This is a genomic window from Actinocorallia herbida, from assembly GCF_003751225.1.
Classification (GTDB): domain Bacteria; phylum Actinomycetota; class Actinomycetes; order Streptosporangiales; family Streptosporangiaceae; genus Actinocorallia; species Actinocorallia herbida.
The window spans coordinates 4,588,666-4,644,355 of record NZ_RJKE01000001.1 but is presented as its reverse complement, the minus strand read 5'-3'; the positions used below and the strand labels follow the sequence as shown (position 1 = coordinate 4,644,355).

The 55,690-nt window shown below is 72.1% G+C and carries 54 protein-coding genes and 3 pseudogenes (2 of these 57 running past the window's edge); 25 read left to right on the top strand and 32 right to left on the bottom strand.

Annotated elements, in window-relative coordinates; genetic code table 11:
* Window positions 1-1,324: the 3' portion of a SpvB/TcaC N-terminal domain-containing protein gene (locus tag EDD29_RS21525; RefSeq protein WP_123666145.1), read on the top strand. 6,152 nt of this gene lie to the left of the window's left edge; the window shows 1,324 of its 7,476 coding nt (coding positions 6,153-7,476); the start codon falls outside the window, past its left edge; it ends in the stop codon at window positions 1,322-1,324.
* A 252-nt stretch (window positions 1,325-1,576) separates the two neighbouring features.
* Here the strand turns inward: EDD29_RS21525 and EDD29_RS44955 are convergent, their stop codons facing one another.
* Window positions 1,577-2,281: a TetR/AcrR family transcriptional regulator gene (locus tag EDD29_RS44955; RefSeq protein ID WP_170201498.1), complete on the bottom strand. Its 705-nt coding sequence runs from the start codon at window positions 2,279-2,281 to the stop codon at window positions 1,577-1,579.
* A gap of 109 nt (window positions 2,282-2,390) precedes the next feature.
* On the opposite strand from EDD29_RS44955, the gene EDD29_RS21510 reads away from it, so the two are divergent.
* Together EDD29_RS21510 and EDD29_RS21505 are read left to right on the top strand one after the other, a co-directional pair.
* The gene (locus EDD29_RS21510) at window positions 2,391-3,677 is read left to right on the top strand and encodes an MFS transporter (protein WP_170201497.1); all 1,287 of its coding nucleotides are present in this window, start codon (window positions 2,391-2,393) and stop codon (window positions 3,675-3,677) included.
* A 38-nt stretch (window positions 3,678-3,715) separates the two neighbouring features.
* The gene (locus EDD29_RS21505; protein WP_123666143.1) at window positions 3,716-5,461 is read left to right on the top strand and encodes a glycoside hydrolase family 3 protein; all 1,746 of its coding nucleotides are present in this window, start codon (window positions 3,716-3,718) and stop codon (window positions 5,459-5,461) included.
* 422 nt (window positions 5,462-5,883) lie between these two features.
* Here the strand turns inward: EDD29_RS21505 and EDD29_RS21500 are convergent, their stop codons facing one another.
* From EDD29_RS21500 to EDD29_RS21485, 4 genes are read right to left on the bottom strand one after another with little or no spacing between them, the layout of a single operon-like run.
* Window positions 5,884-6,177, bottom strand: coding sequence for a cytochrome C oxidase subunit IV family protein (locus tag EDD29_RS21500; protein ID WP_123666142.1), 294 nt, complete (start codon window positions 6,175-6,177; stop codon window positions 5,884-5,886).
* 2 nt (window positions 6,178-6,179) lie between these two features.
* Window positions 6,180-6,758, bottom strand: a complete 579-nt coding sequence (locus EDD29_RS21495; RefSeq protein ID WP_123666141.1) for a cytochrome c oxidase subunit 3 — start codon at window positions 6,756-6,758, stop codon at window positions 6,180-6,182.
* Window positions 6,755-7,525, bottom strand: coding sequence for a hypothetical protein (locus tag EDD29_RS21490; RefSeq protein WP_123666140.1), 771 nt, complete (start codon window positions 7,523-7,525; stop codon window positions 6,755-6,757). The genes EDD29_RS21495 and EDD29_RS21490 overlap by 4 nt, the downstream gene beginning before the upstream one ends.
* Window positions 7,522-8,256: a hypothetical protein gene (locus EDD29_RS21485; protein WP_123666139.1), complete on the bottom strand. Its 735-nt coding sequence runs from the start codon at window positions 8,254-8,256 to the stop codon at window positions 7,522-7,524. The genes EDD29_RS21490 and EDD29_RS21485 overlap by 4 nt, the downstream gene beginning before the upstream one ends.
* A gap of 180 nt (window positions 8,257-8,436) precedes the next feature.
* Between EDD29_RS21485 and EDD29_RS21480 the strand changes: the two genes are divergently transcribed.
* Window positions 8,437-9,024 (top strand): TetR/AcrR family transcriptional regulator, encoded by a 588-nt coding sequence (locus EDD29_RS21480; protein ID WP_170201496.1) that lies wholly within the window; start codon window positions 8,437-8,439, stop codon window positions 9,022-9,024.
* Window positions 9,025-9,270: 246 nt separating this feature from the next.
* Window positions 9,271-9,630, top strand: coding sequence for a hypothetical protein (locus EDD29_RS21475; protein ID WP_148086038.1), 360 nt, complete (start codon window positions 9,271-9,273; stop codon window positions 9,628-9,630).
* Between the two features lie 16 nt (window positions 9,631-9,646).
* Here the strand turns inward: EDD29_RS21475 and EDD29_RS21470 are convergent, their stop codons facing one another.
* From EDD29_RS21470 to EDD29_RS21445, 7 genes and pseudogenes are all read right to left on the bottom strand, one after another.
* On the bottom strand, window positions 9,647-10,126 hold the full coding sequence (locus EDD29_RS21470; RefSeq protein WP_123670605.1) for an OsmC family protein: 480 nt from the start codon (window positions 10,124-10,126) through the stop codon (window positions 9,647-9,649).
* Between the two features lie 10 nt (window positions 10,127-10,136).
* Entirely contained in the window at window positions 10,137-10,622 is a 486-nt protein-coding gene (locus EDD29_RS21465) for a VHL beta domain-containing protein (protein WP_148086037.1), read from the bottom strand.
* A gap of 126 nt (window positions 10,623-10,748) precedes the next feature.
* Window positions 10,749-11,000: pseudogene (locus EDD29_RS21460) on the bottom strand (carboxylesterase family protein); the annotation flags it as partial.
* 139 nt (window positions 11,001-11,139) lie between these two features.
* Window positions 11,140-12,108 (bottom strand): PDR/VanB family oxidoreductase, encoded by a 969-nt coding sequence (locus EDD29_RS21455; protein WP_246052913.1) that lies wholly within the window; start codon window positions 12,106-12,108, stop codon window positions 11,140-11,142.
* Window positions 12,105-12,260 (bottom strand): hypothetical protein, encoded by a 156-nt coding sequence (locus tag EDD29_RS45555; RefSeq protein ID WP_170201495.1) that lies wholly within the window; start codon window positions 12,258-12,260, stop codon window positions 12,105-12,107. The genes EDD29_RS21455 and EDD29_RS45555 overlap by 4 nt, the downstream gene beginning before the upstream one ends.
* Window positions 12,257-13,261: an aromatic ring-hydroxylating dioxygenase subunit alpha gene (locus EDD29_RS21450; RefSeq protein ID WP_123666134.1), complete on the bottom strand. Its 1,005-nt coding sequence runs from the start codon at window positions 13,259-13,261 to the stop codon at window positions 12,257-12,259. Before EDD29_RS21450 ends, EDD29_RS45555 begins: the two co-directional genes overlap by 4 nt.
* A gap of 123 nt (window positions 13,262-13,384) precedes the next feature.
* Window positions 13,385-14,140, bottom strand: a complete 756-nt coding sequence (locus tag EDD29_RS21445) for an IclR family transcriptional regulator (protein WP_123666133.1) — start codon at window positions 14,138-14,140, stop codon at window positions 13,385-13,387.
* A 199-nt stretch (window positions 14,141-14,339) separates the two neighbouring features.
* On the opposite strand from EDD29_RS21445, the gene EDD29_RS21440 reads away from it, so the two are divergent.
* From EDD29_RS21440 to EDD29_RS21430, 3 genes are all read left to right on the top strand, one after another.
* A complete protein-coding gene (locus EDD29_RS21440) occupies window positions 14,340-14,531 on the top strand; it encodes a hypothetical protein (protein WP_123666132.1) in 192 nt (63 codons plus the stop codon).
* Between the two features lie 170 nt (window positions 14,532-14,701).
* A complete protein-coding gene (locus tag EDD29_RS21435; RefSeq protein ID WP_123666131.1) occupies window positions 14,702-15,589 on the top strand; it encodes an oxidoreductase in 888 nt (295 codons plus the stop codon).
* Between the two features lie 341 nt (window positions 15,590-15,930).
* Window positions 15,931-16,785, top strand: a complete 855-nt coding sequence (locus tag EDD29_RS21430) for an alpha/beta hydrolase (protein ID WP_246052911.1) — start codon at window positions 15,931-15,933, stop codon at window positions 16,783-16,785.
* 53 nt (window positions 16,786-16,838) lie between these two features.
* Here EDD29_RS21430 and EDD29_RS21425 read toward each other — a convergent pair whose 3' ends face one another.
* The 3 genes from EDD29_RS21425 to EDD29_RS21415 all read right to left on the bottom strand — a co-directional run bounded on the left by EDD29_RS21425 (window position 16,839) and on the right by EDD29_RS21415 (window position 20,257).
* Entirely contained in the window at window positions 16,839-18,485 is a 1,647-nt protein-coding gene (locus tag EDD29_RS21425) for a serine/threonine-protein kinase (protein WP_246052909.1), read from the bottom strand.
* A gap of 212 nt (window positions 18,486-18,697) precedes the next feature.
* Window positions 18,698-19,297: a GNAT family N-acetyltransferase gene (locus EDD29_RS21420; protein ID WP_123666129.1), complete on the bottom strand. Its 600-nt coding sequence runs from the start codon at window positions 19,295-19,297 to the stop codon at window positions 18,698-18,700.
* 117 nt (window positions 19,298-19,414) lie between these two features.
* Complete coding sequence (locus EDD29_RS21415; protein WP_123666128.1) at window positions 19,415-20,257, bottom strand: helix-turn-helix transcriptional regulator; 843 nt, start codon at window positions 20,255-20,257, stop codon at window positions 19,415-19,417.
* A gap of 100 nt (window positions 20,258-20,357) precedes the next feature.
* On the opposite strand from EDD29_RS21415, the gene EDD29_RS21410 reads away from it, so the two are divergent.
* From EDD29_RS21410 to EDD29_RS21385, 6 genes and pseudogenes are all read left to right on the top strand, one after another.
* Window positions 20,358-21,122: an SDR family oxidoreductase gene (locus EDD29_RS21410; protein ID WP_123666127.1), complete on the top strand. Its 765-nt coding sequence runs from the start codon at window positions 20,358-20,360 to the stop codon at window positions 21,120-21,122.
* Between the two features lie 153 nt (window positions 21,123-21,275).
* Window positions 21,276-21,638 (top strand): DUF2089 domain-containing protein, encoded by a 363-nt coding sequence (locus EDD29_RS21405; RefSeq protein WP_123666126.1) that lies wholly within the window; start codon window positions 21,276-21,278, stop codon window positions 21,636-21,638.
* Window positions 21,635-22,063, top strand: coding sequence for an SHOCT-like domain-containing protein (locus EDD29_RS21400; protein ID WP_123666125.1), 429 nt, complete (start codon window positions 21,635-21,637; stop codon window positions 22,061-22,063). The genes EDD29_RS21405 and EDD29_RS21400 overlap by 4 nt, the downstream gene beginning before the upstream one ends.
* A gap of 34 nt (window positions 22,064-22,097) precedes the next feature.
* Window positions 22,098-22,610, top strand: a pseudogene (locus EDD29_RS47750) (ABC transporter ATP-binding protein); the annotation flags it as partial.
* 277 nt (window positions 22,611-22,887) lie between these two features.
* Window positions 22,888-23,376, top strand: coding sequence for an ABC transporter permease (locus EDD29_RS21390; RefSeq protein WP_123666124.1), 489 nt, complete (start codon window positions 22,888-22,890; stop codon window positions 23,374-23,376).
* Between the two features lie 117 nt (window positions 23,377-23,493).
* On the top strand, window positions 23,494-24,081 hold the full coding sequence (locus EDD29_RS21385) for a DUF1707 SHOCT-like domain-containing protein (RefSeq protein WP_123666123.1): 588 nt from the start codon (window positions 23,494-23,496) through the stop codon (window positions 24,079-24,081).
* A 336-nt stretch (window positions 24,082-24,417) separates the two neighbouring features.
* Here EDD29_RS21385 and acs read toward each other — a convergent pair whose 3' ends face one another.
* Window positions 24,418-26,388: an acetate--CoA ligase gene (gene acs / locus EDD29_RS21380; RefSeq protein ID WP_123666122.1), complete on the bottom strand. Its 1,971-nt coding sequence runs from the start codon at window positions 26,386-26,388 to the stop codon at window positions 24,418-24,420.
* 113 nt (window positions 26,389-26,501) lie between these two features.
* Here acs and EDD29_RS21375 point away from each other — a divergent pair, with 113 nt between their 5' ends.
* Window positions 26,502-27,326, top strand: coding sequence for a LuxR C-terminal-related transcriptional regulator (locus tag EDD29_RS21375; RefSeq protein WP_123666121.1), 825 nt, complete (start codon window positions 26,502-26,504; stop codon window positions 27,324-27,326).
* A 180-nt stretch (window positions 27,327-27,506) separates the two neighbouring features.
* Here the strand turns inward: EDD29_RS21375 and EDD29_RS21370 are convergent, their stop codons facing one another.
* Window positions 27,507-28,118: a C39 family peptidase gene (locus EDD29_RS21370; RefSeq protein ID WP_246052907.1), complete on the bottom strand. Its 612-nt coding sequence runs from the start codon at window positions 28,116-28,118 to the stop codon at window positions 27,507-27,509.
* 270 nt (window positions 28,119-28,388) lie between these two features.
* On the opposite strand from EDD29_RS21370, the gene EDD29_RS21365 reads away from it, so the two are divergent.
* Window positions 28,389-29,411 (top strand): zinc-dependent alcohol dehydrogenase family protein, encoded by a 1,023-nt coding sequence (locus tag EDD29_RS21365; protein WP_123666119.1) that lies wholly within the window; start codon window positions 28,389-28,391, stop codon window positions 29,409-29,411.
* A gap of 149 nt (window positions 29,412-29,560) precedes the next feature.
* Here the strand turns inward: EDD29_RS21365 and EDD29_RS21360 are convergent, their stop codons facing one another.
* A complete protein-coding gene (locus tag EDD29_RS21360; RefSeq protein WP_123666118.1) occupies window positions 29,561-30,619 on the bottom strand; it encodes an LUD domain-containing protein in 1,059 nt (352 codons plus the stop codon).
* Window positions 30,620-30,769: 150 nt separating this feature from the next.
* On the opposite strand from EDD29_RS21360, the gene sigJ reads away from it, so the two are divergent.
* On the top strand, window positions 30,770-31,708 hold the full coding sequence (gene sigJ / locus EDD29_RS21355) for an RNA polymerase sigma factor SigJ (protein WP_123666117.1): 939 nt from the start codon (window positions 30,770-30,772) through the stop codon (window positions 31,706-31,708).
* A 631-nt stretch (window positions 31,709-32,339) separates the two neighbouring features.
* Window positions 32,340-33,179, top strand: a complete 840-nt coding sequence (locus EDD29_RS21345) for an MAB_1171c family putative transporter (RefSeq protein ID WP_170201494.1) — start codon at window positions 32,340-32,342, stop codon at window positions 33,177-33,179.
* A gap of 72 nt (window positions 33,180-33,251) precedes the next feature.
* Here EDD29_RS21345 and EDD29_RS47995 read toward each other — a convergent pair whose 3' ends face one another.
* Complete coding sequence (locus EDD29_RS47995) at window positions 33,252-33,710, bottom strand: hypothetical protein (RefSeq protein WP_342774439.1); 459 nt, start codon at window positions 33,708-33,710, stop codon at window positions 33,252-33,254.
* Between EDD29_RS47995 and EDD29_RS47040 the strand changes: the two are divergent.
* Window positions 33,709-34,197: pseudogene (locus EDD29_RS47040) on the top strand (helix-turn-helix transcriptional regulator); the annotation flags it as partial. The gene EDD29_RS47995 and the pseudogene EDD29_RS47040 overlap by 2 nt on opposite strands.
* Window positions 34,198-34,322: 125 nt before the next feature.
* On the opposite strand, the gene EDD29_RS47035 reads toward EDD29_RS47040, so the two are convergent.
* The 4 genes from EDD29_RS47035 to EDD29_RS21315 are packed head-to-tail and all read right to left on the bottom strand — an operon-like array spanning window position 34,323 to window position 38,148.
* Window positions 34,323-35,159 (bottom strand): alpha/beta hydrolase family protein, encoded by an 837-nt coding sequence (locus EDD29_RS47035; RefSeq protein WP_123666115.1) that lies wholly within the window; start codon window positions 35,157-35,159, stop codon window positions 34,323-34,325.
* Window positions 35,156-35,476, bottom strand: a complete 321-nt coding sequence (locus EDD29_RS21325) for a DUF4387 domain-containing protein (protein ID WP_123666114.1) — start codon at window positions 35,474-35,476, stop codon at window positions 35,156-35,158. The genes EDD29_RS47035 and EDD29_RS21325 overlap by 4 nt, the downstream gene beginning before the upstream one ends.
* Before the next feature lie 18 nt (window positions 35,477-35,494).
* A complete protein-coding gene (locus EDD29_RS21320) occupies window positions 35,495-36,856 on the bottom strand; it encodes an acyclic terpene utilization AtuA family protein (RefSeq protein WP_123666113.1) in 1,362 nt (453 codons plus the stop codon).
* Window positions 36,856-38,148, bottom strand: a complete 1,293-nt coding sequence (locus EDD29_RS21315) for an MFS transporter (RefSeq protein WP_123666112.1) — start codon at window positions 38,146-38,148, stop codon at window positions 36,856-36,858. The genes EDD29_RS21320 and EDD29_RS21315 overlap by 1 nt, the downstream gene beginning before the upstream one ends.
* A 115-nt stretch (window positions 38,149-38,263) precedes the next feature.
* Between EDD29_RS21315 and EDD29_RS21310 the strand changes: the two genes are divergently transcribed.
* Window positions 38,264-38,971, top strand: a complete 708-nt coding sequence (locus tag EDD29_RS21310; protein ID WP_211359820.1) for a GntR family transcriptional regulator — start codon at window positions 38,264-38,266, stop codon at window positions 38,969-38,971.
* Window positions 38,972-39,102: 131 nt separating this feature from the next.
* Window positions 39,103-40,509 carry a spinster family MFS transporter gene (locus EDD29_RS21305; protein ID WP_246052905.1) on the top strand — a complete coding sequence of 469 codons (1,407 nt, stop codon included), beginning with the start codon at window positions 39,103-39,105 and terminating at the stop codon, window positions 40,507-40,509.
* Window positions 40,510-40,548: 39 nt separating this feature from the next.
* Here EDD29_RS21305 and EDD29_RS21300 read toward each other — a convergent pair whose 3' ends face one another.
* Together EDD29_RS21300 and EDD29_RS21295 are read right to left on the bottom strand one after the other, a co-directional pair.
* Window positions 40,549-41,100, bottom strand: a complete 552-nt coding sequence (locus tag EDD29_RS21300; protein ID WP_123666110.1) for a hypothetical protein — start codon at window positions 41,098-41,100, stop codon at window positions 40,549-40,551.
* A gap of 100 nt (window positions 41,101-41,200) precedes the next feature.
* Window positions 41,201-42,313, bottom strand: a complete 1,113-nt coding sequence (locus EDD29_RS21295) for an ABC transporter substrate-binding protein (protein ID WP_246052903.1) — start codon at window positions 42,311-42,313, stop codon at window positions 41,201-41,203.
* A 133-nt stretch (window positions 42,314-42,446) separates the two neighbouring features.
* Between EDD29_RS21295 and EDD29_RS21290 the strand changes: the two genes are divergently transcribed.
* The 3 genes from EDD29_RS21290 to EDD29_RS47030 all read left to right on the top strand — a co-directional run bounded on the left by EDD29_RS21290 (window position 42,447) and on the right by EDD29_RS47030 (window position 45,006).
* Window positions 42,447-43,706, top strand: a complete 1,260-nt coding sequence (locus tag EDD29_RS21290) for an NADH:flavin oxidoreductase/NADH oxidase family protein (RefSeq protein ID WP_123666108.1) — start codon at window positions 42,447-42,449, stop codon at window positions 43,704-43,706.
* 104 nt (window positions 43,707-43,810) lie between these two features.
* The gene (locus tag EDD29_RS21285) at window positions 43,811-44,521 is read left to right on the top strand and encodes an SDR family NAD(P)-dependent oxidoreductase (protein ID WP_123666107.1); all 711 of its coding nucleotides are present in this window, start codon (window positions 43,811-43,813) and stop codon (window positions 44,519-44,521) included.
* A gap of 74 nt (window positions 44,522-44,595) precedes the next feature.
* A complete protein-coding gene (locus tag EDD29_RS47030; RefSeq protein ID WP_123666106.1) occupies window positions 44,596-45,006 on the top strand; it encodes an epoxide hydrolase N-terminal domain-containing protein in 411 nt (136 codons plus the stop codon).
* Here the strand turns inward: EDD29_RS47030 and EDD29_RS21275 are convergent.
* Window positions 44,925-46,742, bottom strand: a complete 1,818-nt coding sequence (locus EDD29_RS21275; RefSeq protein WP_123666105.1) for an ABC transporter ATP-binding protein — start codon at window positions 46,740-46,742, stop codon at window positions 44,925-44,927. The two genes, EDD29_RS47030 and EDD29_RS21275, sit on opposite strands and share 82 nt — an antisense overlap.
* Before the next feature lie 209 nt (window positions 46,743-46,951).
* On the opposite strand from EDD29_RS21275, the gene EDD29_RS21270 reads away from it, so the two are divergent.
* Window positions 46,952-47,722, top strand: coding sequence for a class I SAM-dependent methyltransferase (locus EDD29_RS21270; protein WP_123666104.1), 771 nt, complete (start codon window positions 46,952-46,954; stop codon window positions 47,720-47,722).
* A 4-nt stretch (window positions 47,723-47,726) separates the two neighbouring features.
* Here EDD29_RS21270 and EDD29_RS21265 read toward each other — a convergent pair whose 3' ends face one another.
* From EDD29_RS21265 to EDD29_RS21240, 6 genes are all read right to left on the bottom strand, one after another.
* Entirely contained in the window at window positions 47,727-49,346 is a 1,620-nt protein-coding gene (locus EDD29_RS21265; protein WP_123666103.1) for an ABC-F family ATP-binding cassette domain-containing protein, read from the bottom strand.
* A 45-nt stretch (window positions 49,347-49,391) separates the two neighbouring features.
* Entirely contained in the window at window positions 49,392-50,765 is a 1,374-nt protein-coding gene (locus EDD29_RS21260; RefSeq protein WP_123666102.1) for a DUF6271 family protein, read from the bottom strand.
* A gap of 99 nt (window positions 50,766-50,864) precedes the next feature.
* Window positions 50,865-52,028, bottom strand: coding sequence for a histidine phosphatase family protein (locus EDD29_RS21255; RefSeq protein WP_170201493.1), 1,164 nt, complete (start codon window positions 52,026-52,028; stop codon window positions 50,865-50,867).
* 110 nt (window positions 52,029-52,138) lie between these two features.
* Entirely contained in the window at window positions 52,139-54,007 is a 1,869-nt protein-coding gene (locus EDD29_RS21250; RefSeq protein WP_123666100.1) for an asparagine synthetase B family protein, read from the bottom strand.
* Window positions 53,940-54,617: an LOG family protein gene (locus EDD29_RS21245; protein ID WP_123666099.1), complete on the bottom strand. Its 678-nt coding sequence runs from the start codon at window positions 54,615-54,617 to the stop codon at window positions 53,940-53,942. Before EDD29_RS21245 ends, EDD29_RS21250 begins: the two co-directional genes overlap by 68 nt.
* 8 nt (window positions 54,618-54,625) lie before the next feature.
* On the bottom strand, window positions 54,626-55,690 hold the 3' portion of the coding sequence (locus tag EDD29_RS21240; protein ID WP_123666098.1) for a hypothetical protein. 36 nt of this gene lie beyond the right edge of the window; only the last 1,065 of its 1,101 coding nucleotides appear in the window; its start codon lies beyond the right edge, outside the window — the gene reads right to left on this strand; its stop codon occupies window positions 54,626-54,628.

The following is a 55,690-nucleotide window of genomic DNA, read 5'->3' as shown; positions in this document are numbered from 1 at the left end:
CGGGCCGGACCGGCTCATCCGGTACCAGCTCGCCGACCACCGCGGCTCGGCGTGCCTCGAACTCGACGACCAGGCCAGGATCATCTCCTACGAGGAGTACACCCCGTACGGCAGCACCTCCTATCAGGCCGTGGCCGGGCAGACCGAGACCCCCAAGCGCTACCGCTTCACGGGCAGGGAACGCGATGAGGAGACCGGGCTCGGCTACCACGGCGCGCGGTACTACGCGCCATGGCTCGCCCGCTGGACGAGCTGCGACCCGGACGGGCTCGGCGACGGCACGAACGTCTACCGCTACGCGCACGACGATCCGATCGGGATCATCGACCCGGCCGGCACCGAAGGCACCCCGATCCTCACGCCCAGTGGGCAGCCGACCTCGATGACCTGGCTCGACGCCGACGAAGGCAAGACGTCGAGCGTCCCGTCCGCCAGCCTGACCGGGCCGTCCACCGTCACCACGGGCAGACGAGCCCTGCCCGCGGCGCCGCCGCCCGCGGCCCCTGCGAAGCCGTCCGAGCCCGAGGTCTCCGACCCCGAGGCGCTGCGCCGCGCGGAGGGCATGGGCCACATCGAGGCCGGAGACGTCGTCCAGTTCGGCAAGGGACTCTGGAACGGGCCCGCGAGCTGGGTCGACGCTCCGCAGTTCGAGGTGGACGAGCACTACGCCGGCGCGGCCGAAGTCGGCAAGGAGCTCGGCAAGAACCTGGTGATCGAGGCGGGCACGGCCGGCGTGGGCAAGGCCGTGGAGGTCGCCACCCCCTTCCTGCGACGGGCCGTTCGTGCCCCCGCCTTCATGTTCGTCGGCGCGGGCGGCGTGGGCGGTGGCCTGGAGGCCGGACAGGCCGGAGCCAAGGCCGTCAACGTCACCAAGTCGGCGGAGACCGCGAAGAACGCGGTCCAAGCCGCACGTGTGGCCGACAAGATCGCCGAATCCGGGCAGGCGGCGAAAAGTGCTGTCAAAGCCGCTGAAAGCGGCTCTGCCGCCGCCTCCGTCCGCCCCGACGTCCCCCTCCACAAGATCATCCCTATCGACCGCACCGGCACCCGCGCCGGCAAGGCCTACGCCCCCAAGGTCAACCCCAAGCCCGGCGCCTACCGCGGCGTCACCCCCAAAATGCGCAAAGAAGCCCAACGCATCGGCGAGAAGTACAACGGTCCAGGCAAATACGACGTGGGCCACCGCGCTCCCCTCTCCCAAACCCCCGCAGGCGAACGCGTCCGCCTGAGCGCCGAAGCAGCCGCCCAGAACCGCAGCGAAGGCCGAGCCATCGCCGAAGCCAACGCCCAGCGCCGAAAGGCCGGCCTCTACACCCGCCGCTGACGCGGCCTCCTGCCGTCGGACGCGGACGCCTGCGCCGGCCGGTCGGCTCGGCGCGTGCCGCTGCGGCTGCGCTGCGATCCGCTCGGCAAGGTCGGCGAGGCCGTCTGGCGGAGCACCTTCCGGATGAAGGAGCACATCTGGCTCACCGCCGAACGCGCCTGAGCGCGCGGGAGACCGACCGACAGATCGTGGTGAAGTGGGCGGGCACGGTGATCACCCTGCGATACGGGCGAACGACCTCGTCCCGCTGCGTCAGGGCTCGAGCGGCGCCGGTGGTGGGGGAAGCCGGAGGGCGTCGAAGGTGCGGGTGCCGGTGGGGGTGAGGAGTTCGAGGACGGCGGTGTGGACGTGGTCGGCCATGGCGATGTCGCGGTTGAGGAGCCATTGGGCCTGGAGGCCGTCCATGAGGGCGGTGAGGCGGACGGCGGCCTCGACGGGGTCGACGGCCGGGCGGACGTGTCCGGCTTCGCGGGCCCGGCGCAAGGCGAGGGCGGTGCCGTCCTGGATGCGGGCGTAGCGGGCGGCGAAGTAGGGCCGGGCGGGGTGGTCGGGGTCGGAGGCTTCGGCGGAGAGCCGGACGAACAGCTCGATCAGGCCGGGGACGAGCTGGTTGTGCTGGGCCAGGTCGACCATGCCGCGCAGGACGCCCAGTCCGTCGGGGATCCGGGCATAAGGGCGGAATCGCTCGCGGTCCTCGGTGTCGCGGTCCTCCAGGACGGCCTGGAGCAGGGCTTCCTTGTCGGGGAAGTAGTGCAGGAGGCCGGCCCGGGAGATGCCGCAGGCCGCCGCGATGTCGAGGATCGTCGCGGCGCTGAAGCCCTTGTGCGCGAAGTACTCCGCGGCGGTGCGAATGATCGCGGTCTGCCGGGCCCTGCCCTTGGCGTAACCGCTTCGGGGGGACCGGGCGGCGCCACGGGGCGGGTCCTCGGGGGCGGGGGCCGATGCCGTGGGGGTCATGGGACCGACGCTAGCACTGCTTGACAAAAACCTACACAAGTGTAGAAATGTGAGCGCCGTCTCTCCGGACCGTCCCACGGAGAGAGGCCCCGACACCCCGGAGTCCCCCATGGTCGAGACCCTCCCCCCGGAGGCGGCGCTCCCGCGCAAGACGCCGCCCGGCTTCGTCCCCCGCCTCGCCCTCGCCCAGTTCGGCCTGTACATGGCGGTGCTCGCGCCCGTCATCGGCGGCCTTTCGGTCAAGATCCAGAACCTCGTCGGAGTCGACGCCGCCCCCTCTCAGCTCGGGCTCGTCGCCGGCACCGGCGCGGTGCTCGCCATGGTGTGCCAGCCGCTCGCCGGCCGCCTGTCCGACCGGTGCGCCTCCCGGTTCGGGATGCGGCGCCCGTTCCTCGTCGGCGGGGTCGTCACGCTGGCCGTCGCGCTGGTCGTCTGCGCGCTGGCGCCGAACGTTCCGGTGCTGCTCGTGGCCTGGTGCGCGGCGCAGGGCGCGGCGAACTTCGCCTTCGCCGCCTCGGGCGCCACGATCGCCGACCACGTCCCGGACGAGCGCCGCGGCGGCGTCTCCGGCATCGTCGGCGCGGTGACGCCGGTCGGCATCCTGGTGGGCTCGGTCCTGCTGTCGGTGCTGCCGAACGACGTCCTGCGCTTCGCCGTGCCCGCCGGGGTGGCCCTCGTCCTCGGCCTGTGGTTCGCGCTCCGGCTGCCCGACCGCGTCCGCACGTCGCCCCCGGCCGAGCCGCTCGGGCTGCGCACCCTGCTCACCTCGTTCGTGTTCGACCCGCGCGAGCACCCCGACTTCGGCTGGGCGTGGCTGAGCAAGTTCTTCATCATGCTCGGCTACGGTGCGCTGACCAGCTACCTCACCCTGTTCCTCGCCGCGGACTTCGGCATGACCGACACCGACGACCAGCTCGCCTTCAACGCCGTCGCCAACGCCGCGAGCGTGCTCGCCCTCGTGCTGTTCAGTTTGGTGGGCGGGTTCGCCTCCGATCGGGTAGGCAAGCGCAAGCCCTTCATCGTCGGCGGCGGGCTGCTCATGGCCCTCGCACTCGTCGGCGTCGCGGGCACGCCCTTGCTCGGCGACGCGGGGCTCACCATGATCATCGTGCTGGAGGTCGTCCTCGGCCTGGGCGCGGGGCTGTTCTTCGCGGTCGACAACGCCCTGTGCCTGAGCCTGCTGCCGAACCCCGAGGACACCGCCAAAGACCTCGGCGTGCTCAACATCGCCAACGCGCTCCCGCAGTCCCTCGCCCCGTTCCTCGCGGGCGTCGCCGTCATCCCGCTCGGCAACGCCCTGTTCGACGGGGCGGGCTACTCGATCTGGTTCCTCGTCGGCGCGGTGTCCTGCGCGCTCGGCGCCCTGCTCGTCCTGCGCATCCGCAGCGCCGCCTGACCCGCTCTCGAACGTCGCAAGAAAGGCGAATCGCCCACATGACCACCGCACCCCGCTTCCCCTACCAGGACCCGGCGCTGAGCGTCGAGCAGCGGACGGAGGACCTGCTGTCCCGGATGACGCTGGAGGACAAGGCGGGCCTGATGTTCCAGCCGATGTCCGTGGTCGGCGACCTCGACGAGCCCGGCATGTTCAACATGCCGTCGATGCGCAGCCTGCTGGACCGGCGGATCAACCACTTCAACATCCTCTGGGCGAAATCCGCCCGCGAGATCGCCGAGTGGCACAACACCGTCCAGCGGACGGCCAGGGAACACCCGCTCGGCATCCCGGTCACGATCTCCAGCGACCCCCGGCACTCCTTCACCAACAATCCCGCCACGGCCCTGCTCGCGGGCCCGTTCTCGCAGTGGCCCGAGGCGCTCGGCTTCGCCGCGATCGGCTCCGCCGAGCTCGCCCACCGCTGGGCCGACGTCGTCCGCCGGGAGTACCTGGCCGTCGGGATCCGCGTCGCGCTGCACCCCCAGATCGACCTGACGACCGAGCCCCGCTGGGCTCGCGGCAGCGCCACCTTCGGCGAGGACGCCAAGACCACCTCCGAACTCGCCGTCGCCTACGTGCGCGGGCTTCAAGGCGAGGAGGTCGGGCCGGAGTCGGTGTCGGCGATGGCCAAGCACTTCCCGGGCGGCGGCCCGCAGAAGGACGGCGAAGACCCGCACTTCGCTTACGGCCGCGAGCAGGTCTACCCGGGCGGGAAGTTCGACCTCCACCTTGAGCCGTTCCAGGCCGTCATCGACGCCGGAGTCGCCCAGATGATGCCGTACTACGGCATGCCCGTCGGGACCGAGTACGAGGAGGTCGGCTTCGGCTTCAACAAGGGCGTCATCACCGGCCTGCTGCGCGAGCGCCTCGGCTACGACGGCATCGTCTGCACCGACTGGGGCATCCTGTCCAACACCTGCTGGGGCGTGGAGCACCTCGGCTACGAGGAGCGGATGATCAAGTCCCTGGACGCGGGCGTCGACCAGTTCGGCGGCGAGTTCCGGCCCCAGGTCCTGGTCGACCTGGTGCGCGCCGGCCGCGTCGAGGAAGGCCGCCTGGACGTCTCCCTGCGGCGCCTGCTGCGCGAGAAGTTCCGCCTGGGCCTCTTCGACGACCCCTTCGTCGACGCCGACCGCGCCGACTCCCTGGTCGGCACCCCGGAGGCCCGCGCCGAGGGCCTGGCCGCCCAGGCCGCGGCCCACGTCCTGCTCAAGAACGACGACGGCCCCGCCCACCTGCCCCTGACCGCCGCCGACCCCCTCCGCGTCTACGCCGAGGGACTCTCCGCCTCCGCTCTGGCCACCCGCGCCGAACCAGTGGACTCCCCGGAGCAAGCCGACATCGCCATCCTCCGCCTCTCCGCTCCCTTCGAGGAGCGAGGCGAACCGGGCACCATCGAATCCTTCTTCCACGCGGGCTCCCTGGACTTCCCGACGTCCGAAATCACGCGCATCACCACCATCTGCCGAACCGTCCCCACCATCGTCGACGTCTACCTCGACCGCCCCGCCATCCTCACCGAAATCGCCCCCCACGCCGCCGCCCTCACCGTCAACTTCGGCTCCACCGACGAAGCCTTCCTCCAAGTCCTCTTCGGCAACGCCGCCCCCACCGGGACCCTCCCCTTCGACCTCCCCTCCTCCATGGCCGCCGTAGAAGCCAGCCACCCCGACACCCCCTTCAACACCGCCGACCCCCTGTTCTCCTACGGAACCGGCCTGACCTACCCACCCACCGCCTGACCGCAGAGGCCCGCCCTCCCCGAACCCCGAGGGCGGGCCGAACCCGTCCACCTCACGACCGGAGATCAGGGGACCCGCCAGGACGCCCCCGCCCGCGCGGGGAGCACCGAACGTGCGAGTGCCCCGCACGAGGGCAGGGCTCAGGTCAGGTCGTGCAGCGCAGAGGCCGTGTTCGCGTCCGATCCGCGCGACGCGGTCACGGACGCGTTCGGCCCCTTGCGTTGTCTCGGCTCGGTGAGGGGCCGGTGCGGCTGCGAGTCCGGGCAGGCAGGCGGCGGGACTGCACCGGAAGATCGACGAGCTTCTCGCCGTCCAGCGCGACAAGTGAGGCGATACGTGTCCCTCCGCTCGGGCGGGCACGTATCGCCTCACGCCGGCCGTTCGTCGTTCGTACCGGATCGCGGTGCCCGAACGTCGGGGGATCAGATGAGGTAGATGGTCAGGAGTGTGAGCCAGAGGACGATCAGCCAGGCGTCCGTCGCGTGCCGGAGCCGGCGGGGGGCGTGGCGGACCTCCATGAAGTAGCGGATGATCAGGCGGCTCTTGACGGCGCCGAGGACGACGATGGCGGCGACGAGTTCGTTGCCCACGGTCGTGGCGGACTGGGACTCGCCGGGAGTGAGAAGCCAGGCGAGGACGGTCGCGGCGGACAGGACGGCCCAGGCGGACAGAACGGCCCGTTTGTCGCGGTGCGGGGGAGTGGAGGGCTCGGTCACGGTCACCTCATCAGGTAGAGGAGGGCGAAGATGACGACCCAGAGCAGGTCGATCATGTGCCAGAACAGGACGCCCTGCTCGACGATCGTGGCCCTCCGCGCGCGCAGCGGGCCCAGTTCGCGGAAGGCGACGCCGAGGATGAGCAGGCCGAGCGCGAGATGGGCGAGGTGGACGCCGGTCAGGACGTAGTAGAAGCTGAAGAACTCGTCCGACATCGTGTGGCCCTGGCCGATCTTCGCCTGCCACTCGTACACCTTGACCAGGGTGAACAGCACCCCGCACGCGCCGGTCGCCAGGAGCAGCCGCCGGGCGTGCCGCGGCTCCCCCTCCCGGACCGCGATGACGGCCAGGGCCGCGAACAGCGAGCTCGTCAGCAGCACCACGGTGTTGACGACGCCGATGCCGACGTTCAGATGCCGTTGGGCCGCGGTGAACTCGTCGACGGACTGCGCACGGAACACCATGTAGGTGACGAAGTAGCAGCCGAAGAAGAACAGGTCGCCGAGGACCATCACCCACATGTCGACGTCGCCGGGCAGTCGCCGCTCGGCCGGGCGCGGACGGGTGGCCGCAGTGCTCATCGGGTGCCCTTCGGCTCGTAGAGGGCGGGGGTGTCCGCCGTCTCCCGGCCGGCCGCGTGGCGGAGGAGGGCCAGGAGGCAGACGACCCACACGCCGAAGATGACGACGGCGAGGTAGAGGGTGATCATCCCGTTCCATGCGAAGGCGCCGGAATGGTGCAGCCACATCTGGGAAGCAATGAGTTCGGTGACGATCTGCCAGATGGTGACGTAAGCGAACCACTTGGGGAAGATGCGGTTCTTGTCATAGAAGATGGCGACGGCGAGCACGGTGTACGCGGCGGTGAAGCAGCCGAGGGACCCGTTGTAGGACAGCATGCCCAGGTCGTAGAGCAGGTACAGGGTGTCCGGGGAGCGGTCGGGGCGGAAGGTCGCGGTGAGCCAGCAGACCAGCAGCACCTGGAATCCCGGGATCGCGCCCACGCCCATGGTGGCGATGTAGGCGTAGGCGAGCATCCCGCCTGACGACATGCGCTTCATGAAGTAGCCGATGATGCCGTTCGAGATGGCGGCGCCTCCCGCGATCACCAGGAGGAACGTGAAGCCGGCCTGGATGCCCGGTTCGTGCTTGTCGAACCAGGCCGCGGCCTGGAGGGCGGTGACGTCGGGACGGGGCGGCGGGGTGGCCCGTCCGAGCAGGCAGATCCCCACCGACAGGGCGGTGTAGAAGACGGTGAACGCCCAGTAGAAGAACCAGACCTCCCGTTTCCCCGCCCGTTTCGGCGTCTCGGATGCGCTGGTGCCGTCCTCGGTGGCCGTGTCCGTCACGACTTCGCCTCCTCGGCCTGGCGCCGCAGGGCGGTGCGCAGGACGAAGAACATCACCGCGGCGAAGAACGCGAAGGCGCCGTTGCGCAGCCAGAACGACACGAACCCGTCCCAGGCCAGCGGACCGTCGTGGAACACCGCGGCACCAGCGGACGGCACCATGGCCAGCGCGGTCAGAAACGCGTAGTGCCCCACCCAGCGGGGGAAGACGGGCGCGCGGCGGTCGTCGGCGTAGACGGCCAGGGCCAGCAGCCCGAACTGGGCGACGAGCATGCCGATCGGCGCGATGAAGACGATCCAGGCGAGGTCGTTGAGCACCTGGATCAGCTCATCGCCCCGGTCGGGCCGGAACGCGGCGACGGCGAAGAAGATGTTCGACAGCGCGAACAGGGTCGCCCCCGCCACGACGGCGGTGAGGTAGGAGAAGGCGTAGATGTGGCTTTCGCTTCGCATCCGCTGCATCTGCACCATGATCAGCAGGAAGAACGGGACGATCAGGATGCCGAACAGGTTGAAGCCGACCATGCCGAACCGGATCAGCGGCGTGTTGTCCCGGTAGAACCGCCCGACCTCGGCCGCGCTCATCTCCGGCGACATGGGCGGGAAGAAGCCGGGGAAGGCGACGAACAGCACGAGCAGGACGAGCGCGAGCACGGGCGCGGACCACAGGACCACCTGCTGGGCCCGCAGACCCGAGGCCGACGACTCCGCGTTCTCGGTGAGGACCTGCATTGATTCCTCATCTCTTCGGACGAAAATCTCGTTCTCCTCATACGTGAGGATGCTTGTCGTGCCCGAAGCATGCAACGTTTCCTGACGGTGGTCAATAATCTTCGTGCGCTAGAATCCGGTGGCATGGTGCGAGGACCGGACGGCCAGAGAAATGACCATGGTCAGGGAAGGGCGGTCCCGGTGCGGGCACGGTCCCACGCCAGCTGGGACGCGATCGTCCAGGGGGCGCTGGCCCTGTGGCGCACCAAGGGATTCGCCGAGACGACCGTGACCGACATCTGCAAGGCGGCCGGGGTCTCCAAAGCGCTGTTCTACGTCTACTTCGCCCGCAAGGAAGACGTCCTCATGGAGATCGAGATCTTCACGATGCGGGACGCCCACCTTGCCGCCCGGTCCGTCGCCTCGCGCCCGTACGAACTGCTCGACCTCGTCGAGGCCGTCATCGGGGTCCTGGAGCAGGGGATGCGCCGCTTCCCGCCGGACCTCGTCTTCGAAGCCGTCATCGAGACCTATCGGATGGAACGCCGTGCCCTGGCCGAAGGCGCCGCGGAAGCCGGCCTCACCTTCCTCTTCCTGGAGCCCTTCGAACAGGCGCAACGCGACGGAAAACTCCCCCAGGCCACCGACCTCGCACAGGCCGCCCGTATCGCCCAGATCCTCGTCGCCGACGCGATCAGAACCTGGTCCGCCCTCCTCTACAAGGACCCCTTGGCCGCCCCCCTCGCGGCCCAGATAGCCGCCCTCCTCGCCACCCGCCCGGCCGAGTAGCGGGCGGGGCATAGGAGCGGGCCCAGGGTGCGGAACGGGGGACCGCAGCGCGTTCATGAAGGCAGACCCCCGGTGCCTTCCCCGTCCAGCGGGCTCTCGCCGGCGAGCTGATCGGGCCTGAGCGCGCTGCGCTCCGAGGGCGGCGGTCTCCGGGACCGCTCGACACGCCACCCGGCACGGGCCGCACGGGGTGATCATTCCGATACGTTGAGTGCTCACCGTGTCGGTCTTGAAAGGGTGTGGGCGGTGGCCGGGACACGTACCGTTGCCACGCGCATCGCGCTGCTGGCGGCCCTGGGCTCTCCGCTCGCCGCCGTCGGCCTCGCGGCGGGCATGGGAGCGGACGACCGTGCTGCGAGCCCGGTGCGGCCCCGCGGCGGGAACTCGGGGACCGGCGCTCAGCGGCCCGCACCCATCGTGACCCCCACGAAGAAGCGGCCCAAGCCCCGGCCGATGCCGGACCACGTGGCGGATCCCGACCGGTCCTCGCCCCTGGGCGGCCTTCTCGCACCGGTCGGAGGGCTGGTCTCCGCGGTCACCCAGGTCGTCGGGAGCCTTCCCGGACCACTGGCATCGGGCGAGGGCGGAAGATTCAGCCCACCCTGACGCCCTCCTGCCGCGTTCAGTTCGGATGGACTCGAATGGTCGGCCGATGGGTGATCGGGAAGTTCACCGAGCGGGCGATGAAGCAGACGGCGTGGATCTCGCCGTGCAGCGCGGTCGCCTTCTCCACCATCGAGGCGTCCGTGACGGTCACCTCCGGGTGCAGCACGACCTCGGTGATCTGGCCTCCGCCGCCGGCCTCGTCCATGGTCATGACGCCGTGGGCGTGGTCCTCGTACCCGGTGACGACCACGCCGCCGGTGGCGCACAGATGCAGGTACCAGAGCATGTGGCACTGGGCGACCGAGGCCACCAGCAGCTCCTCCGGATTCCACCGCGCGGGGTCGCCCCGGAACGCCGGATCCGACGACGCGGCGATCGCCGTCTTGCCCTCTCCGAGCAGCTCATGATCCCGGCTGAACGAGCGGTAGCCGTCCGTGCCCGTGCCGAGATCGCCCGTCCATTCCACCGTGACGTCGTACGCGTGGGTCTGAGTCATGACCACGACCTTAATGAGAGCGCCGGTAGGTGATCAGCGCGCGGGCTCTGGTTTCGGCCGGTTGGAAGATGGCGATGGGACCCGCTTGCTCGCCGCATACGAGCCAAGGGTGGGTGACGAAAGTCTGCTGTTCATACGACTCACCGGGATCGAGCCGGCGATACAGGACCCGGTTCCCCTCGGTGTCGAGCCAGTGGATCGAGACGACTTCGTCTCCGGTGTTGACGAACTCGACGAAAGTGGAGACGCCTACCCCGGAGCGGAGTGAACCTTCCAGTTGCACGCTCAAAGGCTGCAGATCCGAACCGTGCCTTCGCACGTGACCGCGTCGCGGCATGGAGCGCAAAGACACGGCCAGCCCCACGACGGCGGCGATGCTGCCGACGACGCCTGCGAGCTGGTTGGCCTCCTCGAGCTTCACCACATTGAGGAGCACGACGATCAGGAGCGCGACGCCAAGGATCCCACCCACCCATGCAGCGGTCGATTTTGCCACGCGATCATTATGTCCCCCTTCGTGGCGCCTCGACGGGCTCGTGGATTTCCCAACGCGCGGCTGGAGCTACCTCTGGAGGTCGAGGACGGGGATGGGGTGGTCGGATCAGAGGAGGCGGGAGGCTTCTTACGGGTACGGGGCGATGCCGCCGGGGACGTCGAAGACGCGGGTCGGGCGGGTTCGGAGGTCGTAGGCGGGGGCCGCCATCTGGTCGAGCAGCGCCCGGTTGGCCGGGGCTCCGGCGGGCTCGGGGTACCCCTCGGCGCCGACCCGGTGGGCGGCCGTCACCACGACGGCGCCGCGCGCCGCGAGCACGGAGCCGTCGTACTCGCCCGACGTGCCGAACCGGTGGGCGCCGCCGTGGAGGTAGACCATGACGGGCCGGCCGGCGGCCCCCGGGTCGGGCGTCTAGACGTTGAGGGTCAGCCAGTCGGAACCAGGACGTGTCCGCACAACGGGGGACTCAGTCGATGCTTCCATGACTTCTCCTGGTTCGTCGGTTCTGCTCCGCACGCCGTCAGAGATCGAGGACGAGCCGGTCGCCTCGGCAGCGGGAGACACAGATCATCATGGTCTGATTCGCCTCCCTCTCCGCATCGGTGAGCACGGTGTCGCGATGCTCGGGTTCTCCGGCGAGGACGTCGGTCTCGCACGTTCCGCAGGTCCCCTCGGCGCACGAGTAGAGCACGGAGACCCCGGCCTCCAGGACGGTGTCCAGGATGCTGCGGTCCGCGGGGACCTGGAGTGTCAGGCCGGATCTGCCCAGTTCGACCTCGAACGCGGTGTCCCCGGCCCGCGCGGCCTCGACGGGGGTGAAGCTCTCGGTGCGCAGGGCTCCGTCGGGCCATGCGGCGCAGGCGTCGCGCGCGGCGGCGAGCAGGCCCGCGGGGCCGCAGCAGTAGACGAGGGTCCCGGGTTCCGGTGCGCCGAGGAAGGCCGCGAGATCGAGCGGGCCCTGCTCGTCCTGCGGGACGATCCGGACCTGCCGGTCGTGCGCGGCCAGCGCGGTGAGCTCGTCCGGGAACGCCATGGTGGCCCGGCTGCGCCCGCCGTAGAGCAGCCGCCAGTCCGCGCCCCGTGCGATCGCCTCGTGGACCATCGGGAGCAGCGGGGTGATGCCGATGCCTCCGGCGACGAACAGGTAGCGCTCCGCCGGCGCCAGGGCGAAATGGTTCCGGGGACCGCGGACGCGCAGGGTGCCGCCCGGCGCGACCTTGTCGTGGACGTGGGCGGAGCCTCCCCGCCCGTCGGGCTCGCGCAGCACCGCGATCCGCCACGCCGTCCCGTCCGCGGGCGGCCCGCACAGCGAGTACTGCCGCACGGCCCCGTCGTCCAGCAGCAGGTCGATGTGCGCGCCGGGGGACCACGCGGGAAGTGCCCCGCCGGCGGGGTCGCGCAGCGTCAGGGACACGACGGTCTCGGACTCGGCGTGCCGTTCGGCGACCGTGAGTTCGAACGCGTCGTCCTGTGGGGTCTGCACGCTCACCGCTCCTCCTCGTCGTGGCCCGCCGGGTGGGCGAACAACCAGTTCCACATCTCCGCCGGGTCCTCTCCCACGCGCTTCGCGCCGCAGTGGCAGGTCCCGCTCAACCGGTCGCCCCCGGGCGTCCAGTCGATCCTGACGACCCTGCCGCTCATCGTGCGGCCAGCCCCGCGAGCATCCGGCGGGCGGCCAGACCGCCCGCGTCGATGTTGATGCTCAGCTCCTGGTATCCGGCGGGTTCGGCGTCCAGCGCGCGCTGGAGGAGGTTCAGCGCGGTCACGTCCTGCATCACCACGGTGTGGTTGAACTTCGCCAGGAACTCGGTGACCTCCGCGTCCTCGACGGCGAAGTCACGCGAAACCGCCCAGAAGTCGTAGACCTCTCCGGGCTTGCCCGGGGTGATCGCGTAGGTGATCTCGGTGCGGAAGAGCGGCGCGTCCTGCCCGACCGGGCTGATCCTGCTGTGCAGGAGGTACAGGCAGGGGGCGAAGTATTCGATGTCCTGATGGCGACGGATACGTCCATCGATGCCGGTCGACCGTGAGTAGAACGGCGGGCACTCGGCGTCCGCCATGTGGCGGGACACCCGGACGACGCCCGCCTCGGCGTCCACCTCGGTGGTGATCGGCGTCTCGGCCACCTCGGGGGTGCCGATGTAGCCGCCGTGAAGGTAGGTCTCGTGGGACAGGTCCATGAGGTTGTCCACCAGCAGGCCGTAGTCGCACGCGATGGGCTCCATGCCCTTGACCGTCACCCAGCCCGGCGCGGTCAGGTGCTCGGCGCGCGGTACCGCCGTCTCGTCGGCGCGGGCGGGGTCGCCGATCCAGATCCACACGAACCCGTCGATCTCGACCAGCGGGTAGGCGGCGACGCGCGCGGTGCGGGGGATGCGGGACTGGCCGGGGACGGCGACGCACGTCCCCTTGGTGTCGTAGGTGAAGCCGTGGTAGCCGCAGACGACGGTGTCGCCGACCAGCGCGCTCTCCGACAGGGGATAGCGGCGGTGGACGCAGCGGTCGGCCAGGGCCACCGCCTTCCCGTCCTCGGTGCGGTAGAGCACGATCGGCTCGCCCAGGACGGTGCGGGCCATCAGTTCCCGGCCGACCTCGTGCGCATAGGCGATGACGTACCACTGCTCACGTGCGAAAGGGGTCATGGTCGCTCCAAACGGGCCATCGTGGGGTGGGGCCGGACGGCGTGGGGCCGTCCGGTGTCGCACCTCAGGATGTGGAACGCGTGAGCCACGGCACAACGCGACTTCCGCCTGGCGGAAGTCGAATCAGCGGGGAGGGGAGAGCCTTCGGGTGATGCCGAGCGCCGCCAGCCGGACGGCGGGAACCAGGGCCGTCACCGCGGCGGTGTCGGCCGGGACCACCACCGACACCGCGGCCGCCACCTGCCCGGTCTCGTCGCGGACCGGCGCCGCGACCGAGACGGCGTCCGTGGTGATCTGCCGGTCGCTGACGGCGCAGCCGGTCCTCCGCACCTCCGCCAGGACCCGGCGGAGCGTGCCCGGCTCGGTGAGCGTCCACGGGGTGAACGCGGCGAGCGGCCCGGCGAGATAACGTTCCTGCTCGTCGGCGGGCGCGTGCGCGAGGAGCACGAGCCCCACCCCGGTCGCGTGCAGCGGCCAGCGCGCGCCGACCCGCGTCCGCACCCCGACGGCCGACCGCCCGGCGATCCACTCGGTGAAGACGGCCTCGCCCCCGTCCCGCACGGCCATCTGCACATTCTCGTGGGTCGCCTCGTAGAGGTCCTCAAGGAACGGAATCGCCGCGGCCCGCAGCCCCAGGTCGTGCGGGAACGCCGCCGCGACCTCCCACAGCCGCAACCCGATCCGGTACCTGCCGTCCTCGCCCCGGTCCAGCGCCCCCCACTCCGCCAGCGCCCCCGCCAGCCGGTGCGCCGTCGGCAACGGCACCCGCGCCTGCCGCGCGATCTCGGTCAACGACAGATCCGGATGCTCCACCCCGAACGCCCCGAGCACGTCGAGCAGCCTGGAAGCCGCCGTCCGAGCCTCCCCACCCTCGCCCATCGCCCTCCCGCCCCGTCCGAGCCCGGGCCCCATCATCCCCCGCCCGAATTTCGCCACGGCTCCCGGCCCGGCCCGCGGTGACCGCGCGCCTCCGGACGCGTAACGGGGTCGGTCGGGCGAATCGGTCTATCAGGTCGTGGAGGTCTGCGCGGAAGGCGCGCAGGGTGGGGCGGCGGCTCGGCCGCGTCCTTGAGCCCCGGTGTCCCCACAGGGCGCCGAGCCGGGGATTCTGCGCGGCGAGGTCGAGGAACGCGTCGGCGAGTCGGTGAACTCCCGCGAGGTCGTAGGTCAGATCCGCCGTGTACTCGGCGAAGTGCCTTCTTTCGAGGGCATGGAAGTGCTCGAAGACCGTGCGGTAGACCTCCTGTTCGCTCTGCCGGAGCAGATCTGACTCCGAGTCGTGGCGCCCACGACCTCCGCTGGGAAAAGCGGTCGGTGGGCGCGGGCCATGGTTCGGCCCGAATCGACACCGATACCGCCGCGCCAGGTCAGCGCGGTGCGCCGGGGGAGCGGGTCTGCGGGGGCTGGTGAAGATCCGGTGGACCGGGGATGCTGAGGCCCATGACCAAATGGACAGCAGCCGACATTCCCGATCAGACCGGCCGGACCTTCGTCGTCACGGGCGCCAACAGCGGCCTGGGGCTGGAGACCGCGCGCCGACTGGCCGAGCACGGCGCACAGGTGATCATGACGGCGCGCGACCCGGAGAAGGGGCGGGCCGCGGCCGCGGGCCTGCCGGGATCGGTGGAGGTCCGCACCCTGGACCTGGCCGACCTCGAGTCGGTCGCCCGGTTCGCCGCCGGGGTCGAGCGCGCCGACGTGCTGGTCAACAACGCGGGCGTCATGATGACGCCGCGCCGTGCCACCGCGCAGGGATTCGAGCTTCAGCTCGGCACCAACCACCTGGGGCACTTCGCGCTGACGGCGCTGCTGTACCCGGTGCTCGCCGCCGGTTCGGCGCCCCGGGTCGTCACCGTCAGCTCGGGCCTGCACCGGCGCGGGCGGATCGACTTCGACGACCTGGGCGCCGAGCGCTCCTACTCGCCGACCCGCGCCTACGCGCAGTCCAAGTTCGCCAACGTGCTGTTCGCGCTGGAACTCGACCGTCGGCTGCGCGCGGCCGGCAGCCCCGCGATCAGCGTGCTGGCCCACCCCGGCTACACCGCCACCAACCTCCAGACCTCCGGCCCGACCGGCCTGCTCAGCCTGGGCGGCCGGATCGGCAACCTGCTGCTGGCCCAGCACGTCCGCATGGGCGCGCTCGACCAGCTCTACGCCGCCACCGCCCCGGGCGTCCAGAGCGGGGAGTTCTACGGCCCGGCCAACCTGAGCGAGAGCAGGGGACACCCCAAGCTCGTCCGACCGGTCCGCTCCGCGACCGACCCGGACACCGCCCGCCGCCTCTGGGAGGTCTCGGAGAAACTGACCGGCGTACCCTTCGCCCTCTGACCGCCGCCCACACCGACCGCCCCGCCGGGCGGACGCAGGGTTCACGTCGGCCTCACCCGGTTCGGCTTTCGTGGACGTACCGGTGGCCAAGGCGGGTGGGGACGGACTGAAGGGCGCCGGTCCTGAGCGCCGCCCCAGGGCATGTCCATGTCCTCTTCGCGTGACCCGGGAGACGGCGCAGGGGCGTTGGGCGGAAGGGCCCGGGTGTGCTAAGACCGGGGAGGCATGGAGAGGAGATCGTCATGGTCGAGGGATCGCGGGACAGTGTGCTCGGGCGGGTTAGGGCGGGGGCGGCGCGGGTCGCGAGCCGGGGAGCACGGCTGCGGGACTTTCATCCCGAGTTGCGGACGTACGCGCTGCTGCTGCCGGGTGCGGCGGTCGGGCCGCGGACGCTGCCGGTGATCCGGCGGCTGACGGGGCTCGCGCCCGTCGACCCGAAGGTCGAGGTCGTGCACTTGGGCGAGGGGGTCTCGGTCCGGGTGTTCGCGCCGCCGCGGCCCGCTCCCGTACCGGCGCCGACGCTGGTGTGGATCCACGGCGGCGGCTACGTGATCGGCTCCGCCGCGCAGGAGGACGGGTGGTGCCGCAGGATGGCCGAGGCGGCCGGCGTCCACGTCGTCTCGGTCGACTACCGGCTTGCTCCCGAGCACCCGTACCCCGTCCCGGTGCTCGACTGCATGCGCGCCCTGGAGTGGGCGGCGGACCGTCCCGGGTACGACGCCTCCCGCCTGGTGATCGGCGGCGCGAGCGCGGGCGGCGGGCTCGCCGCGGCGCTGGCGCTGCACGTCCGCGACCACAGCGGGATCACGCCCGCCCTCCAGTTGCTCACCTACCCGATGCTCGACGACCGCTCGCGCACCCCCGACTCGCGCCACCGGCTGTGGAACGGCACGAGCAACGCGTTCGGCTGGCGCGCCTACCTCGGTGACGCGGACCCGCACCAGGCGGTGCCCGCGCGGCGCGACGACCTCGCGGGCCTTCCCCCGGCCTGGATCGGCGTCGGCGACCTCGACCTCTTCCGCGCCGAGGATGTCGACTACGCGCACCGCCTGCGCGCCGCGGGCGTCCCCTGCACCCTGTCCACCTTCCCCGGCGCCTTCCACGGCTTCGACGCGATCGCCCCCCGCACCACCCCGTCCCGCGCCCTGTTCGCCGCCCAGGTCAAGGCCGTCGCCACGGCCGTCGGCACCGCCTGATCCCTTGCGCCGCACTCGCGCGCCGACGGCCTCATGGGCGGGCACGGGGGTGTTCAGCGGTCGGCGGGGCCCTGCCAGACCTGGAGGTCGATGACGAGGTGGGAGCTGTCCAGGGACTTGATCTTGACGATGCCGAGCAGCCCTTCCGCGGTGTAGACGCACAGGCGTGAGCCGGCGCCGGGGGAGCTCATCGCGTGTCCCTCGTACAGGGTGGTGTCGTGGCAGGTGTTGTAGTCGCCCTTCGCGCTGACGTCGATGTAGGCGAAGTTGTCGCCCCACAGGTAGCTGCCGTCGAAGTAGAAGTCGAAGTCGCCGCTGTCGCCTTCCTTCGGGCGCTTGGGGTCGTCCAGGAAGGTGATGCCGTACCCGCCGGTGATGCCGATGCCCTTGTACTCATCGAGGAAGGTGCCGGGAGGCTTCACCCCGTTGTCGGGTCCGGCGTCGGGGGCGGGGGTGGAGGTGGTGCTCGGTTCCGAGGAGCCTTCCTGCGGGCCGGTGGTCTCCGCCGTCGGCTGCTGTGCCTGGGGAGGAGCCGTGGAGGGGCTCTGGGCGATGTCTCTGCTGGGGGTCTCGTCATCGCCTGAGGAGAGGACGACGGCGAGGATGACCGCGAGCAGGACGACGAGCACGCCCGCGGCGGCGGCGAGGATCATCAGGGCCGGGGAGTTCCCGCGCTGCGCGGGAGGCGCCGCGGTGGGCGAGGACGGCCAGGCCTGGCCGTGCGGTGGGGGCGGGGTGGGCGTTCCCGGAGCGGGCGGCAGGCCGATGGTCGGGGGGACCGTGGTGGCGAAGGGCGGGGACGGGGGAGGGGGCGTGGGCACCTGGTCGTAGGGGGCGAGGGAGGTGACGATCGCCTCGGGCAGCCATGCCGAGGTCACCGGATCGGGTGAGTCGGTGAGGTCGGCGATGATCTGCGCGGTCGTCGGGCGTTCGGCCGGGTCCTTGGCCAGGCACTGCGCCACGAGCGGGCGCAGTTCCGGCGGGCAGCCGTCGAGGTGCGGCTCCTCGGTCGTGATCCGGTACATGACGGCTTGGGCGGGGCCCTGGCCGAAGGGGCTCTGGCCGGTCGCGGCGCAGTGCACGAGCGAGCCGAAGGCGAAGACGTCGAGGGCGGGGGTCGAGGAATGGCCGAGGACCTGCTCGGGCGCCATGAACTGCGGCGAGCCGATCGCGCCGCCCGTGCGGGTCAGCGGGGTGGCGTCGGCGGCGCGCGCGATGCCGAAGTCGATGACGCGGGGCCCGTCGGCCGCCAGCAGGACGTTCGACGGCTTCAGGTCCCGGTGCACGACGCCGGCCCGGTGGATGGCCTGGAGCGCCTCGGCGATGCCCGCCGCGAGGGTGCGGACCGTGTCGACCGGCAGCGGACCCGACTCGAACAGGACGGTGCCCAGCGACGGCCCCGCGATGTGCGCGGTCGCGAGCCAGGGCTCCGGGCCGTTCAGGTCGGCGTCGATGACGGGCGCGGTGTACAGGCTCTGCACGCGCTGCGCGGCCGTCACCTCTTGGGCGAACCTGCGGCGGAACTCGGGATCGTCGGCGAACTCCGGACGGATCACCTTGATGGCGAGCCTTCGGCCGCTCTGGGTGAGCCCGAGGTAGACGCGGCCCATGCCACCCGCGCCGAGCCGGGCGGCGATCCGGTACCCGCCGATCTGACGCGGATCATCGACGGCAAGGGGTTCGTACACGGGCGAACGCACGGGTGCCTCCAAGGGGGTCAGCCGCACATGCTAGATCATCAAGGTTCTACCGAAATCGTCCTTTGGCATATTTCGGAGGTCCGCAAGCGGCCGGGGCAGGGCCGGGCGGAAGGCGGAGGATCCGATCGCGCAGGTGGGCGTGTGGGAGGCGATCCAGATCGTTGATCTTGCGCCCGCACGGCCCGGACGGCGTGGATCGCCCGCCTGAGGGGCTACCCCAGGACGCGTTCGGTGAGTGCGGCCTTGATGGTCGGCCATTCGGGGGCGATGACGGAGAAGACCGCGGTGTCGCGGAGCAGGCCGGTCTCACCTGGCGCCCAGGAGGGGGCCCAGTTGCGCAGGACTCCCTCGAAGTGGGCCCCGAGGCGTTCGATCGCGCGGCGGGACCGCTGGTTGCGGGCGTCGGTGTTGATATCGACGCGGGCGACGCCGAGCGTCTCGAAGGAGTGGGTGAGGAGCAGGAGTTTGGCGTCGGTGTTGAGGCCGGTGCGCTGGGCGGAGGCCGCGAGCCAGGTCCCGCCGATCTCGACGGCGTACGGCTCGTCGCGGTCCGGCCGGGCACGGGGGTTGAGCAGGGTGGTGCAGCCGACCGCGCGGCCGTCGGCGAGCCGGATCTGGGCGAACGGCGTCCAGCCCGGACGGCCGAGCCGCGTGCGGATGTCGTCTTCGACGTCGGCCGCGCGGGGCACCAGGGTGAAACCGTAGGACGAGCGGTCCTCTTCGGCCGCCTGGGCGAGGTCGGGGGCGTGCCGCAGGGAAAGGGGCTCCAGCCGGACGCGTGCGCCCTTCAGCACCGGAACGTCAAGCCTCATGGCGCTGCCTCATCCTTCCGGCCCCGGTGCGGAGGCGGGCCGTACCGCTTCACCGATCGGTCTTCGCCCGCGATCATGGCCGGGTCCGTGCGGTAGGTCAAACCGTCGGGCGGGGGGTCAGGGGGCGGCGAAGCGGGTCTGGCCGAGGATCGACAGGAGGCGGAGCCGTTCCTCGGCCTCGCTGCGCGGCGGGGCGGTGAGGACGAGGAGGGCCTGGGACTGGTCCTCGGTGAACAGGGCCTGGCAGTCGAGTTCGATGGGGCCGATCTCGGGGTGGACGAGGGTCTTGTGGTCGGCGAAGCGCTGGGCGACCTCGTGCCGCTCCCAGAGCGCGGTGAACTCCGAGCTCGCCTTGTGCAGGGCACGGACCAGCTCGCCCGCGGGGGACCGCGGACCCATCGAGCCGTAGGCCGCGCGCAGGTTGGCCACCTGGGCCCGGCTCTGCCGGTCCCGGTCGTCCTCGGGGTAGAGGTCGCGCTCGGACGGGTCGGTGAACCAGCGGTAGACCTCGCTGCGGGCCAAGCCGGTGTGGTGGGCGCGTTCGCCGTAGAGGGCGTCGGCCATCCGGTTCTGCACCAGGACCTCGCCCAGGTTCGACAGGATCAGGGCGGGGACGTCGGTCAGCCGGTCCAGGACCCGGAGCAGGGCGGGCGAGACGTGCGTCGCGGCCGACACCCTCTCCGGGGCCGGATGCCCGGCGACCCGGAACAGGTAGTCGCGCTCACCGGAGGTGAGCCGCAGCGCGCGGGCGAGCGCGGAGAGCATCTGCTCGCTCGGCTGCGGTCCGCGGCACTGCTCCAGCCGCGTGTAGTAGTCGGTCGACATCGTCGCGAGCGACGCGACCTCCTCGCGCCGCAGGCCCGGTGTGCGGCGGCGCACGCCGTCGGGCAGGCCGACGTCGCCGGGCCGCAGCGCCTCGCGGCGGATGCGCAAAAACTCGGCAAGGGCGGGACGGTCCATGCCCTCATTATCGGGCCCCGCCGATCGCCCGGCCAGGGACCGCCGATCCCCCGATGAGCGGACTCTGCATCCCGCGGCGCAACGCGGGGAGGATCGGCGCATGGACATCTCTGGAAACACCATCTTCATCCCGGGCGCCACCAGCGGCATCGGCCTCGCCCTGGCCCTGGCGCTGCGGGACAAGGGCAACACCGTGATCGTCGGCGGCCGGCGCACCGAGCTGCTGGCGCGGATCGCCGCCGAGAACCCCGGGATCGACACCGTGCGGATCGACACGGCGGACCCCGCGAGCATCGCCGCGGCGGCCGCGGAGGTCCTGGACCGGCATCCCGACCTCGACGCCCTGGTCGCGATGGCCGGGATCATGCGCGTGGAGGACTGGCACAAGCCCGAGTCCTTCCTGGACTCCGCCGAGGAGATCATCACGACGAACGTGCTCGGCCCGATCCGGCTGATCGCCGCCTTCGTCGGGCATTTCCAGACGCGTCCGGCGGCCACGATCGTCACCGTCTCCTCGGGCCTGGCGTTCGCGCCGCTGAAGGCGACCCCGAGCTACAACGCGTCCAAGGCCGCGATCCACATGCTCAGCGAGTCCCTGCGCCTGCAACTCGCCGACACGGGCGTCCGGGTGATGGAGCTCGTGCCCCCCGCGGTGCGGACCGCGCTGATGCCCGGCCAGGAGACCAGCGAGTGGGCCATGCCGCTCGACGAGTTCGTGGCGGAGGTCGTCGCCCTGCTCGAATCCGACCCCGACGCTCAGGAGATCCAGGTGGAACGGGTCAAGTTCCTCCGCTACGCCGAGGCCCGCGGCGACTACCCGCAGGTGGTCGCCACCCTCAACGACGCGGACCCGCACGGGAAGTGAGGACACGGGTCGTGACGGGAGGGGTTGGGCGACCTGAAGACTTGATTCATTGAATGTTGAGTTCAAGAAAATCAAGTTTCTTGCGTTGCAGGGTGAAGAAAATCAAGATACAACTGCACAGAGGGTGAGTCGCCGAGAGGGTGAGGGGCGCGGGTGGACTGGCACGAGCTGACAGACCTGACGCAGGGGCGGCCGTTCGTGGTCGAACGGGTGCGCCTGGCCGGGAGCGGCGTCGCGATCGAGGGACGGTTCGAGCCGCCGCAGCTGGCGCAGCTCGACGTCAACGACCAGGTGTTCGTCGCCGCGTTCGTGCGGTCGCACGGTTCGATCAAGGAGATGGAGCGGATCTTCGGGGTGAGCTACCCGACGATCAAGTCCAGGCTGAACCGGATCGCCGAGCGCCTCGACTTCGTCGACACCGACCCGGCCCCTACCGGCGCCGACGTCGTCGACCGCCTGAAACGTGGGGAGATCAGCGTCCAGGAGGCGCTGACGGAGCTGGAGCGGTCCCGATGAACGAGCAGCGGCGCCAGATCCTGCAGATGCTGGCCGAGGGAAAGATCACCGCGGACGAGGCCGAGCGGCTGATCGGCGCGCTCGAACGCGCCAGGCCCGAGTCCACGCCCGCGGCCGAGACCCACCGGAGACCCCGGCCCAGGTACCTGCGCGTGGTGGTGCACGCGTCGGACGGCTCCGCCGACGGGCCGACCCGGATCAACATCCGGGTCCCGCTCCAGCTCCTGCGCGCGGGGGTCAGGCTCACGAGCCTCCTCCCGCCGCAGGCGCTCGTCAGGCTCAACGCGGAGCTGGACAAGGCGGGGGTTCCGATCGACCTCACCGAGCTCAAGCCGCAGCACATCGAGGAGCTCATCGAACAGCTCGGCGACGTCGTCGTCGACGTCGACGAGACCGACACCAAGGTGCAGGTGTTCTGCGAGTGACACCGGCGCGGCCCGACGAAGGGACCTCCCCCCGATGACGAGACAGGCGATCCACGTACAAGGCCTCGAGAAGTCCTACAAGGAAGTGCGCGTGCTGCGCGGCGTGGACTTCGACGTGGCGCCGGGCAGCATCTTCGCCCTGCTCGGCTCCAACGGCGCGGGCAAGACCACGGTCGTGCGCATCCTGTCCACGCTGCTCGAGCCCGACGCGGGAACGGCCGCCGTCGCCGGCTTCGACATCGCCGCGCGACCGGCGGACGTGCGGGCGTCCATCAGTCTCACCGGGCAGTTCGCGGCGGTGGACGCGATCCTCACCGGCCGGGAGAACCTGGTGCTGGTCGCCCGGTTGCGGCGGGTCGCGGACCCCGGCCGGGTCGCCGACGACCTGCTGGCCCGCTTCCAGCTCACCGACGCGGCGGGCCGGCGGGTGGCGACGTACTCCGGGGGCATGCGCCGCCGGTTGGACATCGCGATGAGCCTCATCGGGGATCCGCCGGTGATCTTCCTGGACGAACCGACCACCGGGCTCGACCCCCAGGCCCGCCTCGAGGTGTGGCACAGCGTCAAGGAGCTCGCCGGGCAGGGCACGACGGTGCTGCTCACCACCCAGTATCTGGAAGAGGCGGAACACCTCGCCGACCGGATCGCGATCCTCCACCAGGGTCGGATCATCGCCGACGGCACGCTCGACGAGCTGAAGCGGCTCCTCCCGCCTGGAAAGGTCGAGTACGTCGAGAAGCAGCCGACCTCGAAGAGGTCTTCCTCGCCATCATCGGCGACGACGCGGCGGGTCCCACCACGGCACGGACCACTGAGGAGCAGGGATGATCATGCGGTTCCTGGGCGACACCGCCCTGCTGACGGGCCGGACCCTGCGGCACATCACCCGCAGCCTCGACACCGTCATCACCGTCGCGATCATGCCGATCACGCTCATGCTGCTGTTCGTCTACGTGTTCGGCGGCGCGATCAGCACCGGGTCGGACGACTACGTGAACTACCTGCTGCCCGGCATCCTGCTGATCACGATCGGGATGGGCATCTCCTACACGTCCTACCGGCTGTTCAACGACCTGCAGAGCGGCATCTTCGAGCGGTTCCAGTCGATGCCGATCGCCCGCTCGAGCGTGCTGTGGGCGCACGTGCTGACCTCGCTGTTCGGCAACCTGATCTCGGTCGCGCTCGTGGTGCTCGTCGCGCTCCTCGTGGGATTCCGCTCTGGCGCGGGGGTCGGAGCCTGGCTCGCCGTGACCGGCGTCCTCGTCGTCGCCTACGCCCTGGCGATGCGCATGTACCACCGTAAAATCGCGTAGATGCCTGACTCGCGATACCTAACTCTATATACCTAACTCAACATACCTATCTGCTTAGACTGATGGGTCAGTGATGCTGGCGGCGGGGTGTCACGACCTCGCCGCCGAGGAGGCCCGATGCCGACGAACCCGCCCGGCCCACCCGCGCTGCGTGCGTCCGACGCGGACCGCGACCGGGCCATCGACCTGCTGCGCGCCGCCGTCGCCGACGGCAGGCTCACCCCTGCCGAGTTCGACGAGCGCGTGGAGGCGGCCCTGACCGCCCGCACCATCGACGCGCTCACCCCGCTCGTCACCGATCTGATCGCGTCCCCGGGAGGCGGCGCGCTCACCCTGCCGCCCGTCGGCGCACCCGCCCCCGAACTCCTCACCATCAAGGAGAAGCACGGCACGGTGCGCCGCGAAGGCCGCTGGCACCTCCCGCACCGTCTGGCCCTCCGCACCGCCTGGTCCGACGTGCTGCTCGACCTCACCGACGCCGTGCGCACCGCCCCCGAACTCGTCATCGACCTACGAGTCAGCGGCGGCACCATCGAACTGCTCCTGGCCCCCGGCATGACCCTGGACGCCAACGCCCTCTCCATCCGCCACAGCACCCTGACCATCAACAAGGCCACCCCCACCCCGGAAACCCTCCCCATCCGCCTCCTGGGCAAAATCCGCCACGCCCACCTCACCACCGACTGGCACCCACCCCGCCCCTGACCGTCCCCCGGACGCGAGCAAGCGGCCTCGATCTCCCACCCGCTCGCAGAGCCGCCGAGCCGAGCACGCCGCCCCATCCGGCCCGACCGCGACCATCCGCCGCGGCCGCGCCACCGGCGCGACCGCGTTCCTGTCCGCCAGGTCCGCCCGGACATCGCCGCCCAGGACATGGCGTTCGTGAGTCCCAGGGCGTCATGGATGCGCAGTCGCACCTTTTCGGTAGTGCCGGTGCCGTTCAGGCGGCGCAGCGGCCCTCGGTCGGCGTAGGCGCGGAGCAGGGGCGCGGCCGGGTCGACGGCCCGGATCGCTTTCCCGGCGCCGCTGGGCCGAGGCGCGTCAGGGTTCCTGGGGGGAGGAGGCGGACAGCCCGGCGGTGATCTGGGTCATGACGGTGGTGTCGGCAAGGGTGGTGGCGTCGCCGATGGCGCGGTTCTCGGCGACGTCGCGCAGGAGGCGGCGCATGATCTTGCCGGAGCGGGTCTTGGGGAGTTCGGGGACGACGAGGATGCGCTTCGGCTTGGCGATGGGGCCGATCTCCCTTCTGACGTGGGCGGCGAGTTCGGTGGTGAGGTCGGCGCCGCCGTCGGCGGCCGACTCGCGCAGGATGACGAAGGCGACGACGGCCTGGCCGGTGGTCTCGTCGGCGGCGCCGACCACGGCGGCTTCGGCGACCTTCGGGTGCGACACGAGGGCGGACTCGATCTCGGTCGTCGAAAGGCGGTGCCCGGAGACGTTCATGACGTCGTCGACCCGGCCGAGCAGCCAGATGGCCCCGTCGGCGTCGCGCTTGGCGCCGTCCCCGGCGAAGTACAGGGACAGGCCTTCCCAGCGGGACCAGTACGTCTCCTTGTAGCGCTCGTCGTCGCCCCAGATCGTGCGGAGCATCGCGGGCCACGGCTCGCGGACCACGAGGTACCCGCTCTCCCCGTTGGGCACGGAGTTCCCGGCGTCGTCGACGACGTCGACGCTGATCCCGGGCAGCGGGGTCATCGCGGAGCCCGGCTTGGCTGCCGTCACCCCGGGCAGCGGCGTGATCATGTGGCCGCCCGTCTCGGTCTGCCACCAGGTGTCGACGATCGGCGCCTTCCGCTGCCCGATGTTGTCGCGGTACCAGAGATAGGCCTCGGGGTTGATGGACTCGCCGACCGATCCGAGTACCCGCAGCGTCGACAGGTCGTACTCGGCGGGAATCCGCTCGCCCCACTTCATGCAGGTCCGGATCGCGGTCGGCGCGGTGTAGAAGAGCGTGACCTTCTTGTCCTGGACGATCTCCCACCAGCGGCCCTTGTGGGGCGTGTCGGGCGTGCCCTCGTAGAGCACCTGCGTGACGCCGTTGGCCAGGGGCCCGTAGACGAGATACGAGTGACCGGTCACCCACCCGATGTCGGCGGTGCACCAGTAGACGTCGTCGGGCTTGTGGTCGAACACGCCCCAGAAGGAGTACGCGGTCTGCACCAGGTAGCCGCCCGTCGTGTGCAGGATCCCCTTCGGCTTGCCGGTGGTGCCCGAGGTGTACATGACGTAGAGGGGATGCTCGGAGTCGAACGCCTCGGGCGTGTGCGCGGTAGACGCCCCGCCGACGACCTCGTGCCACCAGACGTCCGTGGCGCCGTCGAACGCCGTCTCCTGGCCGGTGCGCCGCACGACCACGACATGCTCGACGGGGTTCTTCCGGCCCAGCTTCGCGAGGGCCTCGTCGACCGCGGGCTTGAGCGGCGACGCCGCGCCCCGCCGGTGGCCGCCGTCCGCGGTGATCACGAGCCTCGCGTCGCAGTCGAGGACGCGGCTCGCCAGCGCGTCGGCGCTGAATCCGCCGAACACCACGGTGTGCGGTGCGCCGAGGCGGGCGCACGCCAGCATCGCGACCACGGCTTCGGGGATCATCGGCAGATAGATCACCACCCGGTCGCCAGCCCGCACCCCCAGCCCGGTCAGCGCGTTGGCCGCCTGCGACACCTCGTCCTTGAGCTGCGCGTAGGTGATGTCGCGGGTGTCGCCGGGCTCGCCGACGAAGTGCAGCGCCACCCGGTCGCCGTTGCCCGCCTCGACGTGGCGGTCGACGCAGTTGTAAGCGGCGTTGAGCCTGCCGCCGGTGAACCACTTCGCGAAAGGCGGGTTCGACCAGTCGAGGACCTCGGTGAACGGCTCGCTCCAGGAGATGCGCTCGGCCTGCTCGGCCCAGAATCCGAGCCGGTCCTTCGCGGCCCGCTCGTACACGTCGGCCTTGAGGTTCGCGTCGGCGGCGAGCCCCGCCGGGGGTGCGAACACCCGGTCTTCGTGCGGGTGAGAGCCGATGGGTTCGGACATGCGGATCGCCTCCGAGGTGCGTGCCGCGCCCGGGGACGCGGCTGCCGAAGTGGTCTGCGCCACATGCTTAACTGGCCGCAAAGCCCTCGGCACGTCCGAAAGTAGGTATTGGGGTGCCCGTCGATCTGATGCGTCCCAGCGACCTCGCCCTGCTGAAGCAGACGAGCCGCGAGATCCGCCAGGCGCTGCACGGATCCGTCACCTTCGCCGGCCTGCGCAAGGACGACAAGATCCGCATCACCGCGGTCGCCGGCGCGGGCGGCGGCCGGCTCACCTCGATCGTCCTCGCCCCGGCCCGCGGGCTCGGCGGGCGGAGCTGGCAGATCGGCAGGGCCCTCGCGGTGGACGACTACGCGGCGGCCGAGGACATCACCCACGACTTCGACGACCAGATCCTCGGTGAGGGGATCGTCAGTCTCGCGGTCGCGCCCATCATCGTGCGGCGACGCGTCCGCGGCCTGCTCTACGCGGGGCGGCGCACGCGGTCGGGATCCCCGGAAGTCCTGCGTTTCCTGGAGGGCCGGGCGACCCATATCGCCCACGAGTTGAATATTCGGGATGAAGTGGACGACCGCCTGCGGCTCATCCGTGCCGCCGACCTCGCCCACCACGACGTGCCCACCGACCTGGTGCACCTCCACGCGCGCCTGCGCGAACTCGCCCACCGCGTCGCCGACCCGGAGGTCGCCGCGGAGCTCCGCGCGCTCGCCGCCCCACACCCGGACCCGGCCCGGCCCTCCGGCGTGCGCCTCACCGACCGGCAGATCGACATCCTGGCCCTGATCGCGCTGGGCCTGAAGAACACGGAGATCGCCACCCGCCTCGGGCTGTCGCTCCCCACGGTCAAGAGCTACCTGCGCGAGGCGATGGCCCGGCTGCACGCGACCACCCGGCAGGCCGCCGTGGTCGCGGCGCGGCTCCACGGCCTGCTCCCGTAGGCGTCGGCCGGCGTTTCGCCGACCCGCAAGGCGGGCCCCGCCGGGCGTCGTCGGCGGCGCGGCACGGCCAGGGCACCGAACCGGCCGACCCGGCGGCGCGGCGCCACCGGGCGCCGGGCCCGCCCCGATCGGAGGCCCCGGCACCGGGTCGCCGGGCCACCGGAACCCGCGGCGAGGCGACTACAGGTGGAGGGCGACGCCCCGGTGGGCGGCGAAGGCGTCGAAGACGTCGGCGGGGAGCGCTGCGGCGACGGTTTCCGGGGTGTGGCCCGAGGGGTTGTGGAAGGCGACGGTGTCGCCGGGGTGGCGGGTGGCGAGGACCAGGTGGCCGCCACGGCCGGGGGCGGGACGGTCGGGGCGGCGGATCTCCCGGTGCACCGAGGCGAGGACGAGCCGGCCCGCGTCGAGTTCGGCGCGCAGCCGGTCGGCGGTGAGTTCGGTGATGACCTCGGCCCGCAGGCCGTGGCGTTCGCCCACGAAGTCGGCGAAGGGACGGTAGATCAGTCCCGGCCCCACCGTGCCGTCGTCGCGCTCCTGGTAGACGCCGTAGGGAAGCGCCTCGGTCAGCAGCTCCCACAGGCTGGGCGCCGCTCCGTCGCGCGCCAGCAGCGCCATGCGCAGGCAGGTGAGACCGCACCAGCGCCCCGCCCAGACCCCGTAGTCGGCCGCGCTGGGCGCGCCGCTGGTCCGCCACTCCGGGTCGTCCTCGGCGGGATGCCCGTCGTACACGATGGAGGCGACCAGGCGGGGTGTCGCGTACTGCGTGAGCGCCGGGACGGTACGGCGCCGCACGTCGGGTCCTCGGTCCTCGGTGGCCTGATGATCGGACACGGGTCGGTCGTCTCCGGTTCGGTGCAACGGGTTCGCAGGATATCGGGCCAGGTCCGGGCCGCGGCGCGGGTGTGCCGGCCGGCGGACCGCGGTCATTTAGCCGTCCGGCCGTGGCAAAGATTCCGCCGCAAGGTGGGGCTTGCCCCGGTATGGGAGGAATACCGCACTGAGGGGCCGAGTGCGGTGCCACGTCCGTCGGCGCGCGACCGAGAGCGAGCGAGGAGATCCTTCATGCGTGGAGTAGTCCTGAACGGTCCCGGCGAGGTCAGCGTGGTGGACCGCGACGACCCGAAGATCATCGAGCCGACCGACGCGATCATCCGGGTGACGGCGGCGTGCGTGTGCGGGTCGGACCTGTGGCCCTATCGCGGCGTCGAGAAGCTCGACGGCATGGCGCCGATGGGCCACGAGTACGTCGGCGTGGTCGAGGAGACCGGCCCCGGGGTGCGGAACGTGAAGGTCGGGGACTTCGTCGTCGGGTCGTTCTTCGCCTCCGACAACACCTGTGAGATCTGCCGGGCGGGCTACCAGTCCCGCTGCGTGCACGCCGTGGCGATGAACGGCATCGGCACCCAGGCGCAGTTCGCGCGGATCCCGCTGGCCGACGGCACCCTGGTGGCGACACCCGGAACGCCGGACGCGGATCTGATCCCGTCGCTGCTCGCGGCGTCCGACGTGCTGGGCACAGGCTGGTTCGCGGCGGACGCCGCCGCGGTGGGACCCGGCAAGACCGTCGCGGTCGTCGGCGACGGCGCGGTCGGCCTGCTCGGCGTGCTCGCAGCCCGGGAGATGGGCGCCGAGCGGATCGTCGCCTTCAGCAGGCACGCCGACCGGCAGAGGCTCGCGACCGAGTTCGGCGCGACCGACGTCATCGTCGAGCGCGGTGACGAGGGCGTCGCGAAGCTCAAGGACCTCACCGGCGGTCTCGGCGCGCACAGCGTGATCGAGGCGGTCGGCACCCAGCAGTCGATGATGCAGGCCGTCCGCGCCACCCGGCCCGGCGGCCACATCGGCTACGTCGGCGTCTCCCACGACGTCCACCTGCCCGGCGACGAGCTGTTCTTCGCCGCCGTCCACCTGCACGGCGGCCCCGCGCCCGTCCGCCGCTACCTGCCCGAGCTGATCGAGCTGATCCTGACCCGCCGGATCGACCCCGGCCGCGTCTTCGACCTGACCCTGCCGCTGGAGAACGCCGCCGACGGCTACAAGGCCATGGACGAACGCCGTGCCATCAAGACCCTCCTGCGGCCCTGACCGAGGAGACGGACAGCGCCCTCCGAACAAGGGGGGCTCGATCCCGCCCCGGATTCGCCGTCGCCGGCGGTGAGCCGGCAGGGCAGGGCGCGCAGGAGGTCTGCCCGCCGGGGAGGCCGGCGGGGTGGTCGTCGGGGTGGTCGTCGGGGTCAGAAGCCGATGGGTTCGCGGAGCAGGAGGACGGTGGCGCGACCGGGCTGGGGTTCGGCGTTGAGGACGAGGAGGCGGTTGATCGCGCTCGGGCGGCCGTAGACCTGCTGGGCGCGGGCGCTCTCCAGGGGGAGGGCGTGCTCCTCTACGCGGCGCAGCGCGGTGGGAAGGTCGGGGACCACCTTCTGCGCGCCGACGATCCAGATCGCCTTCGCGGCACCGCCCGCAGAAGCGGGGAGTTGGCTTCCGCTGCCAGAGGCGATGACGAGTGAGCCGGTCTCGGTCACGGCCGTGACGCTGGCGACGAAGACGTCGGGGGCGGTCGTCAGGCGGCGGATCTCGTCGGACTCGGTGGTGCGGTCCATCTTCAGGATGCGCGGCCGGATCGCCTCGCAGTGACCGCCCGCCTCGATGTCGTCGGCGATGCCGGAGAGCCGGAGCGTCTCGCTGGCCCCGGTGAACACGGCCGCGCCCTCCGGGATCAGATCCTGGACGCGGGCGCGGGCCGCCTTGGCGTCGTCGAGGAGTTCGGCGGCGAAGCCGTTCGCCCGCAGTGCCGCGATCGCCCGGTCCAGCCGGTCGGCGGACGCCGGTGCGGCGAAGTCGTCGGACGACTCGCCGGAGCCGGGCGCCGAGCCCGCCAGCGGTGTGGTGTCGACGTACCTGACCTCGTAGACCCGCTCGGCGAACTTCCAGCCCTCCGGGGTGCGCCGGTAGGCGTCGTGGTAGACGGCGAAGTTCTGGCCGGAGCGGCCGTCGAGCAGCCGTGCGACCTCCTGCATGTAGGTGCGGCCGGTGGCGGTGTCGCCGTCGATCCGAATCGTGCCCGGGTGGCTGTTCTGCACGAAGAAATCCCACTGGCTCTGCAGGCGTTCGCCGCCGAGCCGGATCTTCTCCCGGCCGCTGAACTCGACCGGGATGTTGGGCATGCGCAGCACTCCGTCGGGGGTGAACAGCGCGGCCATGCGGGGGCGGTCGCGCATCATCGCCGCGTCGGTGAACTCGGCGCGCAGCGCCTCGATCTCGACGCGGTCGGCGATCTCCTGGAAGTCGTTCATGGGGAGGTTCCTGTCCTTCGGTCGACGGGGTCGTCTTCACTGACCCGACAACGCGGCCCCGTCGAATGTGAGGTGGGCCCCGACCTGACATTTCGCCGCGCTGATCTGTCGTACCGGGGAGGACATGGCAACGAGGGAGCCGGAGAGCGGATGAACACCCCGTCGGAACAGGCGCAGCGGCAGGCGGACGAGCGGGACCCGGGCCTGAGCACGATCATGGGCGAGCGGCGGCAGCTGCTCAATCTCGCCTACCGGATGCTCGGATCGCTGGCCGACGCGGAGGACGTCGTCCAGGAGACCTACACCCGCTGGTACGCGATCTCCCGGGCCGAGCAGGAGTCCATCGAGTCCCCGGGTGCCTGGCTGACGACGGTGGCGAGCCGCGTCTGCCTGAACCTGCTCGGCTCGGCGCGCGCCCGGCGGGAGACCTATGTCGGCGAGTGGATCCCGGAGCCGGTGCCCGCCCCGGCCGAGTGGACGGCAGGGGCGGGCGGAGACCCGGCCGACCGGATCACCCTCGACGAGTCGGTGACCATGGCCTTCCTCGTCGTGTTCGAGTCGATGACCCCGGCCGAGCGCGTCGCGTTCGTGCTGCACGACGTCTTCCGCTACCCGTTCGCCGAGGTGGCCGAAATCGTCGGCCGCAGCCCGGCGGCGTGCCGTCAGCTGGCGTCCTCGGCCCGCCGCCGCATCGCCGCCGCGCGGGCCGGGACGAGCCCGGGCGCGGCCCGGCAGGCGAGCGTCGTCCGACGCTTCAAGGCGGCCTGGGAGGCGCAGGACATCGAGGCCCTGATCGGCCTGCTCGATCCGGCCGCCACCGCGATCTCCGACGGCGGCGGCCGCGTCATCGCCCACCTCCTGCCCATCGAAGGCGCCGAGCGGATCGCCCACCTCTACCTGACGATCGCCCGCCTCGCACCGCCCCGGACGATCCTCGAACGCACGGTCAACGGCCTGCCCGGTCTGGTGGTCGAGTCCGAGGGCAGAACCGAAACGGTATTCGCCTTCGAGATCGCCGCCGACCACCGCATCACCCACATCTGGGCAATACGAAACCCAGACAAACTCCACTCCTGGCGCCACTCCTAACGAACCGGCGTCGCACCCGATGCCGCGGCCTTGGTTCGCGGCGCGCACGCCCGTCCACAGGTGTCCCCGCCTCATGGATCCAGCACGCCACGCCGAAGTGGTTCTCCATGCTTCCGGCGCGGAGACGTTCACCCGGCCATCCGAGGACCCTGCGCAAAGGCGACGGCAAAAGGCGCGAAGGCGGGCACGATGACGCGGCCGGGCCTTTCACCCGCCTATGCGGGTGAAAGGCCCGGCTCGGGAATCAAGGACTTCCAGATGCGGCCGGCCTCCGTGGAGCACTTCATGACGACGCGCCCTACCGACCCCGTCCGGCGAGACCTCGCCCACCTCGGGTTCTCCGAAGCCGGCGGGCCTTGGTGAATTTCGGCGCAGCGGATCTTGTCGGGGATTCTGGTTGTTCGTCGTGATGCCGGCGTCCTGGCCATTCGGAAGTATTTCGCGCCTCGTTGGTTTTGGGGCATATTTCGTTCTCGGTAAATGCATGGCGGGGGTGATCGGGAGTGCGGAAGAATGCTGCTCGGGGCTCGGAATGGGGTGCCGGGAGACTCTGGAATTATGGGGTCGGGCCGTTCGGATCGAGTCCGTCGGTGGGGGAGGGCGCGTGGGAATGGGAGGGGGAGGTCCGGTGGTGGACGGGCTGCTTTTCGCCGGGGCCGGGGTGGCGTTCGGGTGGGCGGGGGTGCGGCTTCGGGGGTTGCGGAGGGGGCCGGTGCGGGCCGGGCAGGGTGAGCTGTGCGCGTTGCTGATGGCGTTCGGGCTGGCGTTCGTGCTGATGTCGGGGAGGGCGCGGGCGGTCGAGGGGCGGGTGTTCCCGCATCTCGGGTGGTTGCTGGCCGATGTGTGCGCGCTGGCGGTGGCGTTGTGCACGGTCGCTTATCTGTTGCGCGTCACGCGGTCGCCGAGGGAGGCCAGGACGGCGATTCGCGCACGGATCGTCGCGTACACGCTGGCGATCGCGGGCATGTCGGATCTGTTCCTGGGCAGCCCGGTGTCCGGGAGGGGCGGGGCGCTCGGGGAGCTCTATCGCGAGCGGCCGATGCTCGGCGGGTACGCCGACATCTTCCTCGTCATGCTGGGCGTGGCGATGGTCGACCTGCTGCGCACCGGGCTGCGCCACGCGGGCCGGACGAGCCGGGCGGCGTTGCGGCTGGGCCTGTGGAGCGTCTCGGCGGGCGCGGTGCTCGGGCTGGTCCACCTCGCGGAGAGGTTCGTCTTCGTCCAGGCGCAACTGTTCGGATTCGAGCCGCCCCTGCCCGTCGGGACCGTCGGCGATCTCGGATGCCGGTCGCCGATCGAGCCGCTCGGCTGCCTGTTCTCGGTGACGCTCCCGGCGGTGGCCGTGCTGCTCATCGCCGTGGGGATGACGTTGCCGGCCTGGGGACCCGCGCGGACCGCCCCCGTCCGCGGTTGGAAGGACCGTCGGCCCCACCGGACGCCCGCCTCGGAGGCGCGCGGCGAAGCGCGGTGATGGAGGCCGTGATGATCATCGACGGGGGCGGCCCGCCACCGGAGAACCGCCCCACGTCGGCCGTGCCCTGGGTCAGCGGACCAGCCGGAAGGACGCGCGGACGTCGGCGACGAGGAGATCCGGTGCCTCCATCGCGGCGAAGTGCCCGCCCCGGTCGAACTCCGACCAGCGCACCACGTGGTTCTCGCGTTCGGCGACGCGGCGGACCCCGGGGTCGCCCGGGAAGACCGCCACCCCGGTCGGGACGTCGGAGTTCGCCACGGGCCGGCCCCAGTCCGCCGCGCCCTCCTTGTACAGGCGGGTGGACGAGGCCGCCGTTCCAGCTCCGCCGCGGTGAGCCCCGCCATCTCCTCGGGCGCGGCTGGACGACGACGAGGCGGTCGCGGTCGCCGTCGGGCTGAGGACCGCCGCCGGAGGCACGGTCGCCGGGATCGAGGAGACCTTCGTGCGGGCGCTCGCGAAGCTCGAACGAGTGCTGCCGGCGCGGCTACGGCACCGGGTCCACGCGCTGGGGTCGAGGACCGTGCCCATGACGGGAGGCGCGGAACCCGATCCCGAAGTGCTGCCCGCCCTCGCCGCGGCCTGCCAGGACCACGAGGGACTGCGGTTCGACTACAGGTCGCACGACGGCCGGCGGAGCCGCCGATCGGCCGAACCCCACCGGCTCGTGCACTCGGGGCGCCGCTGGTATCTCGTCGGCTGGGACCTCGACCAGCGCGACTGGCGGACCTACCGCGTCGACCGGCTCCGCCTGAAGACCCCGAACGGCCCGCGCTTCACCCCCCGCGAACCGCCCGCCGAAGACCTGGCCTCCTACACCTCCCGGGCGATCTCCAGCGCCCCGTACCGCCACCGGGCGCGCTTCACCGTGCACGCCTCCGCCGAGGTCGTCACCCGCCGCATGCCGCCGACGGTCGCGACCGTGGAACCCGTCGACGCCGACACCTGCGTCCTCCTGTGCGGCCCGAACGACCTCGACGAGATCATCGTCTGGGTGATCCTGCTGGACCTCGCCTTCGAGGTCCACGAGCCGCCGGAACTCCTCGAACGGATCGCCGTCATGGCCGAGCGCCTTGCTGCGGCGTCGGGGAGCGCAAGTCGGTGGGCCCCGGGAGGCCCGGGGCTCACCGGCTGCGACGGGTCTCAGTCGGGCCTGGCGACGCGGTCGAGGAAGGCGCGGACCGCGGGCAGGACTTTCAGGCCCTCGTGCGCGACGCCGGGCACGAGGTCCAGGTGCGGGCGCGAGCCGAGGGCGCGCAGGGCTTCGGCCAGGGCGTGCAGGCGTTCCTGCCGGGTGCTGCCGTTCCCGTCCGGCTCGACGACGGCGAGCTGGGCGGCCCCGTCGTCGTCCGCGCCGATGACGAGCTGCACCGGCACCCCGGCCACGAGGCCGGGCGCCCAGTCGACGCCGAACCGGGCGGGCAGGTCGCCGACGCCGCGCCACCAGCCGACGGACGGGTCGGGGAGCGTGACGCGGCCCGGCGCGCCGATCGAGACCGCGGAGAGGCGTTGCGGGTGCAGGAACAGGAATCTGTGCGCGAACTGGCCGCCGCCGGAGAAGCCGTGCAGGGCGAAGTGGGAGACGTCGATGTTCCAGCGCGCGGCCACGTCGTCGAGGATCGCGAGCAGGACGAGGTCGAAGCGGATCCCGGCGTACTCGATGAACTTGTAGTTGTGCAGGTCATCGGGGTCGCCGATGCCCGCGGGGAACAGGGGGGTCAGCACGGCCCAGCCGCGTTCCTCCGCGAAGCCGGTGAGGGCGTCGAGGGAGGCGTCGGTGCGCCGCCGGGTGCCGTGGACGACGACGAGGAGCGGCAGCGGGGGTCCGTCGTCGCGATAGCGGGACGGCACCTGCAGCGCGTAGGAGAAGCGCTGGTCGGCCCGGCAGGCGAAGGACGGGGTCCGGCCCGTCACGAAGGCGCGGCCGGGGTGGTCGAGGGGGATCGTGCGGGCGGGCAGCAGGGGAGGCAGTGCGTTCATCGGTCCAGCTCCGGAAGGGTCATCGCCATGAGCGGGCCGTACTGCTGGCCCGCGTACGTGTCGGAGTCGCCGCGCGCGCCCTGGACGACGGGCCGGGGCAGCGACACCTTGATCGCCAGGGCGGCGGGCACGGGCGTGACGACGACCTCGGTCTCCGCCACATGGAAGAGCGAGGCGAACAGCCCGGGGGAGAGGGCCCCGGTCGCGCACAGTGCCGTGAACGTCCGCTCGTCCTTGGCCATGAAGTCGAACGTCAGGGTGAAGGGGCCCGCGTTCTTCGAGCGCACGAGCGCGCAGTAGTCGAGGAGGGTGGCCATCGAAAGGTTCTCCCGGGCTCAGAGGGCTTCGACCGACGAGCGGAACAGCTCGGTCGGGGTGATGCCGGTGACGACGTGGTTGAGGGTGAACTCGTAGACGGGGCCTCGGTCGGTCTCCGGCGGGGAGAACGGGTAGGCGATCGTGGTGACCAGTCCGTCGTACTCGGGCATGGGCAGGTGCGAGGCGGCGTGCGCGACGAACGTGGCGACGGCGCGGGCGGTCTCCTGCTCGGGCGCGGTGACGGTGATGAGGACGCCGAGTTCGGCGGGATCGTGCTTGTCCGGTTCGTGCGCGCCGAGCACGGCGCCCGCCCCGTAGAGCCGGAAGTCGATGTCCACATCGGCGGGGTCGACCCGGCCGCCGAACACGTCGGTGATCTTGGCGGCGAAGTAGCCCTGCGCCATGTCGATGAGTTCGGGCAGCCGCCGGATGACGACCCTGTCGCGCACCCCGCCCACGATGACGGTCTGGTGCCCCGCGAGCCGCGCCCCTTCGAGCTTGACGGTGTACTCGCCCGCCGGCTCGAACCGGGAGCCGCGGACCCTGACGGTCGTGTCGTCGATCTCCTCGTAGGAGGCGCCTGCCGTGTCGAGGACGCCGGACGGCTCGATGACGCGGAACGGGTCGGCGTTCTCGTACAGCGTGTGCGCGGCGACGGAGCGGGCCGTCAGCCGGGCTCCCGGGTGCAGGACCGTGACGTCGAAGTGGTCGTCGCGCACATAGGCGAACAGCCCGTTCGCCGAGGGCGGCACGGCGCAGGCCGCGCCGCACTCGATCGTCTTGGCGGCGTGCCAGGTCGGTCCGGGGTCGGCGCCGCGCAGGTGCGGGAGGGCGGCGAAGAGCGCGGTGTCGCTGGCGCGCCCGGCGAGGATCACCTCGCAGCCGTCCTCCAGCAGCGCCTCGATGGGCTCCGCGCCCATCATGGCGACCACGTGCCCGTCGGCGAACGTCTCGCGGGTGACGGCGGGGGCGTGCGGGAGCGCCCGGATCCGGCCCTCGTCCCACAGCCGGGTCAGGCGGTCGGCGGGCTGGTCGGCGTAGACCCGGCCGAGGCGGGCGCGCAGGCCGTCCGCCCGGCACAGGTCCCGGACGAGCCCGGCGAGATGGTCCACGGCGTCGTCGCGGCCGCTGGTGCCGCACGAGCCGATGATCAGTGGCACGCCGAGGTCGGCGCGGGCACGCAGCAGATGCCGCAGGTCGCGGGCGACCGCGGCGTCGGACAGCTTGGGCCGGCCGGAGCCGAGCGCCGACGGGCCGCTGTCGGTCGAGCCGGCGTCGCACGCGATGACGTGCGGCCGAAGGGCGACGCCCCTGCTGAAGCCGGTCAGGTCGAAGCCCGCGCCGAGGGCGCCGGTGGGCGCGAGGATACGGTGTTCCATCAGAGTCCTTCCTGAGGGGTGAGGGCGTGGCGGCGCCGGTGGGCGGCGAGCCCGAGCGCGGCGATGACGGCGAGCGCGGCGAGCGCCGCGACGTCCAGGAGCATGAGGTCCCATCCGGTGAGGTCCACCATCGCGCCGACGATCGCGGGGCCGAGGAACGCGCCGGAGCTCGACCCGAGCGTGTAGATGCCCGCGTAGGTGCCGACCAGTTCGTCCGACGGCGCGAGGTCCCACAGCAGGACGACCGCGTTGACGGCGAATCCGGCGTAGCCGATCGCGCCGACGGACATCGCGACCATGGTGAGCGTCGCGTCGCCCGCACCGGTGCCGAGCACCATCGAGACGACGAACAGCAGCATGCCGCCGGTGATCACGCGGACCCGGCCGAGGCGCCGGGCGAGCAGCGCCACGGGGTAGGCGGCGGCGAGGAAGACCAGGCCGGCGGGCAGGGCGAGGCCGCCCGCCTCGCCGCGCGTCAGGCCGAGCGTCTGCGTGCCGTAGGTGGTGATGTGCGCCCGCGACGCCGCCCAGGCCCCGGCGAAGAGGAAGATGATGACGATGAGCAGGACCCTGCTGCGGTCCCGGTCGGCGAAGATGTCCCGGACCGACTCGCGGACGGTCGGGTGCCGGTCGGTCTCGGCGCGGGCGGCGTCGGCGGCGAGCGCCGCCCGGTAGCCGGGCGATTCACTGTCCCGGACCGTCAGCCCGAGCACCGTGGTGGACGCCAGCATCAGGGCGGCGGGGACCGCGAAGGCGAGCGCGGGGTGGTCGTCGATCAGGAAGATGCTGATGAGGGCCGACACGATCACCGTGAGACCGATGGCGATCTTGACGACCGCGTTGGCCTCGCTGCGCCGTCGCGGCGAGACGTAGTCGGGCATCAGCGCCTCGGCCACCGGCTTGAAGGTGTTGCCGACCAGCGCGAAGCAGAAGACCGCGGCCACCAGCAATGGCAGCGTCGGGGCGTGCGGGATGAGCACGAACAGCAGGGCGGCGACCGGCATCCCCACGAGCAGGAAGGGCATCCGGCGGCCCCGGCGGGTGCGGGTGCGGTCGGACAGGTTGCCTATCCACGGCTGGATGAACAGCCCGAGGAAGTTGTCCATGCCCATGATGAGCCCGATGAGGGCGGCGCTCGCGATGTGCTCCTTGAGCAGGGGCGGGACCTGGGCGTCGTAGAAGTTCCAGGCCGATTCCTGGGCGAAGACGGCGAGCGCGACCAGGAAGACGATCCGGGCTCCGCCGGGGCCCGATCGCGCCTGTTCCTGCCGTGGGGCGTGCGCCTTCGGCATGTGGACTCCTGAGGGGGTGGGGTGGGGTATGAGGGGCCTCACCGTACTTTGCTATAGCAAAATCAGCAAGGGTTGCAAAAACTCCTTTCGGTGGCATCGCGTATCGTGGGGTCCCGTGTCGACACCTCCGAGCGAGGCCCCTGCGGCCTCCACCCTCGCCGAGCGGACCTACCACGCCCTGCGCGGCCTCATCGGCAGCGGTGAACTGGCGCCCGGCGTCAAGGTCACCGAACGCGGCCTCGCCGAACGGATGGGCGTCAGCGCCACCCCGGTCAGGGAGGCTATCCGGAGGCTGGAGCTGGACGGCCTGATCGAACGGCTCGGCCCCCGCACCCTGGTCGTCGCCCGGATCTATCCGGACTCCGTGCGCGAACTCGCCGAAGTGGAGGCCGCGCTGCGCGGGCTCGCCGCCCGGTTCGCGGCCCGGCACGCCACCGAGGCCGATCTCGACGCGCTCGACGCCCTGCTGGACGAGGCCGACGACCTCGTCGTCCTCATCGAGCGCCGCAGGGGGGAGGGAGAGCCCGTGACGCGGTACGTCGAGCGCATCCTCGACGTCCTGGCGCGCTTCAACGACGGGGTGAACGCCGCGGCCCGCAACCCGGTCCTGGTCCGGCTGCTCGCGCAGACCCGGTCGTTCACCCCCGACGAGCAGCGCGAACTCACCAGGCGCGCCGCCGAGGCCGACCCGGCTTTCGCCGCCGACCGCTACACCGGCCACCGCGCCCTCGTCCGCGCCCTCCGCGCCGGTGACGCCGCCGAAGCCGAGCGGATGGCCACCGTCCACACGGCCCAGGCCCTCCTGGACCTGCGTCACCCCTGACCCCACCCCACCTACGGCTTTGAGAATCTCAGGGGAGATGCGGGCTGGATCGTGGACTGTCGCGGGCGGGCCTGATGATCATGAAGCAGCACGCTGGGAGGCGCCATCGACCGCCCATCCCTGGACTGATCGTGATCTCCTCTCCCGGCTCCGCGTCGGCCGCGGCCGACGCACGCGTTCCCGGCGCCCACCGCGTGCTCGCGCTCCTGACGCTGGCCAACTTCATGAACTTCTACGACCGGACGGTGCCGGCGATCGTCGTCGAGCCGATCAAGGCGGAGTTCGGGCTGGGCGACGGCCACATCGGCGCGGTGACCAGTGCGTTCACCGTGGTCTACGCGCTGGCAGGCATCGCACTCGGACGCGTCGCCGACCGGGGTTCGCGCCGCAGGGTGATGGCCGGGGGCCTCGTCGTGTGGAGCCTGTTCACCGCGGTCAGCGGAGGCGCGTGGAGCTTCGCGGCGCTGCTGCTGTTCCGGCTGGGCGTCGGGATCGGCGAGGCCTCCTACGCGCCCGCCGCCAACGCGATGATCTTCGACGTGTTCCCGCCGGGGCGGCGCGCCCGCGCGATCGGGGTCTTCCAGCTCGGCATCCCGGTCGGGCTGCTCGCCGCCTTCCTCAGCGTCGGCTGGATCGTGGAGGCGACCGGCTCCTGGCGCGTCCCGTTCCTCCTGGCCGCCGTGCCGGGGTTCGTGCTCGCCGCCCTGATGCTCACGCTGCCCGAGCCGCGGCGCGACGCGGCCGGTCGCGCGGCCGCGCCGCCCCTGCGGCAGGCGGTCCGCTCGATCCTGGCGATCCCGACCGTGCGGCGGCTCGTCCTCGCCGGGGTCGGCGTCCAGATCCCGGCCCACTCCATGACCACGTTCCTCGTCCCGTACCTGCAACGCCACTTCGGCCTCGGGATCGGGGCGGCGGCCCAGTCGGCGGGCCTCGTCCTCGGACTCACCGGCATCGCCGGACTGCTCCTGGGCGGCGTCGCCGCCGACCGGGCGGGCAGGCGCTCCCTGCCGGCCCGGATGACGGCCGGCGCGGCGGGCGTCGCCCTGTCCGCGCCGCTCACCCTCGCCGCGCTGCTCGCCGACGCGACGGCCGTCACCGCCTTCCTCACCCTGTTCGCCGCCGGATGGCTCTTCCACTACTTCTTCATCACCACCGCGCTCCCGGCGATCGCCGACGTGGTCGAGCCGCACCTGCGCGCCACCGCGGTGGCCGTCTACTACGCCTCCTTCTACCTCCTGGGCGGCGCGTTCGGCCCGATCGTCACGGGAGCGCTCTCCGACAGGTTCACCGCGATAGTCCCCGCCGCTTCGGCCGCGGCCGCCGACGCGGCGGGCCTGCACTACGCGCTCCTCGTCGTCGTCCCCGTCTTCCTTCTCCTGGGCGCCCTCGCCCTCTGGACGGCGGGCCGCACCATCACCACCGACCACACCCGCATGCTCGCCAGGACGACGGTCTCCGATCGGCCCGCCCGGGACGTCGCCGGGCGCGGCGAGGCGGAGCTCGACCGCCCGGCACCCGGCCCGCCGGTCTCCGGCTAGGACGGGTGGGTCCGGGTCGGCTGCGCCTGCCGCGTGGGCCTACTTCTCGCGGACGGCGGTGGAGACGTCCGGTAGGTACTGGACCAGGTCGCGGCGCAGGGACTCCGGGGAGGGCGTGAGCACGGAGAGGGCGTCCTCGTCCGGGGACGGCAGGTGCAGTCGCTCACCGATGACGGCGCCGCCGTGGACGCGGACGCGGGTCCGGACGGCGTGCCGGATCACCGCGCGCCGACGGGCTCCGGCGTCGTCCGGGGTCGTGGCCGCCTTGATGAGGACGTCGGCCTCGGTGAGGTCGGGGGTCCGCTCGACCGTGACGAGCCCGTGAACCTGCGCCCGCATGAAGGGGTGCTCGCGCACATGGGCGACGAGCCCTTGCACCGCGTCGTCGGGCCCGCCGACGCAGAGCCGTACGACGAGGTCGCGACCGAAGTCGGGGAGCGGCGGCCCGGCGACGCCCGGACCGCTCAGGTGCGCCCATTCATGGACCATCACCCCGAAATCCTCCCCGAGATGCTCGTACAGCACCTCGCTGAGCTCGACGATGTCGCCCTCGTCGACCCGCACGGTCACGAAATAGGTGGGGTGGTGCATCGCCGCCTCCTGACCGAGGCCCCATCCGGAGCACTTGTATGAGATGGACGGATTCCGAAACCGCGATCCCGTCCGCACGGCATGGCGATCCGGCCGCGCGCTAGCCGGTGTGCAGGATCCGCAGCCGTTCGGGATCGGCCGGATCCCGGTCGACGACCTGGACCGGGGGCCACGCCCATTGCCAGACGCCGATGCCGGGCGTGCGGGAGAACCGGATCGTTCCGCGGGTGCCTTCGACCGCGACGCGAGGCCAGGACTCGGCGACGCGCGCCCGGTCGGTGCCATGCGAGCGCAGCGCCTCGGCGAGGACGGCGATCGTGTCATAGCCCTCGAAGGCGACGAACGAGGGGGCCTGCGCCAGCCGCGCGCGGAGGGCCGCCTCGACTCGCGCGCCGAGCGGGCCGAGGCGTTCCGGCAGGTAGCGCAGGAACGGGACCGCGGCGCCGTCGTCGCCCAGCGCCGTCGCCCACGCGGCGAACTCCGGCTGCCCGGCCGGGGCGCCGATCATGATCCCGGCGAGGCGCCGGTCGCGGCGGACGGATCCGACGATCGACATCGCCGGCTCCGGGTGGCCGACGAGGAGGAGCAGCGCGGTCGCGCCGTCGGCGACGAGCTCGCCGCACAGGTCCGCGGGGGTGAGGGCGCGCATGTCGAGTTCGGTGACGGTGCCGCCGCGCGGCGCGAGGCGGTCCCGCAGGAGCCGGGCCCCGGACGCCCAGTAGACGCTCGGCTCGGCCGCGACCGCGACGCGACGGTGGCCCGCGCCGAGGAGGAAGTCCGCGTAGATCCGCCAGCCGTGGGACTGCGCCGGGGCGAGGCGCGCGACCCAGGGGGTGGGCTGCTCGGTGAGCGTGTCGAGCACCGCCGACGAGCAGAGGAACGGCACACCGAGGGCGTCGGCCCTGGCGGCGGCGGAGCGGGCGACGACGCTGTGGTACTCGCCCGCCAAGGCGGTCACGCCGAGGCCGACCAGTTCGTCCACGGCCGCCTCGGCCTTCCGCGGATCCGCCGCGGTGTCCCGGACGACCAGTTCGAGCGGCCTCCCGGCGATCCCGCCCGCGTCGTTGACCTCGTCCACGGCGAGCTCGAGTCCGGCGAGCAGCTGCCGGCCCGCCTCGACCCAGCCCGGTGGGCTCAGCGGCACGAGGGCGCCGATCCGAACGGCGGTGCCGTCGGCCCGCCGCGTTCCCGGTGACGATGGTGGTCCGGACACGGGTCGACGTCCTTCGTATGGCGATTCGCCTGCGTTCTGCCCGATCATGGAGCGAAGGTACCCATCGCGGTCGAGACGGCGAGCGGTTTTCCTCCGGAGCCGGTGAACCCGGCACAGGATGCGAGGAGAGAACATGAGTCCCACCCCCGTCGACCGCGGCAGGCTGGGCGCGCCCCTCGCCTTCCGGGAGGGCCGGAGCCTGTCCAACCGGCTGATGAAGTCGGCGCTGAGCGAGGGGCTCGCCGAGCCCGACGGAGCGCCCGGCGCCCGGCTGGAGGAGCTCTACCGCAGGTGGAGCACGGGCGGCTACGGACTCCTGGTGACCGGCAACGTCATAGTCGACCACCGGCACCTGGGCGAGCCGGGCAACGTCGTGGTCGAGGACGACCGCCATCTCGCCGCGCTGACCCGGTGGGCCGCGGCCTACAAGGCGAACGGCGGCCCGATCTGGGCGCAGCTCAACCATCCGGGTCGTCAGGCCAACCAGCGCACCGGACGCCACCGCCCGGTCGCGCCCAGCGCGATCGCCGCCCGGGTGCCCGGCGCGGCCAAGCCGCGCGCCCTGCGGGACGAGGAGGTCCGCGACATCATCGGCCGGTTCGGCACGGCGGCGGCGGTCATCGAGGCGGCGGGGTTCGACGGGGTGCAGATCCACGGGGCGCACGGCTACCTCGTCACGCAGTTCCTCTCGCCCCTGTCCAACCTGCGCGATGACGCGTGGGGCGGCGATCCGGAACGCCGACGCGCCTTCGTCATCGAGGTGTTCCGGGCGATCCGCGCCGGCGTCGCGCCCGGCTTCGGCGTCGGGATCAAGCTGAACTCCGCGGACTTCCAGCGCGGCGGGTTCACCGAGGCGGAGTCCCGGGAGGTCGTCCGGGCCCTCGTCGCCGAGGGCGTCGACCTCATCGAGGTCAGCGGCGGATCCTATGAGGCCCCGGCGATGATGGGCGTGCTGGCCGAGTCCACCCGGGCCCGTGAGGCCTACTTCCTGGACTACGCCAGGACGGTCCGCGACGTCGCCGGGGAGGTGCCGATCGCCGTCACCGGCGGCTTCCGCACCCGCGCGGCCATGGAACGGGCCCTCGCCGACGGCGACTGCGACGTCATCGGGATCGGCCGGCCCGCCTGCCTCACCCCCGACGCCGGCGCGGCCCTCCTCGACCGGGGCCGGGACCGCCTGGACGCCCCCGCCATCCGGGCCGGCGCGCGCGCCCTGCTCGGCCGCCTCACCGACCTGCGGAAAGTGGACAGCGCGGTGAACCTCCAATGGCACGCCGACCAGCTCCACCGCATGGCCGCGGGCCTCGACCCCGACCCCGCCCTCCCGTGGTGGCGCACCCTCACCTCGATGCTCCGCCGCGGCCCCGGCGCCCTCCGCCCCAAACGGGGCTGACCTCCCCCCGCGCCGGGCCGGGACCGACGGGCCGGGTGGTAATGCCGGTCCCAGGAAGAGGGGACGGCTGCCTGGGCCGCGTCACGCTGGGTAGCGTCCGGTACATGACGACGACACTGATCACCGGGGCGAACAAGGGCCTCGGATACGAGACCGCACGCCGTCTCGTCGCCGAGGGGCACACCGTCTACGTCGGGGTCCGCGATCCCGAGCGGGGCCGCCAGGCCGCCGACCGCCTCGGGGCGCGGCTGCTCGTCATGGACGTCACCGACGAGGCGTCCGTTCTCGCCGCGGCCCGGCGGGTCGAGGCCGATGGACACCGCCTCGACGTCCTGATCAACAACGCGGGCATCGAGGGCCGCGCCCCCGACGGGGGCGTCATCGGCGCGGCCGACGTGACCGGCGAGATGATGCGGGAGACCTTCGACACCAACGTGTTCGGCATGGTCCGTGTCCTGCACGCCTTCCTCCCGCTCCTGCAGCGCTCGCCCGCCCCGGTCGTGGTCAACCTCAGCAGCGGCCTCTCCTCCCTGACGGGCGCGACCACCCCCGGCACCCCGTCCTACGCCTACCCGGGCGTCGCCTACCCGGCGTCGAAGGCCGCCGTGAACATGATCACGGTCCAGTTCGCGAAGGCGTTCCCGGAGATGCGGATCAACGCCGTGGAACCCGGCTACACCAAGACCGACCTCAACGACAACACCGGCTTCCAGACCGTCGAGGAGGGCGCGGAGATCATCGTCAGGATGGCCCTCATCGGCCCGGACGGCCCCACCGGAGCCCTCCTTTCCGCCCACGGCCCCCTCCCCTGGTGACCCACCGCGGGCCGTCCACCACGGCGCTGCTCGCGACGGGGCCGAACCGGCCCGAGGCACTTCAAGGAGAGACCATGCCCGAGTTCGCACCCCTGATCGCCGTTGGTGAAGCCGAACCGGCCGACCTGCGCGCTCGGTTGCGGGCCACCCGGTGGGCGACGCCCTGGCCCGTCGACGGCGGGGAGGCCGGCACCGATCCGTCCGAGCTGCGCCGTCTCGTCGCGTACTGGGCGGACGGCTACGACTGGCGGGCTCACGAGGCCGCGCTCAACGCGCTGCCGTCGCGCTTCGCCGACCTCGACGGCACCCCCGTCCACTACCTCCTCTCCGCCGACCTCTCACCGCCTTCTTCCGCCCCCTCCGCCGAGCCGCACCGTGACCGGGCGGCACGGCGGGACGGGGTTCAGGATGAGGACGGGGCCGGGACGTCGTCGTCGTTCTCGGTGAGGAAGCCGCCGGACTGGTGGTGCCAGAGGCGGGAGTAGGGGCCGCCCGTGTCGAGGAGCTCGTGGTGGGAGCCCTGTTCGATGATGCGGCCGCGGTCGAGGACGACCAGGCGGTCCATCCGGACGACGGTGCTGAGCCGGTGGGCGACGACGAGGGCGGTCCGGTCCCGCATGAGGTTCCAGAGCGCCTCCTGGATGAGGACTTCGCTTTCGGAGTCCAGGGCGCTGGTCGCCTCGTCGAGGAGGAGGACGGGCGCGTCGCGGAGGATGGCGCGGGCGAGGGCGACCCGCTGGCGCTGGCCTCCGGAGAGCTTGACGCCCCGCTCGCCGACGACGGTGTGCCATCCGTCGGGGAGCGGGTCGGTGAACTCGGTGACGTGCGCGGCCCGCGCGGCCCGCAGGATGTCGGCGTCGGTGGCGTCGGGGCGGGCGAAGGCGATGTTGTCCCGGACGGAGCGGTGGAACATGGCGGGTTCCTGCGGGACGTAGGCGATGAGGCCGCGCAGGTCGCGCTGGCGGATCCGGGTGATGTCCTGGCCGCCGATGAGGATGCGGCCGCCCTCGACGTCCATGAGACGGAGCAGCAGGCGGGTCAGCGTGGTCTTGCCGCCGCCGGACCGGCCCACCAGCCCGATCCTGGTCCCGCTCGGGATCTCCAGTTCGAGGCCGTCGAACAGCGGGTCCGCGCCGCGGTGCGCGAAGCTGACCCGTTCGAAGCGGACGGTGGTGTCGGCGGGGCGCAGCGGCTGGGGGTCCTCGGCGTCGAGGACGGTGGGCGGCGCCAGCAGCAGCTCGGTGAACTGGGCGGCCTCGGTGAGGGTGCTCTCCAGCCGCCGGAACACCTGGTTGAACTCGAACATGATCCGGGTCGCGCTGGTGAAGTAGGCGAAGGTCACCACGATGGTCTCGACCCCGAGCCCGCCGCGCAGCGCCACCGCGAGGAGCAGCCCGACCGTGCTGGTGAGCACCGACATGACGGACACGGTGGTGTCGACCCGGCGGTTCGCGTAGTCCCAGGACCGCAGCGACAGGCGGCGCTGCTCGATCAGCCGTCCCCGGTACTCGGCGGCCTCCCTCTCCTCGGCCGCGAAGGCCCGGACGGTCTCCATGTTGGCCACCACGTCGGAGACATGTCCCGACACCCGTACCTTGGCCGCCTCACGGGCGTCCACCAGGGCCTGCCGCCGCCGGATGAACGGCGCCACCATCGCGGCGGTGACGACGATGAGGCCGACGAGCACCAGTACCAGCAGCGGGTCATAGCGCCACAGCACCATCGAGGCGAACGCCAGCGGGATGACGTTGGCCATGATCGAGAAGGAGAACGTGTCGTTGAACTCCTCGAACCTTCCGGAGAACCCCAGGATCCGCTTGGTCAGCGATCCGGCGAACGAGTCCTGGAAGAACGCCGGGTCCTTGGCCAGCAGCACGTCCATCCCCGTCATGCCGAGCCGTTCGATCCCCTCGGCGTCGACCCGGCTGAGGAAGTGGAACCCGAACCGCCACAGCGCCTCTCCGGCGAGCAGCACCGCGCCGAACCCCAGCACGTACGGCACCAGGTCGCCCGCGGAGCTCTCCCGGTCCGCGGCCGACCGTCCGACGATCCCCGCCACGAACAGCGGCGCGAGATAGAACAGGCAGACATTGCCGATCGCCGGCAGCGTCAGCCCCGGCAGCGCCCTCGGCCACTGCCGCCGCAGCTCCCCGAGATACAGCCGCAGCGCCAGCAGCACCGCTTCCCTCCGCACCGACTTCTCCCCGACGGTCCCCGTCATCACCCCTCCCTAGAGCTGCCTCCACCCGGCGGGATCGGGCTGTGGAACGTTCTTGCCGAGATTCTCTCGACGCCGGTCAAGCGGTCGACGCCGCAGGCCGTTGATCTTCCTGCCCCGGACTCGCCGGGATGATGCACGGACCGGATCCGCGCCCGCGCAGTGGCCCGGCGTGGCCGTGCGAAGGCTCTCACCTGGTTGGATGATCTTCCATGAACGGACGACGTTCGGATGCGCCGCCTCGCCCCGACCGGGCCGACGGCCCCGGCACCGAGCTCGAGGCGCTGCTCTACGACTGGCACAACACGCACCGCCTGAGCGCGCAAAGCGCCGACCTCGCCTACTGGGCCGGGATGACCGGTGGCGTCGACAGCCTGCTCGTGGTCGGCGCCGGAACCGGCCGCGTCGCGGTGCCGCTCGCCCGGCACCGCGCGCGGACCGTCACCGCGCTCGACCTCAGCGCGGCCCGGCTCCGCCGCATGCCCGCGGTCCCCGGGCTGACGCCCGTCTGCGGCGACATGCGCGCGATGCCGCTGCGCGGAGGGTTCGGCGGCGCGATCGTCCCCTACTCCACGCTGCAACTGCTGCGCACCGGGCACGACCGGGGGCGGGCGCTCGCCGAGGCCGCCCGCGTCCTCGACCCGGGCGCGCCGCTGTACCTCGACGTGAGCGGGAGCTTCGACACCCGGACGGCCGCCGACTGGCGGATCGCGCTCAGCGCGCCCTGCCCCGAGGTGGGGGAGACCGTCGTGGAGTGGGAACGGTGCGGCGTGCTGCCCGACCACGTCCTGCTCGAGAAGTCGTTCCGCACCGAGGACGGCGCGGTCCTGCTGGCGGTGGAGGAGCGGTGGGCGTTCCTGCGCGTCCTCGACCTCGACGCGGAACTGGACCGGGCGGGTTTCGACGTCACCGGCGTCGACCACGGCTACGGCGCCGACCGGTCGCCCCACCGGCGGATCTACCACGCCCGCCGCAGGCCCTGAGGCGCTACCGCTCGCGTTCGACGGGGCGCTCGTCCCAGACCGGATCGGACGTCTCGCGCACCTTGCCGTCAGAGCCGAAGACCAGGTAGCGGTCGAAGGACCGGGCGAACCATCGGTCGTGCGTGACCGCCAGCGTGGTCCCCTCGTAGGCCTCCAGGGCCTGCTGGAGCGCTTCGGCGGAGGCGAGGTCGAGGTTGTCGGTCGGCTCGTCGAGCAGCAGGAGCGTGGCTCCGCCGATCTCCAGGAGCAGGATCTGGAACCGGGCCTGCTGGCCGCCGGAGAGCTTCTCGAACGGCTGGTCGCCCTCGCCGTCGAGTTCGTAGCGGCGCAGCACGTTCATGGCCGCGCCGCGGGCCTTCGCGTGATCGGCCCACAGGATGTCGACGAGGGTGCGCCCGAACAGCTCGGGGTGGGCGTGCGTCTGGGCGAAGTGCCCCGGCACGACCCGGGCGCCGAGCTTCCACAGCCCGTCGTGCGCGACGTCGTCGCCGGCCAGCAGGCGCAGGAAGTGGGACTTGCCGGAGCCGTTCGAGCCCAGCACCGCGACCCGCTCGCCGTAGAAGACCTCGAGGTCGAAGGGCTTCATCAGGCCGCGCAGCTCCAGGTTCGCGCACGTGACGGCCCGGATCCCCGTGCGGCCGCCGCGCAGTCGCATGGTGATCTTCTGCTCGCGCGGGGGCGCGTCGGGCGGGCCCGCCTCCTCGAACCGGCGCAGCCGGGTCTGCGCGGCGTGGTAGCGGGAGGCCATCTCGTCGCTGCGCTTGGCGTACTGGCGCATGTCGACCACGAGCTTCTTGAGCTGGGCGTGCTGCTCGTCCCAGCGGCGGCGCAGCTCCTCGAACCGGGCGAACCGCTGCGCACGCGCCTCATGGTAGGTGCCGAACCTGCCGCCGTGCACCCAGACATGGCTGCCCGCGGGGCCCGGATCGACGCTGATGATCTTCTCCGCCGCGCGGTCCAGCAGCTCGCGGTCGTGCGAGACGAACAGCACGGTCTTGCGGGTCTCCCGAAGCCGCTCCTCCAGCCACAGCTTGCCGGGGACGTCGAGATAGTTGTCCGGCTCGTCGAGCAGCAGGACGCCGTCGGCGCCGCGCAGCAGCGCCTCCAGCACCAGCCGCTTCTGCTCGCCGCCGGACAGCGTGCGCACCGCCCGCCACTGGGCCTGCTCGTAGGGCGTGTGGAGCGCCGCCATCGTGCAGATGTCCCAGGTGACCTCGGCGTCGTAGCCGCCGACCTCGCCCCAGTCGCTGAGCGCCTGCGCGTAGGCCATCTGCGCGGCCTCGTCGTCGCGCTCCATCAGCGCCAGCTCGGCGGCGTCGACGGCGGAGGCCGCGACGCGCAGGGCGGGCGGGGCCACCGACACCAGCAGGTCCCGCACCGTGCGATCGTCGCGGACGGACCCGACGAACTGCGGCATCACGCCGAGCCCGCCGCTGATGGTCACCGAACCGCCGTCGGGCTGGATCTCACCCGAGACCAGCCGGAGCAGCGTCGTCTTGCCCGCCCCGTTGGCGCCGACGAGCGCGCACGCGCTGCCCTCCCCGACGCGGAACGACACGTCGTTGAGCAGCATCCGCCCGTCGGGCAGAAAGTAATCGACGTGCGCGACTTCCACATGCCCCATGCGAGATCAGGTTCTCCATCGATACAGTCGGGTTTCCCGGCAACACTACCGACCGGGGCGCGCGACCGCGCCCAGGGAGCGCGCCCCGCCGACGAGGCGGGGCCACAACCGCGTCAACCGGGCGAACTCCAAGATCGCCTCGCGCACGTACCCGACCGCCCGCGGGCGCTCCTCCCGCAACGCCTTCACCCGGATCCGCAGCCGCTCGGCGGCGGCGCCGGCGGCCGCGTCCGCCGCCCTGGTGTAGACGTCCACGAACGCGTCCGCGACGGCCTCGGCGGGCCCGAGGTCCGCGATGAGGGCCCCGGTGAACGCGTCGGCGCACAGATCCGACCTGAACGCCCCGTTCCCGGTGAAGAGGCCGGGCCCGATCCCGGCGATGACCTCGTTCGCGGTCTTCCAGTAGTGCCGCAGGACCGCGTGGCGCAGTTCCGAGACCGCGTACCGGGCGAGCTGCTCCGGGTCGGCCTGGTCGGCGCGCCACGGCTCGTACCGGTGGTAGGCGCGCAGCGGGTGCCAGTACACCGGCAGCCCGAGCTGGTAGAGCAGGCCCTTCTGGAAGTGGTCGGTGCCCAGCACGCCCACCGCGGGCATCTCCGGGATCCAGTGGTGCACCTCCCGAGAGGCGGACACCCCCACTTGGGTCCGGCCGACGAGGTCCCGTTCCACGCGCAGCCCCGCCCCGACCGCGATATCGCCCCCGACGACGGCCGCCCGCTCCTCACCGGGCGCGCGGCGCCTGCGGCTGAGCGCTTCGAGTTCGGCGCCGAAGCGCGCGCCCGCCTCCTCGAGGTCGCGGTGGTCCTTCGTCGGCTCGCCGTCGACGCTCGAACCGACCATGAACGGCGCAGCGTGCCCGCCGGAGCCGGTCGGCAGGGCGGTGCCCAGCATCGCGATCTCGACCTCCAACGTGCCGGCGCCGGAGACCGCGTCGTAGGCGGGGAACTCATCGCTGTCGCGCCGGTGCAGGGTCGCCGAACCCAGGCGGGCGGCGACCAGGGCGGCCTTGTTCATGCCTCCTGCGTAGGAACCGGTGGGCTTGAGGAGCGCCTCGCGGGCTTCCGCGGACTCCGCGTCCGACAGCCCGGCGCGCGCCACCAGCCCGGCGACGAACTCGGCCCAGGCGTCGGTCCCCAGCCAGGTGACGACCTGGCGGGCTTCCTCGGCGGCGCGCTCGGCGGCCCGGCGGTTCTCCTCCGCCAGCGCGGCGGGCCGGTCGTCGATCAGCAGGAGCCGGAACTCGTCGGTGGAGCGTTCCCGCGCGGTCAGCACCTCGGCCACGACGGCCCCCAGCACCTCCGGGCAGTCGCGGTGGGTGGGTATGTAGACGAGGCGCAGGGGAGCGCCCCTCGAACTCCGGTGCTGCTCGAACTCTTCCCGGAACCACGCCGGGCGGGTCCGCGACTCCCAAGATTCCATGATCGTCCTCGGTCGGAGCCTGTGCGGTCCGGGGGCGCCGCGGCTCGGGATCAGGGGGACCGGCATCGAGGGGGTCGGGATCGAGAGGTGCGGCGAGTACTACACGGCGCCCAGGTCCAGGCCGGACACCACCGCGCCGGGGGGGAGGTTCATCGCCTCGAGCCGGGTCTCCCGGGGGGAGAGCGTGAACCGGCTGAAGCACCCGGTGCCCCAGCGGTACCGGCGCACCCCTCGGAGGTCGACGCCGAGCGCCCGCTCCACCAGCCACTGGTGCGGCCCCCCATGCGCCACGACGAGGATCCGCTTGCCGCCGTACCGCGCGGGCAGGCCGTCGAAGAAGTCGCGCACCCGTTCACGCGCGTCGGCGTACGACTCGTCGCCGGGCAGTTCCACCAGGTCGCTGTTCCCGCCCATGACGTGCCGGCCGTCCTCGCCCATCTCGGCGAGAACGGCGGCGACCTCCCGGCCGACCAGCTGGTGGAACACGCGCTCCCGGAGCGCCTCGGTGGTCTCGGTCTTCAGCTCGAGGCCCGCGGTGGCGAGCTCGGCGGTCTCCACCGCCCGCGCGAAGTCCGAGCCGAGGACGACGTCCGGCGCGAACCGCCGGATCGCGGGCCGCGCGGCCCTGGCCTCGGCGCGACCACGCGCCGACAGACCCAGGGTGAACGGATCCGGATAGACCCCGGCCGGATAGTCGGGGGCGCCGTGCCGCATGAACAGCAGGTCGACCTCGTCGGCGCCGATCGGGGCCTCCTCCTCCGCGGGCCGCTCCCGCTCGATGATGTCGAGGAGGTCGTCGCAGACCTCCTCGGGGAGCTTGCCCCGGATCGGCAGGGCGTAGCCGGTCGTCCGGTAGCCGGCGTGGAGCCGGTGGAGCCGGGTCTCGTCCATCCGCTGGAGCGGGTCACGGAGATCGTTGCGCTCCACGAGGTCGGCCATCTCGGCGGCCAGGGAGACGACGATGAGCTTGCACCCCCGCCGTTCGAGGCGCAGGGCCTGGCCCTCCAGGAAGTCGACGTCCTCGTAGACGCCGTCGAGGATGGGCAGGAAGCCGCTGTCGCAGTAGGAGATCGCGAGGTCCAGGCACGCCCGCTCGGACGCCTCCAGGGTGAAGGCGGTGAAGTCCCGGGGTTGCGCCATGTAGCGCACGGAGTCGTTGGACACGCGCACCGAGGGGTTGAGCGCATCCCGCAGCAGGGCGGCCGTCGTCGTCTTCCCCGTCCCCGGAAGGCCGCGGATCAGTACGGCGAACGATCGGCTCACGACATCACCCGTTCGTGTCGTCAAGGGATTCGAATCATCAAGGGAATGGCGATCCGGCGCGCTCGCGGCCGATCCTAGCGCAGTGGCCCGTCGCGTTCCGGGCTCGCTGATCACCGCGTCAACCATGCGGAAAGGGCGAACAGCCGCCATTGCGATCGCCAGTCGAGTTCGGACAATCGGGGCACCACTCCGTCGCGCAGCAGGCCCATCTTCACCAGCGGGCCCTCCGCGATCATTTCCGAGAAATGCGGCAGGTTCCCAGAAATCCAGGCGGGATAGGGGAAATGATCGTCGAACCCGACTTTACGTGCGCCGAAGGCAGGAGCCAGCGGCGTCCCCTCGAACCTCCGCTTCAGCAGGCCCTTCGGGTTCGCGGCGTCGACCCGCCGGCCGACGGGCCGCGCGAACGCGCCGGCGATCAGGTCGAGGTCGAAGAACGGGGAGCGCACCTCCACCCCGCGGACGATGCCGTTCTCGTCGGTCGCGCGGAAGTTGTCGTAGGCCATGAGCCGGAACAGGTCGAGCGCCTGCCCGAACAGCACGGGGTCGGTGTCCTCGGCGCTTCCGTAGGGAACGGGCCGGTCCAGCGCGTCCTCCGGCAGGTCCACGGCCGCCGCGAACTCCGGGCTGACGAGCTCCGCGACGAGCCGCGGCCACCCGGCGGCGCGGTTCCACCGCTCCCACGGCGACGCCGCCATCCACGCCCGTGTGGCGGACCGCCCGCCGTCGGCCAGCAGGACCGGGTAGCGGGCGTAGCCGCCGAACACCTCGTCGGCGCCGTGTCCGCCGAGCAGCACCCCGGCGTGCGCCCCGGCGGCGGTGTGCAGGGCGTCGTTGTGCAGCACCAGCGGTTCGGCGCAGGGCTGGTCGAGCGTCGTGTGCAGCACGTCCAGCGTCGCGTCGAAGGACGGGAGGGCGAAGGGGACCTCCGTCACCTCGACCCCCAGCAGGCGCGCCACGGCGCGGGCACGGCGCAGGTTCTCGTCCTCGTCCGGGTCGGCGGCGGAGAACACGGTGATGACCGCGGCGACGTCGGTCCGGTCCATCGCCGCCTTGAGGACGACCGTGGAGTCGATGCCGCCGGAGAAGCCCACCGCCAGCGGGCGGTCGGCGACCAGCACCCGGCGGCATGCCTGGTCCAGCAGGTCCAGTACCTCCGCGTCGCCGGGCGGGTCGGCGAGTCCGTCACGCAGGCCGGAGACGGGGGAGAGCCGCCGCCGGGCGCGGGCGCCGTCCCGCAGGTCCACCCGGAGCACCTCGCCCGGGGGCAGGGCCTTGATCTCCCGGTACATGGTCCGCGCACCGGTGCAGCGGCCCAGTCCGAGGAACGTCAGCAGGCTCGTGTCGTCGTGCGTGAGCCGACCGCGCAGCACGGCCTCCAGGCACCGGACCTCGGAGGCGAACACGAACTCCGCGCCGTCGTCGAAGTAGTAGAGCGGACGTTCCCCGAGCCGGTCCCTGACCAGGGTGAGCCGCTCCCGCGCCCGGTCCCACACCGCGAGCGCGAACGGACCGCGCAGGTCCTCGAACGCCGCGGGACCGTGCGCGGCGAACAGCTCCAGCGCGACCTGGAGGTCCCCCGGGCGCAGGCGGTCACGCCGCTCGGGGGTGAGCCGCGGGATGAGGTCGCGGTGGTTGAGCACCTCGCCGTTGCCCACCATGACGAACCCGCCGGTGGCGTCGTGGAGCGGCTGCTCGGCCTCCGCCAGGGCGATGACGGCGTGCCGGGCGCAGTGCATCGAGATCCGCCCGCCGGTGTAGGAACCGCGCCCCGACCTGCCGCGGTGCCCCAGCGCGTGCTCGAACAGGGCGGAGTTCGCGCCGCTCGCCTCTCCGCCGCCGATGGTCAGTACGCCGCCGATGCCGCACATGATCTCGCCTTCCTCCCGCTGCTCCCGGTCGCCGTCGTCCTCAAGCCCGTCCGTCCATCTCCGCCAGGGCCCGCCCGGCCGGCTCGGCCACGGCGGCCAGCGCCGCATCGACGGACTTCGCCGACCTCAGGTTCGCCAGCACCGACGGGCTGGCCAGGCCGCTCTGCATCAGGTGCTCGTCCATGAAGCGCAGCCACGCGTCCCACAGGCGTCCGCCCTCCGGCTCCACCAGCACCACGGGAATGCGGCGCAGCCTGCCGGTGTCCTGCTGCACCAGCACCTCGAAGAGCTCGTCGAAGGTGCCGACACCGCCGGGGAAGACGAACAGCGCGTCGATGTCGTGGATGAGCAGCAGCTTGCGCAGGGCGAAGGTGGCGACGGTGATCGCCCGGGTGCGGTCGAGGACCGTCTCCGGCTCCTCGCCCGGGATCTCGATCCGCACCGACCGCGAACGGGTGTCGCCGCTGCCGTCCCGTGCCGCCTGCATGATGCCCGGCCCCCCGCCGGTCACCACCGCCCAGCCGCGTTCGGCGAGCGCCTCGCCGAGCTCCCGGGCCATCTCGTAGGACGGCGCGCCGCGTTCCGTGCGGGCCGAGCCGAAGACCGTGGCGAACCTGCCCTGTTCCAGTGACCGGGACACCTGGTGCCAGTCGCGCACGACCGTCAGCTCGTCCGCGATGGACCGCAGTGCCGCGTCGAGCCCGTTGTGGGTCTGCATCCGTGCCCTCACCCTCGTAGTAGGTCGTCTCGAGCGCCCAGGTCGGCGGCGACCGCGGCGGCGATCTCGCGCGCACCTGTGAACGGAGCGCCCACGGCGGGCGCCTCGGCCGCTTCTGCGGCACGGAGCGCGAGGACTCCGTACTCCGCCGCGAAGTCCGGGTCGGCCGCCAGGTCGCGGTTGATCTCGCGCACCTCGGCGGCCTTGCCCATCTCGTCGGCGCGTTCGTCGATCCGGCGGTACCTGGCGGACAGGAACGGCCAGATCTCCAGGCCGGACCGTGCGGCCATCCGCTCGCTGATGACGACCTGGCTCCAGTTCTGCGGGGGAAGGGGGACGTAGGCCCGGCCGGCCTGCGACGTCTCGACCAGCGTGGTCAGGCCCGGCGAGCTGAACACCACGGCGCAGTCGGCCACGGCGGTGCGGAAGTCCGCACCGGAGAGGTGCTCGACCGGTACGTCGGTGGTCAGCGACAGCCCGTCGATGGCCCGGTTCATCGCCACGGTCAGCGCATGGGGGCCTTCGCGCAGCTCGACCAGCAGTCGTTCGACCAGGGGCAGGTACGCCCGCGCGGAACCGGTGCCCGCCGGGTTGCCCAGGCCGCCGAGGTGCACCACCGCACGTGACCCGTCGCGGCCGGGGCGGGCGGGCGGCACCCCGGTCTCGGCCACGATCCCCGAGACCGGGGTGACGTCGGGCATCCCGAGCCGGGCCAGGTTCTCGGCACTGCCGAAGAGGTCCTGGGCGTAGTAGGCGCGCACCCGGCGCAGCGGACTGTCCGGCGGCACGTCGGCCGGCTGCCACAGGAACCCGAGGCTGTCGACGTAGTGGGTCAGCGCGGCGACCTCCGGCGACGGGATCAGCTCCGGCGCCAGCACGTTGACCACCGCGTCGTATCCCGCCGGGAACTCCGGGTCGTGCTCCGGAACCGGGCCGGCCGGTCCGTCGGGGCACAGGCCCTGCGCGGCGAAGAAGTCCAGCGCGCAGCCGGACCCGAAGTAGCGCACGTCCACGCCGTGCCCGGCGGTCAGCGCCCGGCCGACGCTCCAGGCCTTGGCCGCCGGGCCGAAGCC

Bases quoted from the DNA above. Each gene is read 5' to 3' on its own strand.
- EDD29_RS21415 (WP_123666128.1), bottom strand. From the start codon at position 20,257: ATGGACCGTCCCGCCCTTGCCGAGTTTTTGCGCATCCGCCGCGAGGCG.
- EDD29_RS47030 (WP_123666106.1), top strand. From the start codon at position 44,596: ATGCCCGAGTTCGCACCCCTGATCGCCGTTGGTGAAGCCGAACCGGCC.
- EDD29_RS21510 (WP_170201497.1), top strand. From the start codon at position 2,391: ATGGTCGAGACCCTCCCCCCGGAGGCGGCGCTCCCGCGCAAGACGCCG.
- EDD29_RS21260 (WP_123666102.1), bottom strand. From the start codon at position 50,765: ATGGAATCTTGGGAGTCGCGGACCCGCCCGGCGTGGTTCCGGGAAGAG.
- EDD29_RS21435 (WP_123666131.1), top strand. From the start codon at position 14,702: ATGACCAAATGGACAGCAGCCGACATTCCCGATCAGACCGGCCGGACC.
- EDD29_RS21265 (WP_123666103.1), bottom strand. From the start codon at position 49,346: ATGGGGCATGTGGAAGTCGCGCACGTCGATTACTTTCTGCCCGACGGG.
- EDD29_RS21270 (WP_123666104.1), top strand. From the start codon at position 46,952: ATGAACGGACGACGTTCGGATGCGCCGCCTCGCCCCGACCGGGCCGAC.
- EDD29_RS21450 (WP_123666134.1), bottom strand. From the start codon at position 13,261: ATGACCCCTTTCGCACGTGAGCAGTGGTACGTCATCGCCTATGCGCAC.
- EDD29_RS44955 (WP_170201498.1), bottom strand. From the start codon at position 2,281: ATGACCCCCACGGCATCGGCCCCCGCCCCCGAGGACCCGCCCCGTGGC.
- EDD29_RS21470 (WP_123670605.1), bottom strand. From the start codon at position 10,126: ATGACTCAGACCCACGCGTACGACGTCACGGTGGAATGGACGGGCGAT.
- EDD29_RS21285 (WP_123666107.1), top strand. From the start codon at position 43,811: ATGACGACGACACTGATCACCGGGGCGAACAAGGGCCTCGGATACGAG.
- EDD29_RS45555 (WP_170201495.1), bottom strand. From the start codon at position 12,260: ATGAGCGGCAGGGTCGTCAGGATCGACTGGACGCCCGGGGGCGACCGG.
- EDD29_RS21300 (WP_123666110.1), bottom strand. From the start codon at position 41,100: ATGCACCACCCCACCTATTTCGTGACCGTGCGGGTCGACGAGGGCGAC.
- sigJ (WP_123666117.1), top strand. From the start codon at position 30,770: ATGAACACCCCGTCGGAACAGGCGCAGCGGCAGGCGGACGAGCGGGAC.
- EDD29_RS21420 (WP_123666129.1), bottom strand. From the start codon at position 19,297: ATGAGGCTTGACGTTCCGGTGCTGAAGGGCGCACGCGTCCGGCTGGAG.
- EDD29_RS21390 (WP_123666124.1), top strand. From the start codon at position 22,888: ATGATCATGCGGTTCCTGGGCGACACCGCCCTGCTGACGGGCCGGACC.
- EDD29_RS47035 (WP_123666115.1), bottom strand. From the start codon at position 35,159: ATGAACGCACTGCCTCCCCTGCTGCCCGCCCGCACGATCCCCCTCGAC.
- EDD29_RS21315 (WP_123666112.1), bottom strand. From the start codon at position 38,148: ATGCCGAAGGCGCACGCCCCACGGCAGGAACAGGCGCGATCGGGCCCC.
- EDD29_RS21275 (WP_123666105.1), bottom strand. From the start codon at position 46,742: ATGACGGGGACCGTCGGGGAGAAGTCGGTGCGGAGGGAAGCGGTGCTG.
- EDD29_RS47995 (WP_342774439.1), bottom strand. From the start codon at position 33,710: ATGGGCACGGTCCTCGACCCCAGCGCGTGGACCCGGTGCCGTAGCCGC.
- EDD29_RS21385 (WP_123666123.1), top strand. From the start codon at position 23,494: ATGCCGACGAACCCGCCCGGCCCACCCGCGCTGCGTGCGTCCGACGCG.
- EDD29_RS21365 (WP_123666119.1), top strand. From the start codon at position 28,389: ATGCGTGGAGTAGTCCTGAACGGTCCCGGCGAGGTCAGCGTGGTGGAC.
- EDD29_RS21245 (WP_123666099.1), bottom strand. From the start codon at position 54,617: ATGCAGACCCACAACGGGCTCGACGCGGCACTGCGGTCCATCGCGGAC.
- EDD29_RS21505 (WP_123666143.1), top strand. From the start codon at position 3,716: ATGACCACCGCACCCCGCTTCCCCTACCAGGACCCGGCGCTGAGCGTC.
- EDD29_RS21325 (WP_123666114.1), bottom strand. From the start codon at position 35,476: ATGGCCACCCTCCTCGACTACTGCGCGCTCGTGCGCTCGAAGAACGCG.
- EDD29_RS21320 (WP_123666113.1), bottom strand. From the start codon at position 36,856: ATGGAACACCGTATCCTCGCGCCCACCGGCGCCCTCGGCGCGGGCTTC.
- EDD29_RS21250 (WP_123666100.1), bottom strand. From the start codon at position 54,007: ATGCGGCGCTGGCCGCCGTGGCCGAGCCGGCCGGGCGGGCCCTGGCGG.
- acs (WP_123666122.1), bottom strand. From the start codon at position 26,388: ATGTCCGAACCCATCGGCTCTCACCCGCACGAAGACCGGGTGTTCGCA.
- EDD29_RS21495 (WP_123666141.1), bottom strand. From the start codon at position 6,758: ATGAGCACTGCGGCCACCCGTCCGCGCCCGGCCGAGCGGCGACTGCCC.
- EDD29_RS21360 (WP_123666118.1), bottom strand. From the start codon at position 30,619: ATGAACGACTTCCAGGAGATCGCCGACCGCGTCGAGATCGAGGCGCTG.
- EDD29_RS21445 (WP_123666133.1), bottom strand. From the start codon at position 14,140: ATGGGCGAGGGTGGGGAGGCTCGGACGGCGGCTTCCAGGCTGCTCGAC.
- EDD29_RS21400 (WP_123666125.1), top strand. From the start codon at position 21,635: ATGAACGAGCAGCGGCGCCAGATCCTGCAGATGCTGGCCGAGGGAAAG.
- EDD29_RS21290 (WP_123666108.1), top strand. From the start codon at position 42,447: ATGAGTCCCACCCCCGTCGACCGCGGCAGGCTGGGCGCGCCCCTCGCC.
- EDD29_RS21485 (WP_123666139.1), bottom strand. From the start codon at position 8,256: ATGCAGGTCCTCACCGAGAACGCGGAGTCGTCGGCCTCGGGTCTGCGG.
- EDD29_RS21410 (WP_123666127.1), top strand. From the start codon at position 20,358: ATGGACATCTCTGGAAACACCATCTTCATCCCGGGCGCCACCAGCGGC.